This is a genomic window from Pseudomonas donghuensis (genome assembly GCF_000259195.1).
Classification (GTDB): Bacteria; Pseudomonadota; Gammaproteobacteria; order Pseudomonadales; family Pseudomonadaceae; genus Aquipseudomonas; species Aquipseudomonas donghuensis.
In genome coordinates, this window is record NZ_JH650768.1 from 105965 (window position 1) to 156544 (window position 50580).

General features: G+C 63.2%; 32 protein-coding genes. 19 read left to right on the forward strand and 13 right to left on the reverse strand.

Features of this window, described 5'->3' with window-relative positions; all coding sequences use genetic code 11:
• Both metH and UW3_RS0116605 read left to right on the forward strand, forming a co-directional pair.
• The coding region (gene metH, locus UW3_RS27145) for a methionine synthase (RefSeq protein WP_010223690.1) at positions 1-2841 on the forward strand (2841 nt) is incomplete at its 5' end.
• Between the two features lie 131 nt (positions 2842-2972).
• Positions 2973-3191, forward strand: coding sequence for a DUF2970 domain-containing protein (locus UW3_RS0116605; protein WP_010223692.1), 219 nt, complete (start codon positions 2973-2975; stop codon positions 3189-3191).
• 261 nt (positions 3192-3452) lie between these two features.
• Here the strand turns inward: UW3_RS0116605 and UW3_RS0116615 are convergent, their stop codons facing one another.
• Positions 3453-4535, reverse strand: coding sequence for an ABC transporter substrate-binding protein (locus UW3_RS0116615; RefSeq protein ID WP_010223696.1), 1083 nt, complete (start codon positions 4533-4535; stop codon positions 3453-3455).
• Positions 4536-4752: 217 nt separating this feature from the next.
• Between UW3_RS0116615 and UW3_RS0116620 the strand changes: the two genes are divergently transcribed.
• Both UW3_RS0116620 and UW3_RS0116625 read left to right on the forward strand, forming a co-directional pair.
• Positions 4753-6405 (forward strand): nitrite/sulfite reductase, encoded by a 1653-nt coding sequence (locus tag UW3_RS0116620; protein ID WP_010223698.1) that lies wholly within the window; start codon positions 4753-4755, stop codon positions 6403-6405.
• Positions 6389-6883 (forward strand): DUF934 domain-containing protein, encoded by a 495-nt coding sequence (locus tag UW3_RS0116625; protein ID WP_010223700.1) that lies wholly within the window; start codon positions 6389-6391, stop codon positions 6881-6883. The genes UW3_RS0116620 and UW3_RS0116625 overlap by 17 nt, the downstream gene beginning before the upstream one ends.
• A 57-nt stretch (positions 6884-6940) precedes the next feature.
• On the opposite strand, the gene UW3_RS0116630 is transcribed toward UW3_RS0116625, so the two are convergent.
• The 3 genes from UW3_RS0116630 to sohB all read right to left on the reverse strand — a co-directional run bounded on the left by UW3_RS0116630 (position 6941) and on the right by sohB (position 8890).
• Positions 6941-7273: a hypothetical protein gene (locus UW3_RS0116630; protein ID WP_158467531.1), complete on the reverse strand. Its 333-nt coding sequence runs from the start codon at positions 7271-7273 to the stop codon at positions 6941-6943.
• A complete protein-coding gene (locus UW3_RS0116635; RefSeq protein WP_010223704.1) occupies positions 7198-7722 on the reverse strand; it encodes a dermonecrotic toxin domain-containing protein in 525 nt (174 codons plus the stop codon). Before UW3_RS0116635 ends, UW3_RS0116630 begins: the two co-directional genes overlap by 76 nt.
• A 148-nt stretch (positions 7723-7870) precedes the next feature.
• Positions 7871-8890: a protease SohB gene (sohB, locus tag UW3_RS0116640; protein ID WP_010223706.1), complete on the reverse strand. Its 1020-nt coding sequence runs from the start codon at positions 8888-8890 to the stop codon at positions 7871-7873.
• Positions 8891-9087: 197 nt separating this feature from the next.
• On the opposite strand from sohB, the gene UW3_RS0116645 reads away from it, so the two are divergent.
• Positions 9088-9798, forward strand: a complete 711-nt coding sequence (locus tag UW3_RS0116645; protein WP_010223707.1) for a histidine phosphatase family protein — start codon at positions 9088-9090, stop codon at positions 9796-9798.
• Positions 9799-9854: 56 nt separating this feature from the next.
• Complete coding sequence (locus UW3_RS0116650; RefSeq protein WP_010223709.1) at positions 9855-10172, forward strand: SCP2 sterol-binding domain-containing protein; 318 nt, start codon at positions 9855-9857, stop codon at positions 10170-10172.
• Positions 10173-10243: 71 nt separating this feature from the next.
• Here UW3_RS0116650 and UW3_RS0116655 read toward each other — a convergent pair whose 3' ends face one another.
• On the reverse strand, positions 10244-15436 hold the full coding sequence (locus UW3_RS0116655; protein WP_010223711.1) for a dermonecrotic toxin domain-containing protein: 5193 nt from the start codon (positions 15434-15436) through the stop codon (positions 10244-10246).
• Between the two features lie 227 nt (positions 15437-15663).
• On the opposite strand from UW3_RS0116655, the gene UW3_RS0116660 reads away from it, so the two are divergent.
• Both UW3_RS0116660 and UW3_RS0116665 read left to right on the forward strand, forming a co-directional pair.
• Positions 15664-16731, forward strand: a complete 1068-nt coding sequence (locus tag UW3_RS0116660) for a phosphotransferase family protein (RefSeq protein ID WP_010223713.1) — start codon at positions 15664-15666, stop codon at positions 16729-16731.
• A 22-nt stretch (positions 16732-16753) separates the two neighbouring features.
• Positions 16754-17521, forward strand: a complete 768-nt coding sequence (locus UW3_RS0116665; RefSeq protein ID WP_010223714.1) for an SDR family oxidoreductase — start codon at positions 16754-16756, stop codon at positions 17519-17521.
• Positions 17522-17587: 66 nt separating this feature from the next.
• Here the strand turns inward: UW3_RS0116665 and UW3_RS0116670 are convergent, their stop codons facing one another.
• On the reverse strand, positions 17588-22501 hold the full coding sequence (locus UW3_RS0116670) for a dermonecrotic toxin domain-containing protein (protein WP_081492807.1): 4914 nt from the start codon (positions 22499-22501) through the stop codon (positions 17588-17590).
• Between the two features lie 164 nt (positions 22502-22665).
• Here UW3_RS0116670 and UW3_RS0116675 point away from each other — a divergent pair, with 164 nt between their 5' ends.
• Entirely contained in the window at positions 22666-23445 is a 780-nt protein-coding gene (locus tag UW3_RS0116675; protein ID WP_010223718.1) for a TSUP family transporter, read from the forward strand.
• Here the strand turns inward: UW3_RS0116675 and nudC are convergent.
• Positions 23413-24243 (reverse strand): NAD(+) diphosphatase, encoded by an 831-nt coding sequence (nudC, locus tag UW3_RS0116680; protein ID WP_010223721.1) that lies wholly within the window; start codon positions 24241-24243, stop codon positions 23413-23415. The genes UW3_RS0116675 and nudC overlap by 33 nt on opposite strands.
• 34 nt (positions 24244-24277) lie before the next feature.
• Positions 24278-25090, reverse strand: coding sequence for a crotonase/enoyl-CoA hydratase family protein (locus UW3_RS0116685; protein ID WP_010223724.1), 813 nt, complete (start codon positions 25088-25090; stop codon positions 24278-24280).
• 158 nt (positions 25091-25248) lie between these two features.
• On the opposite strand from UW3_RS0116685, the gene nhaB reads away from it, so the two are divergent.
• Positions 25249-26751: a sodium/proton antiporter NhaB gene (gene nhaB, locus UW3_RS0116690; RefSeq protein ID WP_010223726.1), complete on the forward strand. Its 1503-nt coding sequence runs from the start codon at positions 25249-25251 to the stop codon at positions 26749-26751.
• Between the two features lie 25 nt (positions 26752-26776).
• Here the strand turns inward: nhaB and zwf are convergent, their stop codons facing one another.
• Together zwf and gnd are read right to left on the reverse strand one after the other, a co-directional pair.
• On the reverse strand, positions 26777-28279 hold the full coding sequence (zwf, locus tag UW3_RS0116695; protein ID WP_010223729.1) for a glucose-6-phosphate dehydrogenase: 1503 nt from the start codon (positions 28277-28279) through the stop codon (positions 26777-26779).
• Positions 28276-29286, reverse strand: a complete 1011-nt coding sequence (gene gnd / locus UW3_RS0116700) for a phosphogluconate dehydrogenase (NAD(+)-dependent, decarboxylating) (RefSeq protein WP_272942704.1) — start codon at positions 29284-29286, stop codon at positions 28276-28278. The genes zwf and gnd overlap by 4 nt, the downstream gene beginning before the upstream one ends.
• Positions 29287-29456: 170 nt before the next feature.
• Here gnd and UW3_RS29000 point away from each other — a divergent pair, with 170 nt between their 5' ends.
• The 9 genes from UW3_RS29000 to UW3_RS0116745 all read left to right on the forward strand — a co-directional run bounded on the left by UW3_RS29000 (position 29457) and on the right by UW3_RS0116745 (position 43053).
• Entirely contained in the window at positions 29457-29624 is a 168-nt protein-coding gene (locus tag UW3_RS29000) for a DUF6026 family protein (RefSeq protein WP_010223732.1), read from the forward strand.
• Between the two features lie 455 nt (positions 29625-30079).
• Entirely contained in the window at positions 30080-31639 is a 1560-nt protein-coding gene (gene glgA / locus UW3_RS0116710) for a glycogen synthase GlgA (protein WP_010223733.1), read from the forward strand.
• A gap of 16 nt (positions 31640-31655) precedes the next feature.
• Positions 31656-33434, forward strand: a complete 1779-nt coding sequence (gene treZ, locus UW3_RS0116715) for a malto-oligosyltrehalose trehalohydrolase (RefSeq protein ID WP_050990019.1) — start codon at positions 31656-31658, stop codon at positions 33432-33434.
• Positions 33427-35499 (forward strand): 4-alpha-glucanotransferase, encoded by a 2073-nt coding sequence (gene malQ / locus UW3_RS0116720; protein ID WP_010223735.1) that lies wholly within the window; start codon positions 33427-33429, stop codon positions 35497-35499. The genes treZ and malQ overlap by 8 nt, the downstream gene beginning before the upstream one ends.
• Positions 35496-38261 carry a malto-oligosyltrehalose synthase gene (locus UW3_RS0116725; RefSeq protein WP_010223738.1) on the forward strand — a complete coding sequence of 922 codons (2766 nt, stop codon included), beginning with the start codon at positions 35496-35498 and terminating at the stop codon, positions 38259-38261. Before malQ ends, UW3_RS0116725 begins: the two co-directional genes overlap by 4 nt.
• 18 nt (positions 38262-38279) lie before the next feature.
• A complete protein-coding gene (locus UW3_RS0116730; RefSeq protein ID WP_010223739.1) occupies positions 38280-38531 on the forward strand; it encodes a DUF2934 domain-containing protein in 252 nt (83 codons plus the stop codon).
• A 119-nt stretch (positions 38532-38650) separates the two neighbouring features.
• Complete coding sequence (gene glgX, locus UW3_RS0116735; RefSeq protein ID WP_010223741.1) at positions 38651-40813, forward strand: glycogen debranching protein GlgX; 2163 nt, start codon at positions 38651-38653, stop codon at positions 40811-40813.
• 43 nt (positions 40814-40856) lie between these two features.
• On the forward strand, positions 40857-41672 hold the full coding sequence (locus UW3_RS0116740) for an endonuclease/exonuclease/phosphatase family protein (RefSeq protein WP_249684659.1): 816 nt from the start codon (positions 40857-40859) through the stop codon (positions 41670-41672).
• Between the two features lie 310 nt (positions 41673-41982).
• A complete protein-coding gene (locus UW3_RS0116745; RefSeq protein ID WP_010223745.1) occupies positions 41983-43053 on the forward strand; it encodes an autotransporter domain-containing protein in 1071 nt (356 codons plus the stop codon).
• 96 nt (positions 43054-43149) lie between these two features.
• On the opposite strand, the gene glgB is transcribed toward UW3_RS0116745, so the two are convergent.
• The 3 genes from glgB to UW3_RS27150 all read right to left on the reverse strand — a co-directional run.
• Positions 43150-45360, reverse strand: coding sequence for a 1,4-alpha-glucan branching protein GlgB (glgB, locus tag UW3_RS0116750; RefSeq protein WP_010223746.1), 2211 nt, complete (start codon positions 45358-45360; stop codon positions 43150-43152).
• Entirely contained in the window at positions 45361-48672 is a 3312-nt protein-coding gene (treS, locus tag UW3_RS0116755; RefSeq protein ID WP_010223747.1) for a maltose alpha-D-glucosyltransferase, read from the reverse strand.
• 13 nt (positions 48673-48685) lie between these two features.
• Positions 48686-50580: alpha-1,4-glucan--maltose-1-phosphate maltosyltransferase (locus tag UW3_RS27150; protein WP_010223748.1), on the reverse strand; the 1895-nt coding region annotated here is incomplete at its 5' end.

Below are 50580 nucleotides of genomic sequence, written 5' to 3' on the forward strand. Positions count from 1 at the left end.
CCCCCGGCCGAGATGGCCGTGGTGGTCGAAGAGTTCGCCGCCAGCGGCTTTTTGAACATCATTGGCGGTTGCTGCGGCACCACCCCCGGGCATATCCAGGCAATTGCCGAAGCGGTGGCCAAGTACCCGCCACGGGCCATTCCGGACATCCCCAAGGCGTGCCGGTTGTCGGGCCTGGAGCCGTTCACCATCGACCGCAACTCGTTGTTCGTCAACGTCGGTGAGCGCACCAACATCACCGGTTCCGCCAAGTTCGCCCGGCTGATCCGCGAAGAGAACTACACCGAAGCCCTGGAAGTCGCCCTGCAGCAAGTCGAGGCCGGCGCCCAGGTGATCGACATCAACATGGACGAAGGGATGCTCGATTCCCAGGCAGCCATGGTCAAGTTCCTCAACCTGATCGCCGGCGAGCCGGACATCTCCCGCGTACCGATCATGATCGACTCCTCCAAATGGGACGTGATCGAAGCGGGCCTCAAATGCATCCAGGGCAAGGGCATCGTCAACTCGATCTCGATGAAAGAAGGCGTCGAGGCCTTCAAGCATCACGCCAAGCTGTGCAAGCGCTACGGCGCCGCCGTGGTGGTGATGGCCTTCGACGAGGTCGGCCAGGCCGACACCGCTGCGCGCAAACGCGAGATCTGCCAGCGCAGCTACGACATCCTGGTCAATGAAGTGGGCTTCCCGCCGGAAGACATCATCTTCGACCCGAACATCTTCGCCGTCGCCACCGGCATCGAAGAGCACAACAACTACGCCGTCGACTTCATCGAAGCCTGCGCCTACATCCGCGACCATCTGCCCTACGCCCTGACCTCGGGCGGGGTATCCAACGTGTCGTTCTCGTTCCGCGGCAACAACCCGGTGCGCGAGGCGATCCACTCGGTGTTCCTCTACCACGCGATCCAGAATGGCCTGACCATGGGTATCGTCAACGCCGGCCAGCTGGAGATCTACGACGAAATCCCGCCAGCCTTGCGCGAGAAGGTCGAGGACGTGGTGCTCAACCGCACCCCGCACGGCACCGACGCCCTGCTCGCTATCGCCGACGACTACAAGGGCGGTGGCGCGGTCAAGGAAGTCGAGAACGAAGAATGGCGCTCGCTGCCGGTCGACAAGCGCCTGGAACACGCGTTGGTCAAAGGCATCACTGCCTTTATCGTCGAAGACACCGAAGAATGCCGCCAGCAGTGCGCGCGCCCCATCGAGGTGATTGAAGGCCCGCTGATGAGCGGCATGAACGTGGTCGGTGACCTGTTCGGCGCCGGCAAGATGTTCCTGCCCCAGGTGGTCAAGTCCGCGCGGGTAATGAAGCAGGCGGTGGCCCATCTGATTCCGTTCATCGAAGCGGAAAAAGGCGACAAGCCCGAAGCCAAGGGCAAGATCCTCATGGCCACGGTCAAGGGCGACGTGCACGACATCGGCAAGAACATCGTCGGCGTGGTGCTCGGCTGCAACGGCTATGACATCGTCGACCTTGGGGTCATGGTCCCGGCCGAGAAGATCCTGCAGACCGCCCGCGAGCAGAAGTGCGACATCATCGGCCTGTCCGGGCTGATCACCCCGTCGCTGGACGAGATGGTCCATGTTGCCCGTGAGATGCAGCGCCAGGACTTCCACCTGCCGCTGATGATCGGCGGCGCCACCACCTCCAAGGCGCACACGGCGGTGAAAATCGAGCCCAAATACAGCAACGACGCGGTGATCTACGTCACCGACGCCTCGCGTGCCGTGGGGGTCGCCACCCAGTTGCTGTCCAAGGAGCTCAAGCCGGGCTTCGTCGAAAAGACCCGCCAGGACTACGTTGAAGTCCGCGAGCGCACCGCCAACCGCAGCGCCCGCACCGAGCGCCTGAGCTACGAGCAGTCGATTGCCGCCAAGCCGAAATACGACTGGGCCGCTTATCAGCCGGTGGTACCGAGCTTCACCGGCGTCAAAGTGCTGAAGGACATCGACCTCAAGGTGCTGGCCGCCTACATCGACTGGACGCCGTTCTTCATTTCCTGGGACCTGGCCGGCAAGTACCCGCGCATCCTCACCGACGAAGTGGTCGGCGAAGCGGCCACCGCGCTGTTCAAGGATGCCCAGGAGATGCTCGCCAAGCTGATCGACGAGAAGCTGATCAGCGCCCGCGCGGTGTTCGGTTTCTGGCCGGCCAACCAGGTCAACCATGACGACATCGAAGTCTATGGCGCCGACGGCCAGCCGCTGGCACAACTGCACCACCTGCGCCAGCAGACCATCAAGCCGGACAACAAGCCGAACTTCTCCCTGGCTGACTTCGTTGCGCCAAAAGAGACCGGCATCACCGATTACGTCGGTGGCTTCATCACCACCGCCGGCATCGGCGCCGAGGAAGTGGCCAAGGCTTACCAGGACAAGGGCGACGACTACAACTCGATCATGGTCAAGGCCCTCGCCGACCGCCTGGCCGAGGCCTGCGCCGAGTGGCTGCATGAACAGGTGCGGAAAAACTACTGGGGTTATGCCAAGGACGAGCACCTGGACAACGAGGCGCTGATCAAGGAGCAGTACGCGGGTATCCGCCCTGCCCCGGGCTACCCGGCCTGCCCGGACCACACCGAGAAGGAAACCCTGTTCCGCCTGCTCGACGGCACCGCCATCGGCGAAACCGGCCCCAGCGGCGTGTTCCTCACCGATCACTTCGCCATGTTCCCGGCGGCGGCGGTCAGCGGCTGGTACTTCGCTCACCCGCAGGCGCAGTACTTTGCCGTGGGCAAGGTCGACAAGGACCAGGTGCAGAGCTACACGGTGCGCAAGGGGCAGGACCTGAGCGTAAGCGAGCGCTGGCTGGCGCCTAACCTTGGGTATGACAACTGAAGCTGCAAGCTGCAAGCCACAAGCTGCAAGAGGGCGCATCAGCCTCTTGTAGCTTGTAGCTTGTAGCTTGTAGCTCATAGCTTGCAGCTTCCGTCTACACTGGGGGAGATGCCTTCTATAAGGAGCCCCTCATGGACGAACCCGCCCAAGGCAAACCCCCAACCTTCTGGCAGATGCTGCAAAGCATCCTGGCGGCGGCGTTCGGGGTGCAAAGCGGCAAGAACCGCGCCCGCGACTTCAACCACGGCAAGGCCAGCCACTTTATTGCGCTGGGCACCGTGTTCACCTTGCTTTTCATTCTGGTACTGATCGGGCTGGTGCAACTGGCCATGCACCTTACCGCCCGCTAAACAGCAGTCCGCCCGCAGATATCCCTTCTGCGGGCGGTTCACTGTTACCCATCGCGTGATGTCACTGGTGGCTGACCCAATACACGGCGGTCACCACCACCAGGATGATCAGACAGAGTATCGCCCAGGCATCGACACTGCTGTCAGGCTTACCCGCTTTGGTCGAATTTCCCATTGCATCGCCTCTTGTAGTGGTTATGGGAATGCATGTAACCCGTTGCAGTTAAGTCCAGCAATGGCCATTGCTCAAGCAGGGGCATTTCAATATTCGACGGGGGCCTTGAGGAACGGATAACGGTAGTCGCCCGGGTGCCCTTGGGCGCTAAAACGGTTGAAATCCAGGCCGTAGTCGGCCTGTTCCTGCAGGTTCAGCCAGCGCCGCGCTCGCAGCGGGTCGATCATTTGCAACACCGGCACCTGATGTTCACGGCGCCCGTCCCGATCAATTGGCAGTTTCAACGCATCATCGTGCAGTAACACCATGGCCCAGCCGCCCAGGGAAAAGTGCCCGCCCATGAGCACGCTCAGGCGCCCGTCAATGCGCGCCTGCAGCGCCGCCGACGAACTGTTGACGGCACTGAACAGCACGTCCTTGCCCGGCACATGCCCAGCCTCGACAACCGCCTGCATGGCACCAAAGGCCATCTCGTCATTGGCCGACCACACCAGCTCGATCTTCGGGTAGCGCTGTATCAATTGCCTGGCCTGCTCATAGGCGCGCTCCCTGCCCCAGCCGCCATACACCACCTGGCGCAGGCGCACTTCGGGGTGCTCGGCCAGGGCGCGGCGCATACCCTGCTCGCGCAATTGCGAGGCCGGGGTGGTCTTGAGCCCGGAAAACGCCAGCAGTTCCAGCGGCCGGGTCAGGCCCGGCTGCGCGCGCAAGGCGATCAATTGCTTGAGCATCTGGTAGCCAGCCTGCTCGTCGTTGCCCACCAGGGTGCCGAGCAACGGCGGGTATTTGTCCGGGTGGCTGTCGATCAGCTCGGCCTGGTTCGGGGTCAGACCGTTATTGACCAGAAACAGTTTGACCCCGCTGTCACGGGACAGTCGGATGATCTCCGGGGCGATGTACTGTTCGTTGACCAGCACCAGGTAGTCCGGGCGCCGCTGACCTTCGAGCACTTCCCGGGCCTGGGTCAGCGCCAGCTCCGGCCGGCGTTCGCTGTACTGGATACTCAGCTGCATGCCCAGGTCGTCGGCGGCAGCCTGCATGAAACGCGAATAGCTGACCCAGAAGGTCTCGTTGGAATAGCCCGGATTGAGAAACACCACTGAAGCCGCCTGTGCGCCAGCCACCACTGGCAGGCTCAGGCAAAGGCTTTGGCACAAGGCCTTGAGCATGCGTTAACGCTCCCGCTATTCAAACCGCCGATTATAACCGCCCGTAGTGGCACATTGGCTAAACGCCAGTCAGTCTCACTTAGTCCAAATGGTTCTTTTCATATGCAAAAACTTCACTTTTGCGCATAAACGCAAACTGCTATCTTTCTTCGGCTCCGCATCGGAGTGCGCGGCCGTGCGCGCGATTAGCTGCAAGCAGCTTGAGAACAGGACCCCTATGTACGTATACGACGAGTACGATCAGCGGATCATCGAGGACCGCGTCAAGCAGTTCCGTGATCAGACCCGCCGCTACCTGGCCGGTGAACTGAGCGAAGAAGAGTTCCGCCCCCTGCGCCTGCAAAATGGCCTCTATATCCAACGTTTTGCCCCGATGTTGCGAGTCGCCGTGCCTTATGGCCAGCTGACGTCGCGTCAGACACGGATGCTGGCGAAGATCGCGCGCGACTACGACAAGGGCTACGCCCACATCAGTACCCGGCAGAACGTGCAATACAACTGGCCTGCCCTGGAAGACATCCCGGAGATTCTGGCCGAGCTTGCCACCGTGCAGATGCACGCGATCCAGACCAGCGGCAACTGCCTGCGCAACGTCACTACCGACCAGTTCGCCGGTGTCGCTGCCGATGAAGTGATCGACCCGCGCCCGTGGTGCGAGATCGTTCGCCAGTGGACCACCTTCCACCCCGAATTCGCCTACCTGCCGCGCAAGTTCAAGATCGCCATCAACGGCTCGAGCAGCGACCGCGCGGCCATCGAAGTGCACGATATCGGCCTGGAGCCGGTGTACAACGCAGCCGGCGAACTGGGCTTTCGCGTACTGGTCGGTGGCGGCCTGGGCCGTACCCCGGTGGTCGGCGCCTTCATCAACGAGTTCCTGCCCTGGCAGGACCTGCTCAGCTACCTGGACGCGATCCTGCGCGTGTACAACCGCTACGGCCGTCGCGACAACAAGTACAAGGCGCGGATCAAGATCCTGGTCAAGGCGCTCACCCCTGAAGTGTTTGCCGAGAAGGTCGAGGCCGAAATGGTCCACCTGCGCGGCGGCAGCACTACCCTGACCGAAGCCGAAGTGCACCGCGTGGCCAAGCACTTCGTCGACCCGGACTACAAGGCGCTGGACAACCTCGACTTCAGCGAACTCGAACAGCAGCACCCAGGCTTTGCCCGCTGGCGCGCGCGCAACGTGCTGGCGCATAAAAAGCCCGGCTACGTGGCCGTGACCCTGTCGCTCAAGCCTACTGGCGTGGCCCCGGGCGACCTGACCGACAAGCAACTGGATGCCGTCGCCGACCTCGCCGAGCGCTACAGCTTCGGCCAGCTGCGTACCTCCCACGAGCAGAACATCATCCTCGCCGACGTCGAGCAGAGCCAGTTGCACGCCTTGTGGCTGGAGCTGCGCGAAAACGGCTTCGCAACACCGAACATCGGCCTGCTGACCGACATCATCTGCTGCCCGGGCGGTGACTTCTGCTCCCTGGCCAACGCCAAGTCGATCCCGATCGCCGAATCCATCCAGCGCCGTTTCGACGATCTGGACTACCTGTTCGATATCGGTGAGCTGGACCTGAACATCTCCGGCTGCATGAACGCCTGTGGTCACCACCACGTCGGCCATATCGGCATCCTCGGGGTGGACAAGAAAGGCGAAGAGTTCTACCAGGTCTCCCTGGGTGGCAGCGCCAGCCGCGACGCCAGCCTGGGCAAGATCCTCGGCCCTTCCTTTGCCCAGGACGACATGCCGGATGTGATCGAGAAGCTGATCGACGTCTACGTTGAAAAACGTACCGAAGACGAGCGTTTCATCGACACCTACCAACGTATTGGCATCGACCCATTCAAGGAACGCGTCTATGCAGCGAATCATTAAGAACAACCAGATCGTCGACGAAACCTGGCACCTGCTGCCCAAGGACTTCAGCATCGACGAAGTGACCAACTGCGACGACTACATTGTTCCACTGCAGCTGTGGCGTGAACACGGCCATATGCTCATGGCCCGCGACGGCGGCCTGGGCGTGTGGCTGGACGCCGATGAAGAAGCCGAAGAAATCGGCGAAGTCGCCAACCAGTTCCAGGTCATCGCCCTGAACTTCCCGGCCTTCACCGACGGGCGCAACTACTCCAATGCGCGCCTGCTGCGTGACCGCTACAAGTTCACCGGCGAGCTGCGCGCCATTGGCGACGTGCTGCGTGATCAGTTGTTCTACATGAAGCGTTGCGGCTTCGACGCCTTTGCCCTGCGTGCCGACAAGGACCCGGTCGAAGCGCTGCAAAGCCTGCAGGACTTTTCGGTGACCTACCAGGCCGCCACTGACGAACCGCAACCGCTGTTCCGTCGTCGCTGATGCAAAACGGCGCCCGAGCCTCACTCGGCACGGGCGCCAGTTGCACTGCCAACAGGGTTACAAACGGGTAACCTGATCCGGCACGCTATTCCAGATATCCGTCGTCAGCGTCTCGATCAAGCGCTGCTCGTCCAACGTGCGCCGTTGCCCAATGGTTTCCGAGCGAGTGCGGTACGCCTGGTCGCTCATCGTCTGCTTGTCGGCGTCCAGCGCTTCCAGCCGGGCAAAGTAAGGTTTGTTGGCCTCATCGAAACGGGCCGCATAGCGCATCTTGAGAAAGTCGATCCAGAAGTCCCGCCCCGAAATACCCGCCTTCAAGGATTCCGGCGTCTCCCCCTCCAGCACCTCGGTTGCGGCGCTGTCCAGTTGCGCTGCGGTGACATTGGCCATGTGCTCGAACAGCATGCCTTGGGGGCCAGCGCGGTACCGTCTTCAAACTCGCTGTCGGCGGCAAAGTTCTGCAACGCGGCCTGCATCAGGCGCTGGCGGCGCGGGATGGTCTTGAGCATTACCCCCAGCAACACCGATTCGCGTTCGATACGCACGAACTCATCGTTGTCGATATCAGGCTCGGCACCGAGGTCGGCCTTGAGGCGGGCCTTGAGCAAGGGTTCGCAAAACGCGCCAATGCCCTTGAAGTCCTTCAGCTCACGGGCCAGGCGTTGCCCGGAACGGCGGCTGCGTATCTGGTAATCGGCCAGTAGCTTTTTTTCAACCTCGCTGGCGGCCGTAAACCAGTCGCCCTGGTCGCGACCATGCTGTTCCGGCAGCAGGTGAGCGCCCATCTGGTCGAAGTTTTCGGGCCTGGCGTGCCTGATCCAGGCGGGCAGGCGTTGCAAGATGAAGGGGCCATGCAGGCCGGGAACAGATACTGGAGGGGGGGGGCATGGCAAGTCTCCTGTAGGCTTGAACGCCTAGGAGACCTGCCGGCAGCACCACCTGGGTGCTAATTAATGCTTGCGCATTGCGCGCCGCGGGGGTTGCCGGTTACCAAAGACGCCCACTGAGACGGCTCCAGAGCTTGACCGCCAGGTGCTCGAGCGAACCACTGGCCGCCAGGCCGACGCGCTCCTGCAGGCTTTTGCGTTCGGCAAAGTGCAGGTGATACAGGTTGGCCTCGCGGGCGCGCTGGCTCAGGTACTCATCGCTGGTCATCAACTGGTCGACCAGTTGCTTGTTCAGCGCCGCAACGCCGAGCCAGACTTCACCGGTAGCCACATCATCAATGTGCAACTGCGGGCGATAGCGCGAGACAAAATCCTTGAACAACTGGTGGGTGACGTCCAGGTCTTCCTGGAACTTCTCCCGGCCCTTCTCGGTGTTCTCGCCGAACACCGTCACGGTGCGTTTGTATTCCCCGGCAGTGAATACCTCGAAGTCGACATCGTGCTTTTTCAACAGGCGGTTGACATTGGGCAGCTGTGCCACTACGCCGATCGAGCCGAGGATGGCAAACGGCGCGCTGACGATCTTGTCGCCGATGCAGGCCATCATGTAACCACCACTGGCGGCGACCTTGTCGATGCACACCGTCAGCGGCACCCCGGCCTGGCGGATACGCGCCAGTTGCGAGGCGGCCAGGCCATAGCTGTGAACCATGCCGCCGCCGCTTTCCAGGCGCAACACCACCTCGTCCTGGGCCGTGGCCAGGCTCAGGACGGCGCTGATTTCGTGACGCAGGCTCTCGGTGGCCGAGGCCTTGATGTCGCCGTCAAAGTCGAGGACGAACACCCGCGGCTTTTCTTCGGGCTTTTTCTTCTGCTGCTTTTCGGCCTTGGCCTGCTGCTTGCGCAGGGCCTTGAGCTGGGCCTTGTCCAGCAAGCTGCTTTCCAGGCGCTCGCGCAAGTCCTTGTAGAACTCGTTGAGCTTGTTGACCTGCAACTGCCCGCCGCCCTTGCGCCGGCCCTTGCCGCGCAAACCGGCAATCGCCGAGAGGACAATCAGAATCGCGATCACCAGGGTCGCGGTCTTGGCGAGAAAGCTTGCGTACTCTGCAAGAAACTCCACAGTAACTCCTTAACATGCCTGCGCCCGTACGGCGCGAACCGATAGTCAAGCATACCGAGGCGGCCTTGACCCTGCCAGCGTAGGAAATCTTCGGCAATGCAGTTCAAACGCTCTTTTCAAACGCTTGTATGTTTTTTCGTTGACAGCCCGACAGCGGCAACCTAACCTCGGCTCATCCTTAAGTGCAGGCGGACGACGTGGGCAGTATCTACCTGATTCGACATGGCCAGGCTTCATTTGGTGCAGACGACTATGATGTCCTCTCGCCCGTGGGCATGCGCCAGAGCGAGGCCCTCGGCGAGCACTTGGCGCAACTGGGCCTGCGCCTGGACCGCTGCCTGGCCGGCGACCTGCGCCGCCAGCAAGACACCGCGCGCCTGGCCTTGGCCGTCATGCACAACGCCGGCTGTGAAGTGCCCGCGCTGGAAACCGACAACGCCTTCAACGAATTCGACGCCGATGGCGTGATCCGCGGCCTGCTGCCCGGCCTGTTGCCGGACGAGCCCGAAGCCCTGCATGTACTGCGCAACGCCACCCAGAACCGCAGCGAATTCCAGCGCCTGTTCGCCTTGCTGGTACAGCGCTGGCACGGCGGCGAACATGCCTGCGAAGGCGCCGAGAGCTGGCAGGGCTTTGTCCAGCGTGTCGACGGCGGCCTGCAGCGGGTGCTGCAGCAGGCCGGCAACGGCGACAACATTGCCATTTTCACCTCGGGCGGCACCATCGCCGCCCTGCTCCACCTGGTAACCCGTATCACTGCCGGCCAGGCTTTCGAGCTGAACTGGCAGATCATCAACACCTCGCTCAGCCAACTGAAGTTTCGCGGCCGCGAGGTGGCCCTGGCTTCCTTCAACAGCCAGGCCCATGTGCAGCTGTTGAAGGCGCCGGAGCTCATCACCTACCGATGAACCCCGGCTCGTTGTGACCTCACCCGTCACGCAAATCACTTAATAAGGAACATTCAATGACTTCTGTAGCTGATGCCGTCAAAGCGATGCAAGCCAAGTTCAACCCAGCCGCTGCCGCCGGCCTGGACCTGGTTTTCGGTTTCAACATCACTGACGAAGACAAGCACTACGCCCTCATCGTCAAGGATGGCACCTGCGACATCCAGGAAGGCGAAAACGCTGACGCCAACTGCACCCTGGTACTGGACAGCGAAACCCTCAAGGGTATCGTCAGCGGCGAAACCGACGGCATGCAGGCCTTCATGGGCGGCAAGCTGCGCGTTGAAGGCGACATGATGCTGTCGATGAAACTGAGCGAGCTGTTCCCGGCCTGATCGGCTTGCAGCGATAAAAAAACCGAAGCCCTGGCTTCGGTTTTTTGCCTGCTGCAATCGCCGGCAGGTCGCTATCGGGCGTTACGCTCAATTTCCTCTCTGGTCAGAAGCCCTGGAAGCTCATTCTCCCTGGCCTCCCTGGCATCCTGCAGGTTTGCATACGCCTGACTCCATTCGGCCTCGACATAAGCCAACTGCGCCAGCTCGTTTTGTGCTACCCCGAATGCCAGCGCCAGCTGCTCAGCCGTCTGGCCCTGTACCACAGGAAGCGGCGTTGCCAGGTCCGCTTGCTCTCCCCGGAGCCGTTGCAGCGCTTCCATGAAATCGATTGCAGGGTCGAAGACTTCGGCCAGTTCAACCTGCAGCGCCTCAAAGCGCTCGCTGTGCACACGCCTGAGATAATTCTGCCAGTAGACTTCCTCGACCATCCATTGCGGTAGCAAGCCAGCCTGGTCCTGGCTAATGACGCGCGCCGCCGCCTCCAGCATATCGCTGGTCACCCAGGTCACAAGACCAGGAAACCTCATCGTGGACGGCTGATTGCGCAAGCCCAGACGTGCGGCCAGGTGAATTCGGTAGTACAGCTCCACTTCTATGTCGTCGATGTCTGGCATCGACGATCGCCAGCCCCGAATCTGCTCCGCCACATAGGTACGCAAGCGCTGCAGGCGCCAGCGGCTGATACCCAGGGCGAGCAGTTGGCGACTGGCCTGGTCACCTTGGGCAAGCGCAACCTGGCTGAGGGCCTGGTCTGCTTCTTCAAGCCCCTGCAGATCACTGAACACCACGACGTCACGGTCTTCACAGGTATCAGCGTCGACTGCCTGAGCGAACAGTTGCCTGCCCAGCCCTTCAGGGTCAGCCGCTGCCGCCTCGATCAACTTCACGGCCTGAGCCTCGGCTACTTGCCTGTTTCTCAGCAACCGGGCCAGCAAGCGCCTGAAGGAGTGCGAGTCGGGCAGGCTGAACAGCTCCCGCGCGGTGTGCGCCTGTTCTTCAGTCAGTTGGTGATAGGCACTGAGGTCATCGTCCGCGTCCTCATCCCACTCCTCCTCGATAAGCACGTCCGCGCCCGGATCGGGCTGCAACTGCATGCGCTCACGAATAAACCGGGTAATAAGCGCCTCGCTCATGCCCTCGTAGCCAAACGACAGGCCCCGCATCCGTCCGGCACCCTCAGGTACCTCGGTGATGGCGTTGCCTTCAAGCCGAACCTCGATAGTCGAGGTGGTTTCAAGCCCGAGCGGCCAGGTGGTTATCTGCGCTTCGGGCAAGGCCAGCAGGCGCAACGCCGGCATCTGGCGGATATCCGGGGCGCGCATCAAGGGGTTGCGCCCCATGGACAGTTCTCGCAAGGTGGTAATGCCAGCCAGCTCACCGACATCGGCCTCGGTCAGGGTGATGTTATTGCGGGTCAAATACAACCGGCGCACGTTCGGCAGCCGCGCCAACTCGGCAAACACGCCCGGACCGAAGCTGATTTGGTTTTCCATCAGCGACAAAAAGCGCAAGGCGGGTAACTGGCACAAGGGCGCAAGTTGTGCGGCGGTAAGCATGAGCGCTGAGCGCGAGACGCCTCTGAGGTCCAGTGACCACAGGCGTCGAAGCCCGCTCAAGCGTTCAAGATTGGCCAGGCCTATTTGCGTGTAGGTGAAATCCAGCACCCGCAGCTCACTCAGTTGCGCCACGTTTTCAGGGAGGTCAGTGATCGGTGTGTTGCGCACGCTCAAGCGGCGCAAGTTGGGAAAGGCTCGGAGGAAATCCGCGGGCAATTCGGTGATGGCCGACATGGTGCTCAATTCGAGTTCCAGAACCTGGTCGATTTCGCACGTCAGGGGTGGCAGCGCGTCAACCACAGGGGAGTTCAGTCTCAGCAGGTAACCCGGCGTCCCATCCAGTTGGTACTCACTGACCTCAAGTGGCGCCCGGTGACGCAACTGCCATACATCCAGCAACTGCATTGCCACTAGCCTGCGCCGTGTGCGGGCAGTGGCCGAAGCCCCTTGCTCTACCCAGGCTGACAAGCTTTCCCGTTCGGCCCTCAGCTCCTGCTCCAGATCGCCGATTACGTTCTCCAGGCTCTCATCTTGCACGCTCGCGTTGCGGAAAAAGTCACGCAACTGCCCATCGGTAAAATCTGGAAACAGCGCTCTGAGCCGCTGCTCCAGAGTGCGGGGCAACAAGCGCCCGATCACACCGCCCAAGGGGTAACCACGGCGGCCGGCGCCGATGGGCAGAGGCGCCCGGAAGCCGCCATGGTCCACCGCCATGCCCAGCGCCAGCCTTGCCTTGGCCGGCTGGCGGGCGGCCAGCTCCAATAGTTTGTGGCGCAGTGCGTCGCTGTCGTCGATATTCAGGCCAAGTGCCACACGCTCGCTGTCCGGCAAGGCCAGCAGCACGCTGGTGAAAAATCCGTGGTCTGAGCTGTTCAGCCCGTCCAACGTTTCCCCGCGTTCGTCATGTGCGCGCCACCCCTGCGCGGTGCGTACCAGCGTTTTGCGTGACACTGCTGCAGCACTGCCGATGCTGTCAAGTTCGGTGCCGGAAACACTATCGCTGCGCACGCTCAAATGAACCGTATCGCTCCAGCCGGGTAGTTCCGGCAACAAATGAAGGGCCAGCCGGTAGGTGTCGTCTTTGGCCAGGTAACTTATTTCAAGGCCTTCGCAAGCGCGTGACAGGCGGATCTGCCGCGAAGCCTCGCGGGCCCGCTTGGCTAGCGTCAGCGGCACCCGCTGCGAAGCCTGCCAACGACTGCTTTCAACTTCACTGGCAGCCTCGGCCAAAGCCTTGGCGACCGGGCGCGACAACCCCTGGAAATCACGCTGCAAGGCCCGTTGCAAGGTGTCGACAATTTCCGTCTGGTCCAAGTACAGGCTATCGAAGATTCGCACCCTTGACGCCAGCATCCGCTCAGCCAGGCTCTGGCGCAGCACTGCTTCGAGGTCTCGTGCCAGGTAGTCATTGCCAAACCAATGGCGACGCTCAGCCGGGCTCAAGCCTTCTATCACCCTGCGGGCCAGGCGTCCCGCCGCAAGATCGCTGCGCGACACCTTGATCGCCGCCACACCTGGCGCCGGGCTGCCATGCACCTGCGGTTGCCCCCACAACTCGGCGCTGTCAAACAGTTCAATGGATTTGCCGCTCGGCCATTGCGGCAATTCCGGCAACAGCGATACCGGATAGTCGAATTCCTTTTGCAGCCCCTGCCCGGTCCTGACATTGTTGATCTGCGCACTGATCAAGCGATCGATTTCGAAACGGTGCCGGGTATCGAGCAGCGCTGCCGGGGTGGGCAGGTCATCACTGTAGACGCGACGCAGTTGCGCGTCGCTGACCCCGCTGATGTCGGCCATGCGTTCGAGCAGCGCATCGGACCAGCCCTCGAACCCCGGCCCCAACCTGCGTACCAGTGTCTTGCGTGGCCAACTGTCCACGCGCTCAAGTGAATGATGCCAGGCCCCCTGGCCGTTATGCTCGAGCACGGGCCGATAGGCCTGGGGATCGTCGGGATGCTTGATCCGCCATTTGCCCAGGCTCGAATCCAGGGTGATTTCGAACGGTTTGCCCTCGATGCGGATATAGCGCCTGCCATCGACCCGGTAAATGCCCTGTGGATCGGCAACGCTTCCCTGCAGCACCTCTGCGCTGCGCTGGTAAGGGCCAAGGTCTGGCCGCCACAAACGGACCTCGCCCCCCGGTAGTTCGACGGCCTCCAGCAGGTCGATCGCCAGCGGCTGGCTCAATGCGGTACCCACGACCCCTGCCGCCACACCGAGCCCGGCGGTAATGGCCAGGTTGATGCCGAACGACTGCAGGTAGGTGATTGCCTGCTCCTTGTCATTGGCCTCCCAGGCTTGCAGGCCATGGAACAGATCGCCGAGCAATTGTGCACCCAGGGCCACCATCATGACTTCCCCCAGGCCCGGCACAAAGAAGGCGGCGACATTGAGCATGCTAAAACCCAAGCCCAGGCAATGGTCCAGCTCCTGCAGCCAGGCTTCGCGGTCCACCTCCCGAGTCGGTACCGCCAGGGCCCTGGCGTCATCCCTGGCCCTGACCAACATCGCCGTGTGCAGGTAGTCGAACACTTCGCCCCGCACCTCCTGGGTCCTGGGCTTTTGCGCTTGCCAACTGCTGGGCGACGTCAACTGCCCGAACACCTTGGACTGCCCACGCCACCCAAGAAACCGGCTGAAGAAACGCCTGAAATCCTGATTCAGCAAGCGCGCCTTGAGGCTGAGGTAAAAATCCGCGTAGGAGTCGTATTCCTGCACAGGCTTGGCAGCGCCCGGCATCAGTACCACCAATGGCACAGACGACTGCGCGCTCGCAGGATCGGGGCCGATCAGCAAAAAGCCGGCGCCCAGGGTGGTACCGAACAGGTTCAGCAAATAACAACGCGAACCGTCGAACGCACTCTTGCCATACTCATACACCTTGTCGACCCTCAAGGTACGCGACGCCGGGGAGGTCGCCGACTGGGCAAGCAGTTTTTTCAGCATGCGGTAGGCCGGCTCGCTGATGTGCCCAGCGACGCGGGCAGCGTGAATGCTGGTTTCGCACAGGTCTCTGGCGGCTGCAACCAGGGTCTGGCGCACGGCGTCACGGGTATTGGGGGCGTCGAAAATTGCCTGAAGATGGTCTTGATACTGCTGGCCGATATCCAGCTCCCGACACATTTGCGCGAACTGATGAGGGCTGATCGACAGTTTGCTCGAGTAGCGGATGGATTGGTGGGCGCGCCGAGCAGGGTCGACCGCTTCAGGAAAGGGCTGCAAGGCACCGAACGCTGTAACGGCGCTGTAGGCATCGGTGCGAAAGACCTCAACGTCACCTGCACTGAAGTTCTGCAAGGCCGCCTGCAACAACGGTTGGCGAGAAATCAGCACCGAAGCCAGGCGGTCTTCGCGCCAGGACGCGTCATTGCGCATGTGCACCAGCTCATTGGCGGTCACGCTGATATCCAGCGAGAAACGTTTCTTGAGTTCAGCCCGCAGCAGCGGTTCGGCGAACTCGCTGATACCCTTGACTGTGCGCAGAACCCTGGCGGCGGCGGCATTGGATGCCTGGCTACGCCGCAGGCTGTCATTGAAGGCGTCGCGCAGCTGCGGCTCCGTATCGGCGGCAACCTGGGCAGGGGGCAGTTGACGTTGATGCAGCTCTTTGATGGCATGGGTGCTGGAATGGCTCAGCCAAGTGGGGATCTGCTGTTCGAAGTACTGGTCGTGGGCCTTGAATGGCCTCAAAGCGTCGGTTGTCATGTGCACTGCCTCATGGATGGCTTGAGGCAGCAGTCAATCAAAGGCACGCTGGCGCGAGGCTGTAGATATGTATTCACCCGCCACTTGCCCCACCCACCGGCTCAGCCGATCAAGCCTGCTGATTGGGCTGCAACACGCTCGCCTATAAGGCCGACCTATGCTTGTGAGCAACCGTTACAGGAATTAGATTGACCAATAATCTCTGGCTTTGATCATAAGGGAAACGCATGACGCTCACCGACCAGTCCACCCAGGTCCGCCCCGGCGAAGAACTCGACGCTGCGGTGATCGACCCTTATCTGAAGGCGCACATCCCGGGCCTGAGCGGCTCGCCGAGCATCAGCCAGTTCCCCGGCGGCGCCTCGAACCTGACCTACCTGGTGCAGTACCCCGGGCGCGAGTTCGTGCTGCGGCGTCCGCCCTTTGGCCACAAGGCCAAATCCGCCCATGACATGGGCCGCGAGTTTCGCATCCTCAACCAGCTCAACAGCGGTTTCCCCTACTGCCCCAAGGCTTACGTGCACTGTACCGACGAGGCGCTGATCGGCGGTGAGTTCTACGTCATGGACCGGGTCAAGGGCATCATCTTGCGCTCGGACCTGCCGCCGGAACTGGGCCTGGATGCCGAGCGCACCGAGACCCTGTGCAAGAGCTTCATCGAGCGTATGGTCGAGCTGCACCAGGTCGACTACAACGCCTGCGGCCTGGGCGACCTGGGCAAGCCCGAAGGCTATGTGCAACGCCAGATCGAGGGCTGGGCCAGCCGCTACGAAAAAGCCCTGACCGCCGATGCGCCACGCTGGGAAAAGGTCATCGCCTGGCTGCGCGAAAAAATGCCGGCCGATCACCCCAAGCCTGCCATCGTGCATAACGACTACCGCTTCGACAACGTCATCCTCGATGCCGACAACCCCATGCGCATCATCGGTGTGCTCGACTGGGAGATGACCACCCTGGGCGATCCGCTGATGGACCTGGGCAACACCCTGGCCTACTGGATCGAAGCGGCGGACCCGGCGCCGGTGCAACTGATGCGCCGCCAGCCGAGCAATGCCCCGGGCATGCTGACCCGCCAGCAGTTTGTCGATTACTACGCCGAACGCGCCGGGATCAAAATCGACAACTATGACTTCTACTACACCTACGGCCTGTTCCGCCTGGCCGGCATCGTCCAGCAGATCTACTACCGGTTCTTCCACGGCCAGACCCAGGACAAGCGCTTCGCCCAGTTCATTCACATGAACACGCTGCTGGAGCACATGAGCCTGCAGGTCATCGCCAAGTCCCCACTCTGACGACTACAACAAGGAAAAGACCATGTCCAAGACTCACCTGTTCGACCTCGACGGTAAAGTCGCCTTCGTTTCCGGCGCCAGTCGCGGCATCGGCGAAGCCATCGCCCACCTGCTGGCCCAGCAAGGCGCCCATGTAATCGTCTCCAGCCGCAAGCTCGAGGGCTGCCAGCAGGTCGTCGATGCGATCACTGCCGGCGGCGGCAAGGCCACTGCGGTTGCCTGCCATATCGGCGAGATGGAGCAGATCAGTCAGGTTTTCGCCGGCATTCGCGAACAATTCGGGCGCCTGGACATCCTGGTCAACAATGCCGCCACCAACCCGCAGTTCTGCAACGTGCTGGACACCGACCTTGGCGCCTTCCAGAAGACCGTCGACGTCAATATCCGCGGCTACTTCTTCATGTCAGTGGAAGCCGGCAAGCTGATGCGCGACAACGGCGGCGGCAGCATCATCAACGTCGCCTCGATCAACGGCGTATCGCCGGGGATCTTCCAGGGCATCTACTCGGTGACCAAGGCTGCGGTGATCAACATGACCAAGGTGTTCGCCAAGGAGTGCGCGCCGTTCGGCATACGCTGCAACGCCCTGTTGCCGGGCCTGACCGATACCAAGTTCGCCTCGGCGCTGGTCAACAACGACGCGATCCTCAACACCGCCCTGCAGCAGATCCCGCTCAAGCGCGTGGCCGATCCGAAGGAGATGGCCGGGGCAGTGCTGTACCTGGCCAGTGACGCGTCGAGCTATACCACCGGTGTGGCATTGAACGTGGATGGCGGTTTCCTAAGCTGATGGCGATGCCCGCAAAAGAGAAAGGGGCTCTGGCCCCCTTTCTTCATGACTCACCGCTATTAACGATCAAGGTTTGCGCTGTACGCCCGAAGGCCCCGGCTGCGGGCTTTGTGTCGACATGCCCTGGGCAAAGTACTCGTTGACGATCTGCCGGGTGTATTCAACCATGGACAGCTGGACCATTGCCGGCATCAGATGGAGCGCTTGCAGCCGATGGTCGTTGCTGTCCAGCACCAGTGCCCCGGTGTTCACTGCCACGCCGTCACGCTCAGCAATGACCTTGCGGGCCTGGGTGAGGAGCTGCGCCAGGCGGTTACGTACCGGTTCGCTCAACGTGAGCGGCACACCTTCGCCAACCCCCAGATCCTCCAGCGCCGATGCAACGTCGTGACTCCAGGGGGCGTACTCTTCCACACCCAGGTGCTCCTGCCAGAACGGCTGATCGCTCAACGCCACAGGGAAATCCTGTGCCTGCGCGGTCAGGACGTCCGTCTCGACTTCATGCGCCATCGCGCTGCTCATCCACGTTACCAAGTCGGCATTGACCTGGCGCCGCGGCTGGTGACGCAAACGCAGCGGGGTGGTCAAAGCGATACGAATATACAACTCGATCTCGGCATAATCCGGCTGGCCGTCAGAATTAGGGTGCTGCGCCCACCAATCGCGATAACGCCTGGCAACGGACTCACGCAGGCTGCGCACCCGCCAGAGCGACAGGCCCAGTTCGATCAGTTCGGGGCGGGCGTCGCCGGAGGTACTGGCCACTACCCGATCCGCTTCTGCCAGCCCCAGCAGGTCGGAAAAACGTTGCACCGCGGAATCGATACACCCCAGGTCCAGTGCCACACGATAGAACGCCTCGCGGGTGGTCTCATTGAACATGCGCAAGATGATCGAGTGGATTTGCCCGGTGACCTCTTCGCGCTCATCCACTGGCGTTCGCGAGCGTATCGTATTCATCAAGGCAAAAAACGCACGGCTGCCATTACTGTTCTCGTCAATCAATTGCTGCGCCAGGCGCCGTTCCTCTGCCGACAAGCCGTCGAGCAACGTATCCTCGGCGTTCTCCTCAGTGTCCATTTCCTCTTCGGATTCAGTTGATGAATCGCCCACTAAGGCGCGTGACAGGCGGACTTCGCCATAAACCGCGCCAGGCAGGTTGTTCACTTCAGTCAATTCCCTCAGCACTCGCTCGCGGTCCGGGGCATTGAGCCCGTCAACCGACAGGCGTAGCCCAGGCACAAGGCCAGCACCGGCCGGCACGCTGTCCAGATTGACATCCTCAAGGTTGGCGTGTTCGATGTGCGCTAGGTTTTCCAGGCCCACCGGCCAGTTGGCGTAGGAGTAATGCAGGTCCAGGCAACGCAAATCGCCCATCCTGCTGACATCGAGTGTGCCGAAGAGCGGAGTGCGGCTCAGGTCCAGATGGCGTAAATGAACGAGACCGCGAACATTCTCTCCATACAGGGTGAACGCGTTGCCGGACAGGTCAAGATGCGTCAGATGTTGAAGGGGCGCCAGCGCGCCAATCACATCGTCCGCGAACCACGCCCGGCTGTTTTGGATCTGCAAGCGCTGCAGGTGTTGGCAGCGGGCGATAGCCGCCATGTCTTCGGCGCGCCAGGTAAGCGTTTCGCGACGACTTTGCCTTGGCCACAGATTGATGATGTTCAGCTCCCTTAATTGCGCAAGCAGGCCAATCGGCCTCAAGTCCTCTGGGCGCAGATACGCGTTGGTCAAGGACAGCGTGTGCAACTGCGGCAAATCGGTCAGGCCGAATGGCAGACGACCAATCCTGGTTATCAAGCGCAGTTCGCGCAGGTTAGGGAAGCGCGCGATGAAGCTGCCAGGCAGATTTTCCATCGCCGGCAGGTTGAGGGTCAGGCGCTCGATTGCGGCGAAGTCCAGCGGCAGCTCGGGCAGGCTGTCGACAAACCCATCGTTGATTTCCAGCTCACGGATTGTCGGGGCCATGGCATTGAGCAACTGCTCGGCGATAATCCCCCGCCGGCGCGCACCGTAACCCGCCCCCTGCACATTGCTGACCCGGACCCAAGCCCGCAACGCGCCGTCCAGGCGCAAGCGCGCTTGCTCCAGGCTATCGAGTGCGGCGGTGCGCGTCTGCCCCTGTTCTCCAACTTCGTCAAAAATACGATCGATTTGGCTTTCGGATGCCATAGGGAACATGAGTTGCAACCGTTCGCGACTACTCCCGCGCTCGAACCGCCCACCGGTGCCACCCATCGCCCGGGTGCGGCGGCCGGAGCCTTGCGGATGCAAGGTAACGGGTGGGCGCTCGATGTCAAGCAGGGCCAAAGCACGCGTCGGATTGGTAGCGGCCAGTTCATCCAGCAGGTTGCGCAAGCGTTCAGTCTCGTTCGTACCCAGCCCCAGGCGTTGGCGCTGCGAAGCCCCCATCAGATCCAGCAGCGCGGCATAGAAGTCACTGTGGAAACGGCTGTCAAGGTAACGCTCACCCTCCAGTCGAACCACTTCGTAGCTGATCGGGCTGCCGGCGCCCATCCCCCAGGACGGCGCGCCTTGCACCTGCGCATGGCGCCTCGGCGTCGTGCTTCGCACATCTCCCGGATACAACGCCAGGTTCAGGTCTGAGTGCCAGCCAGGCAGGGACGGTAATAGTGCGAACGCCAGCAGGCGGGTATCGATGTGGGCTTGGGCAGGAGCGCGAAAACCCATCAGCGCACGCGTCAGCCGATAGGCGTTCCAGGCCTGGCGTGAACGCTCGAACAGGTTCAGGTCAAGGACACCGCGGGAAAGACGTTCCAGCACAAGAGGTGAGGAGTCGGTAATCAGCCGGTCAAGCATCTGCACAGGCAGGTCCGGGTAGTGCTGGCGAAGTTCGTCAAGTTGCACGTCGCTAGCCACCTGCGCCGGCTCAGGCAGTTGCAGGGCGACTTCGCTGCGGGCCAGGAACGCGCGAAACAGCCTGTCGTACCATTCCAGAAACAGCACCGCCGGCGGTGCGCCGCAGTCAGGGCCGCAATAAGCGTTACTGTCGTCCTGTTGTGGGCTGCGTCGTGGCCGGGGTACCTGAGTCTCGGTGACAGTAAACAGCGCACGGAATTCTGCCAGTTCTGGCACCTCGTACTCAGCAGGCACCACACGCCCGTCCTTGACCAGCGCCAGCAGCGATTCGGTCTTGCGCACCCGCCGCAGTCGGCCGATCGTCCACACCAGTAATGCAGGCGGCGCATCGTCATGGCTATACACCCTGCGCAAGGTGGTATTGGTTACACCACTGAGGCGTGCAGCCAGCATCAGATCTTCATCGCCAAGGTCTTCCAGCCAGCTACCCAGGCGCCGCAGCAACGATAGCCGCCCCCATCGCTCCGGGCGCTCCAGGCTATGGTGCCAACTGCCCGCGCCGTTGTGCTCGAGGATCGGACTATAGTCGCGCTGATCGCTAATCAGACTCAAGCGCTCTTTTTCGATACTGGCATCGAAATTGATCAAATAGCTGCGGCCATTGATTCGGATTTCCCGCCCCAGGGACGAATGGATGATGCCTCGATCATTTGGCGGATCGAACTGCTGCGGGGGCGGCAAGGTGTAGGCGCTCAGGTTGCTGGCCCAACGCCCGTAACGGCCGTTGGGCAGGATCACCCAGCGCCAGGGCATGACGTAGTCGGAGGGGGCCTGGCCCTCATCCTCCTCGCCGGCTTGAAACCCGACCCCGGCACCGAACATCAGGTGTTGCTGAGTAGCCTCGAGAAAATATGCGATGTTGCCAAGCGTCCTGCGGCCCTCTACCGCCGCCGTGGGCACGGCCAGGTACCTGGCATCGTCGCCAAGCCTGCGGCACATTTGTTCGAACCAGTGTGCCTTCAAACCCTTGCTCAGCGATTCGGTGCGCAGGTTCAAGCGCCTGTTGCGTGTGTATTCGTCGGTCTCCAGCAACGCTTCAAGCACGATGGACCATTTAGCCATTGGTACAAAACGGCGGAAAAAGGCCTGGAAAGCCCCATCAGTCAGCTGTACCTGCAGATCGTCAAGGAACGCTGAACGGGAGGGGTACTCCTTCAACGGCTGCTGCGGATGCCCCGGTACAAAGGCAACACAGGGCGACTGTGGCTTGTCGGCGCCAAACACGAGAATTTCACTCAACGCCACATCGTCAAGCAGGTGCAGCGACCACCCCTCGGCATGATCGTAGGGTGAGATGCCGTCGTTGAGAATATGCCGGACCTTGCTGCCATGGCGGGTATCGCGCGCCGCCCCGTTGATGAATGTGTTGAGGATGACCTTCGCGGCGCTGCTCAGCTGGCCCTTGATATCGGCAATCGCCAGTTCCTCGGCCAGGACATTCATGGCGGCCGCACATTTGACCTGCGGCAGGGAACCGGCAGCCAGCTGGCGGGTCAGGTACTCCTGATACTGCTTGCCCATATCCAGGATGCGAACTTGCAGCGCATAGGCAACACCCTCGTCGGCGTAACACACGATGGAGCTTACGGCATCGACGGCATCCCGATCCTTGCCGGTGAAGCCGGCAAACAGATCGAACTCCGTGGGTATTGCCAGCTTGACGAAAGGGTTGCCAGCCAATTGCCGCAGCTGCGCCAGGCTGAAGTTCTGCAAGGCGGCTTCGTACATCGAGCGCTGACTCAGCAGCACCTCATCCAGGCGATTGGGTAACGCGGCTGAGTCGGGGCTGAACACCAGAAACGTGCCGTTGACAGTGTCGACCACTTCGCCAGAGCTTTCACGGGCCATTTGCTCGAGCTTGGGTCGACAGAATTCATACAGAGTCTGCAGCCCGCAGATCGCCGCCGTCAGTTCACGGCGCAGCGTACGGCCCTCTTCACGTATGCGCATCAGGCGCAGGCGTTTGGCCGGCTCGGCGGTCTGCAGCCATTGGGGCAAACCTTCCTGTTCAAGGGGTGAAAACGACGATGGTATGTAACCGATCCCGGCATACGGCAACGACGCTGCGGGGGTATTGGCCAATAACGATGACATGACGGATACCTCTGATTGAAAGAGAACCTTCAGTTCATCAGAAGCCGACAGCGTCGATCATATAGATATTTACTCACTACCGGCCTTGCACTGGGCAGCGCAAACGCTTGCGTTTACCATGGCGGCCTTGCGCCTGCCAACGCGCGTCCTGTTAAGCCCACGCCATGCCTTTCGAACTCAGCGTAGACCTCACCACCCTGGCGATTCTTGCCGCCGTCGCCTTTGTCGCCGGCTTCATCGATGCCATCGCCGGTGGTGGTGGCCTGCTCACCACCCCTGCCCTGCTCACCGCCGGTATGCCGCCGCATCTGGTGCTGGGCACCAACAAGCTCAGTTCGACCTTTGGCTCGGCCACCGCCGGCTTTACCTATTACCGGCGCAAACTGTTCCACCCGGCGCAGTGGCGTCACGCCCTGGCCGGCACCTTTGTCGGCGCCTTGATCGGTGCAGTGGTGGCCCACTACCTGCCGGCCGAATGGCTGAACAAGATGCTGCCGGTGATCGTCTTCCTCTGCGGTGTTTACCTGCTGTTCGGCGGCACGCCCAAGGCGCCGCTGGATGCCGACGCACCGGTGAAAAAGAAGTGGCAGATCCCCCAGGGCTTCACCCTGGGTTTCTATGACGGCGTGGCCGGCCCCGGTACCGGGGCGTTCTGGACCGTCAGTACCCTGCTGCTCTACCCCATCGACCTGGTCAAGGCCAGCGGCGTGGCGCGCAGCATGAACTTCGTCAGCAACGCCGCGGCCCTGTCGGTGTTCATTTTCTCCGGCCAGGTCGACTGGCTGGTGGGCCTGTCGATGGGCTCGGCGCTGATGGTCGGCGCATTTTTCGGTGCGCGCACCGCCATCAGCGGCGGCAGCAAGTTCATCCGCCCGGTGTTCATCACCGTGGTGCTGGCGTTGACCGTGCGCCTAGCGTGGCAGCACTGGTTCGGCCAGGCCTAGACGCCGCGCCACGTACAGGTCGATCAGATACCGGGCAATCGAGCGCCCCGCCGGCAACGGCGGCAGCGCATCGACGCGAAACCACTGGGCGTCTTCGATCTCGTCCGCCTGCATGATGATCTCGCCACCGGCGTACTCGGCATGAAAGCCGAGCATCATCGAATGCGGGAACGGCCAGCACTGGCTACCGACGTACTGGATGTTCTGCACCTCGATCGCCACCTCTTCGCGCACCTCGCGCACCAGGCAATCCTCAGCCGACTCGCCCGGCTCGGCAAAGCCGGCCAAGGTGCTGTACACGCCGGTGACAAAGCGCGGAGAACGGGCCAGGAGGATTTCATCGCCACGGGTGACCAGCACGATCATGCTCGGCGAGATGCGTGGGTAGCTGCGCAGCTCGCACGGCGCGCAGTACATGGCCCGCTCCCAGTGGATCTGCGCCATGGGCTGGCCGCAGCTGCCGCAGAACCGGTGCTCGCGGGCCCAGGTGCCGATCTGCGCGGCGTAGCCGAGAACCTTGTAGGTGTCGAAGTCGCCTTCAAGCATGAACTGACGCAACCCCCGCCAGCTGCAGCCCTGCACCGTCTGCGGGCTGCGCAATTCGAGCAGGAACACCGGCTGGCCATCGAAATGGCCGATACCGTGCTCGCACAGCACGTCCAGCTCCTGGCGCTTGAGCCAGTCGCGCGGGAACAGCGCGCCGTTATCATCGACCAGGAACCCTTCGCTGCAGCGGGCTACTGCCCAGCCGCCGCTGATGTTCGTATCCAGTACTGCGGTGATCCAGCGCGCTGACATTGTGCAGTTCCTTGCGCAGGTTCGCCGCCGGGCGTCAGTCGGCGAACTCGGGTTTCTGTTTGCTCATGTGGGCGGCAACCGCCACCCGCAGATCGGTGGATTGAAGCATGGCGGCGTTCCAGGTGGCGATGTATTCCAGGCCATCGTCGATGCGGTGATCGCGCATGTAGCTGATCATGTGCTTGGTGCCGGCCACGGCAAGCGGCGATTTTCCCGCAATTTCGGCGGCAATGGCAAAGACTCCGTCGAGCAGCGCCTCATACGTGTCGAACACCCGGTTGACCAGGCCGATGCGCAGGGCTTCGTCAGCCGCGACATTGCGCCCGGTGTAGGCCAGCTCGCGCATGATGCCGTCGCCGATGATCCGCGGCAGGCGCTGCAAGGTGCCGACGTCGGCGGCCATGCCCATGTCGACCTCCTTGATCGAGAACTGCGCATCGCTGCTGCAGTAGCGCATGTCACAGGCCGAGACCAGGTCGATGGCGCCGCCGATGCAATAGCCCTGAATCGCCGCCAGCACCGGCTTGCGGCAGTTGTCCACGGCATTGAACGACGCCTGCATGCGCAGGATGGTCCGGCGCAGCAAGCGTGCGTTGCGGCCGACGTCCTTGCCCAGCTCGTTGGCCACCGAGGCTAGCAGCATCAGGTCGATGCCCGCGGAGAAATGCTTGCCCGCGCCGCTGATCACCACCGCGCGCACCGCGTCGGTTTCGTCGATCCACTGGAAGATCTCGACGATCTCACTCCAGAACGCCGCGTTCATGGCGTTGTACTTTTCCGGGCGGTTGATCTGCACGTGGGCGATGTGGTGAATCAGTTCGACCTTGAACGCTTGGTACTCAGTCACGGTGCTTTCCTTGATGGCGGCGAGGTTGATCGCAGGACTATAACAAGGTGGCCGTCGGCGCCAAGGCCGCGCTTGTGCCAAAACCGGGACTTTTACCTTGATCTCCGTTCACACATGCGGCACTTTGCCCAGCTGTTGAATCATAAGGATACATTTTCATGTCCCGCTCCCTGGCCGGCGCCCTGGCCCACAATTTTCTCGGTCAGTCGCCGCGCTGGTACAAGGCCACCTTGTGCCTGTTCCTGCTGCTCAATCCCCTGCTGCTGTTCACCCTTGGCCCGGTGGTGGCCGGCTGGGTGCTGGTGATCGAGTTCATCTTTACCCTCGGCATGGCGCTCAAGTGCTACCCGCTGATGCCCGGCGGCCTGCTGATGGTCGAAGCCCTGTTGCTGGGCATGACCACGCCGCAAGCGCTGTATGAAGAGCTGCAGCACAACTTTCCGGTGATCCTGCTGCTGATGTTCATGGTCGCCGGCATCTACTTCATGAAAGACCTGCTGCTGTTCCTGTTTTCGCGCATCCTGCTGGGGGTGCGCTCCAAGACCCTGCTGGCCTTGCTGTTCTGCTTTCTGTCGGCGTTCCTCTCGGCGTTTCTCGATGCCTTGACGGTCACGGCGGTGATCATCAGCGCGGCGGTGGGCTTTTATTCGGTGTATCACCGGGTCGCTTCCGGCGGCAACCCGCGGGAAGAGTCCGACCTGGACAGCGACCAGCAGATCGCTCACCTGCACCGCGAAGACCTGCAGCAGTTTCGCGCGTTCTTGCGCAGCCTGCTGATGCATGGGGCTGTCGGTACCGCCCTGGGCGGCGTGTGCACCCTGGTGGGTGAGCCGCAGAACCTGCTGATCGGCCACGAAATGGGCTGGCACTTCGCCGAGTTCTTCCTCAAGGTCGCGCCGGTGTCGCTGCCGGTGCTGGTGGCCGGGCTGGTCACCTGTGTCCTGCTGGAGAAACTGCGCTGGTTCGGCTACGGCACCCTGCTGCCGGACACCGTGCGCCAGGTGCTGGCCACCTATGCCGCCGAAGACGACGCCCAGCGCACCACCCAGCAGCGTGCCGCGCTGCTGGTGCAGGGCCTGGCGGCGCTGATCCTGATCATCGGCCTGGGCCTGCATGTGGCCGAAGTGGGCCTGATCGGCCTGCTGGTGATCGTGCTGATCACCGCCTTTACCGGCATCACCGACGAACACCGCCTGGGCCGCGCGTTCCAGGACGCCATGCCGTTTACCGCGCTGTTGGTGGTGTTCTTTGCCGTGGTGGCGGTGATTCACCAGCAGCAGCTGTTTACCCCGCTAATCCAGTGGGTGCTGGCGCTACCGGCCGATCAGCAGCCAGGCATGCTGTTTATCGCCAACGGCCTGTTGTCGGCGATCAGCGACAACGTGTTCGTCGCCACTATCTATATCACCGAGGTCAAGCAGGCGTTTGTCAACGGCGGCATGAGCCGTGAGCACTTCGAGACCCTGGCGGTGGCAATCAATACCGGCACCAACCTGCCGAGCGTGGCCACGCCCAATGGCCAGGCGGCGTTCCTGTTCCTGCTGACCTCGGCGATTGCGCCGCTGATTCGCCTGTCGTACGGGCGCATGGTGTGGATGGCGCTGCCCTATACCGTGGTCATGGGTGGGCTGGGGTGGTGGGCGGTGACGTACTGGTTGTAGGAGCGGGCTTGTCCCGCGATGGGTTTCACCCGATGCGGTGCCAGACCCTCCGGTCCCGGGCCAGCAACTCATCCGCCGCCGTCGGGCCATTTTCGCCGGCGGCATAGGGCTGCACCTCGCCGCCCTCCTTCCAGGCATCGAGAAACGGCTGCACCGCGCGCCAGCCGTTCTCGATGTTGTCGGCACGCTGGAACAACGTCTGGTCGCCGGTCAGGCAGTCGTAGATCAGCGTCTCGTAGCCGGTCGACGGCTGCATCTTGAAAAAGTCCTTGTAGGCAAAGCCCAGCTCGACGTTCTCCATGGCCAGGGCCGGGCCCGGGCGCTTGGCCTGCAGGTCGAACCACATGCCTTCGTTGGGCTGGATCTGGATTTTCAGGTAGTTGGGCTTGAGCCGCTCGACCTCGGTGTCGCGAAACTGCGCGTAGGGCGCCGGTTTGAAGCAGATGGCAATCTCGGTGTCGCGCACGCTCATGCGCTTGCCGGTGCGCAGGTAGAATGGCACGCCGACCCAGCGCCAGTTGTCGATCATCACCTTGAGGGCGACGAAGGTTTCGGTGTTGCTGTCGGGCTCGACCCGCGGTTCTTCGCGGTAGCCAGGGACTTTCTTGCGCCCTTGCTTGCCGGCGCTGTACTGGCCGCGCACCGAATTCTTCAGGGCCATGTGCTTCGACCAGGGCCGGATCGCACCGATGACCTTGGCTTTCTCACTGCGCACCGCATCGGCGCCAAAGGCCGCTGGCGGCTCCATGGCGACCATGGCCAGCAGCTGGAACAGGTGATTGGGCACCATGTCACGCAAGGCGCCGGTGTTGTCGTAGAACCCGCCGCGGCTTTCAACGCCGACGGTTTCGGCGGCGGTGATCTGCACATGATCGATGTAGTGGTTGTTCCAGAAGGCTTCGAACAGGCCGTTGGAAAAGCGGCTGACGAGAATGTTCTGGACCGTTTCTTTGCCCAGGTAATGGTCGATACGGTAGATCTGCTTTTCGCTCATGACCTTGAGCAGGCAGGTATTGAGCGCCTCAGCGCTGGCCAGGTCCGAGCCGAAGGGTTTTTCCACCACCACCCGGCGAAAGCCGTCGGTTTCGTCGAGCAGGCCGGCGGCGCCCAGGCGCTGCACCACTTCGCTGAAAAAACGCGGCGAGGTGGCCAGGTAGAACACCGCGTTGGCGCTAGGGTTGCTGCGGATGCGCTCGGCGATGGCCTGGTAGGTCGCCTGGTCGAGAAAGTCGCCGGTCAGGTAGCCGATGCGCTTGGCCAGGCGCGCCCAGAGCTTGTCATCCAGGCACTTGCTGGCGCCTTGGCTGGCCTTGTCACGCTCGCGCATGAAGGCTTCCAGGCGTGCGGCAAACTCGCCGTCGGTGGCGGCGTTGTGATCGACGCCGATGATCCGCAGGCCTTTGTCGAGCAGGCCATCGCGGCTCAGGTTGTACAGCGCCGGCATCAGCAGGCGTTTGACCAGGTCGCCATTGGCGCCAAACAGAAACAGGTTGCAAGGCGGGGCCGCTTCGATCTGTGTTTTGCTCATTCGGCGTTCTTCTCGACGTGACCACCAAAGCCGAAGCGCATCGCCGACAGCATGCGGTCAGCGTAGGTGCCCTGCTGCTGGCGCGAGCGGAAGCGGGCGAACAGTGCGCTGGACAACACCGGCACCGGCACTGCCTGCTCGACGGCCGCATCAATGGTCCAGCGTCCTTCGCCGCTGTCGGCGACCGAGCCGCTGTAGCCGCCCAGTTGCGGATCGGCCACCAGGGCGTCGGCGGTGAGATCGAGCAGCCAGGAGGTGACCACGCTGCCACGACGCCACACTTCGGCGATTTCGGCCAGGTTCAGGTCAAAGCGCTGCTCGGCCGGCACGGCATCGCTGCCCTTGCTCTTGAGCAGGTCGAACCCTTCGGCATAGGCCTGCATCAGGCCGTACTCGATGCCGTTGTGGATCATCTTCACGTAGTGCCCGGCACCTGCGGGCCCGGCATGAATATAACCCTGCTCGGCACGCCCGGCCGGGCCCTGGCGGCCACGGGTGCGGGGGATGTCGCCAACGCCCGGGGCGAGGGTGGCGAACAGCGGATCGAGGCGATCGACCACCGCCTGCTCGCCGCCGATCATCATGCAGTAGCCGCGCTCCAGGCCCCAGACGCCGCCCGAGGTACCGACGTCGATATAGTGCAGGTTGCGCCTGCCAAGCTCGGCGGCGCGACGCATGTCGTCCTTGTAGAAGGTATTGCCGCCGTCGATGATCACGTCGTCGGCGTCGAGCAGGTCGGCCAGTTGCGCGATGGTCTGCTCAGTCGGCTCACCGGCCGGCAGCATCACCCACACCGCCCGCGGCTTGTCCAGCTTGCCCACCAGCGCGCCAAGGTCATGGGCGCCGTTGGCGCCTTCCTTGACCAGGGTTTCCACTGCCTGACGATCGCGGTCATGCACCACCATGCGGTGCCCGCCACGCATCAAGCGCCGCGCAATATTGCCGCCCATGCGGCCCAGCCCCACGATTCCCAATTGCATGTGCGATGCTCCCCTGGAATGAAAAATGCCGGTTCAGGCCTTCAAGGTTAGTCCAGCCGTCGCCCACTTGGTTCAGCGACGAACGGCAAGACAACCAGAAACAAAAAAGTTCCAATGACCGCGAAAAGAATTCAGAATCGCCGCCGATCCAGCAGCTACGCTGTTAGAAAAACGACCCACCCTATGCGAGGTGTGCAATGGGAACCCTTCTGCCAAAAATGCCTGCCCAGACCCTCTACGTGACGGTTCGCCGCGACGAGCTGCGTCGCCTCAAGGAGGAGCGCGACCAGTTGCAACAACAAGTCGCCCAACTGAATCTGCTCCTGCAGCAAGCCCAGGACGGCCAGGTGCCAACCCGCGCCTGACGATTAGCGTGGCGTACAGAAAATGGCCAGCAGTGGCCGATCAGCCGCCATCACTCCTCGCTGCCGCCGCACGCTGAACCTGCGCCATGACCTGCGGTCCAGGGGCAGCAGGTTTTCCCCTCTGCAAAAATGACCAGCGGGTCACATTTTTCACGATATCTCTCCTACACTCGGTACTCGGCCAGACATCGCCCGGAAAACTCGACTGAAATTAGTCGAAACTTCTGGAATTGCGGTAGGTCAGGAACTAAGTAGGCCATCGATTCCGCTTCAACGGACGCGGCCCACCCACCCCATATTGTCACCACGCCGTCGGCAGGATGCCGGCTTGCGTAGCGCTTGTGCGCTTGGCTTCGGGGCATGGAACGCAAGGCAACATCACTTACAGAGAACAGTATCGGTAAAGAAACAACAACGGGCGCCCACGCCCGCACCACATAGGGACGGAGAGACGTATGATCAGTGCCGCTGTCGAACCTCATGTAGAGCATTTCACCCCGGATACGCGTGAGCCGCTTGGAGCGGAGTTCACGCCGACAGCCAAGGCACTGGGTGCTGACCCCAGACATTCATCGCACAAACGCAAGGTGTTGTTCGTTACCTCGGAAATCGCCGACCTGGTCAAGACTGGCGGCCTGGGCGATGTCTCGGCGGCGCTGCCGCGGGCCATGCGCCATTTGCATGATGTACGGGTGCTGATTCCCGGTTACCCGCAGGTGCTGGAGAGCGACAACCCGATCCACCTGGTGGGCGAGCTGGGCGGCCACGCGGCCTTGCCGCCGTGCAAGATCGGACGCATGGACCTGGCCGATGGCCTGGTCATCTATGTGTTGATCTGCCCCGAGCTGTACCAGCGCGAAGGCACCCCCTATGGTGCCAACAACGGTCGCGACTGGCCCGACAACCACATCCGCTTCGCCCGCCTGGGCCTGGCCGCCGCGGAAATCGCCGCCGGTGAAGGCATGGTCCACTGGAAGCCCGACCTGGTCCACGCCCACGACTGGCCGGCGGGCCTGGCCCCGGCCTATATGCACTGGCGCGGCCTGCAGACCCCGACCCTGTTCACCATTCACAACCTGGCCTACCAGGGCGTGGTCAGCCGCGCCTGCTGCCCGGAGCTGGCGATCCCCGATCATGCCCTGCAGCAGGAAGGCATGGAGTTCTATGGCAAGCTGTCGTTCCTCAAGGCCGGCCTCGCCTACTCCAGCCACATCACCACGGTCAGTGCCACCTACGCCCGGGAAATCACCACGCCGTCATTTGGCTGCGGGCTGGATGGCTTTCTTGCCAGCAAGGCCCAGCAAGGCCTGCTCAGCGGCATCCCCAACGGCATTGACGAAAGCTGGGACTCGGCCAGCGACCCGCACCTGGCCCACCCCTTCAGCCTCAACGACTGGCAAGGCAAGGCCGCCAACTCCCGGCAGGTCCGCGAACTGTTCGACCTCGAACCTTCGAGCGGGCCGCTGTTCGCCGTGGTTTCGCGCCTGGTGTATCAAAAGGGCCTGGACCTGACCCTGGGGGTGGCCGAATACATCGTGCGCCAAGGGGGCCAGATTGCGATCATCGGCCGTGGCGAACCGGAAGAAGAACAGGCCATGCGCGAACTTGCCCTGCGCCATCCCGGGCAGATTGGCGTGCGTATTGGCTTCAATGAAACCGATGCCCGACGCATGTTCGCCGGCAGCGACTTCCTCTTGATGCCATCACGCTACGAACCCTGCGGGCTGAGCCAGATGTACGCCCAGCGCTTCGGTTCACTGCCGGTGGCGCGTAACACCGGCGGCCTGGCCGACACCATCGAAAATGGCGTGACCGGCTTTCTGTTCGATGAGCCCACCGTCGACAGCTACCGCGAAGCCCTGGGCCGGGCGTTCTACGTGTACAGCAAAAAAAACCTGCTCAACGCCATGCGTTGCCTGGCCATGACCCAACCCTTCAACTGGTGCCAGGCTGTCGAGCCTTATGCCCGTCTCTACGAGGAACTGGTCGAAAACGCCCGTGCAACCCCACGCTGAACGCGAGGTGGCAGGTATGCCCTTTAGGTCACAGGAGCGCGCGACTCACGGGGCCGCGATGCTGGACAGCAACAGCGCCCGGTTTGCCCTCTGGGCTCCGGACGCGCAGCGGGTAGATGTGGAGTTCGCGTCGGGGCGGCGTGAAGTTTTGCCGGCACAGGCTGACGGTTGGTTCATCGGCCGGCTCGCGTGCAGCGCCGGTAGCCGTTATCGCTATCGCATCGACGGCAAGCTGAGCGTCGCCGACCCGGCGTCGCGCCACCAGCCCGAAGGCGTGCACGGCCCCAGCGCGCTGCTGGCCCCTGCCGCCTACCGCTGGCAGCACCCGGACTGGCACGGACGCCCCTGGCACGAAGCGGTCATCTACGAGCTGCACGTCGGCCTGTGCGGCGGTTATGCCGGAGTGATCGAACGCTTGCCAGCCCTGGCCGAACTGGGTATCACCGCGATCGAGCTGATGCCGGTCGGACAGTTTCCGGGCGAACGCAACTGGGGCTATGACGGCGTGCTGCCGTTTGCCCCGCAGCACAGTTATGGCACCCCGATGCAGCTGCGCGAATTGATTGACCAGGCCCACGGCCATGGCCTGATGGTCGTGCTCGATGTGGTCTACAACCATTTCGGCCCGGACGGCAACTATCTCGGCCAGTATGCCAGCGGATTTTTCCGCGAAGATCGCAAGACCCCCTGGGGCGCGGCGATCGATTTTCGCCGCCGCCAGGTGCGCGACTTCTTTATCGAAAACGCCCTGATGTGGCTGCAGGATTACCGCATCGACGGCCTGCGCCTGGACGCCGTGCACGCCATCGATGAGCCGGATTTTCTCGCCGAGCTGGCACGCCGGGTGCGCAATGACATCGCTCCCGGGCGTCAGGTGTGGCTGAGCCTTGAGAACGAACATAACCAGTCACACCTGCTCGAACAGGGCTTCGATGCGCAGTGGAACGACGATGGCCATAACGCCCTGCACGTGCTACTGACCGGTGAGCAGGAGGCGTACTACGCCGATTACAGCGAATCGACCATCGACAAACTGGCACGCTGCCTGAGCCAGGGCTTCGTCTTCCAGGGCCAGCCCGACCGCAACGGCCGCCCCCGCGGCGAGCCCAGCGGCCATTTGCCGCCTACCGCCTTTGTACTGTTCCTGCAGAACCACGACCAGATCGGCAATCGCGCATTCGGCGAGCGCCTCAACCAGCTGTGCCCGCTACCCGCCTTGCGGGCCGCCACCACCCTGTTGCTGCTGGCACCGATGATCCCGCTGCTGTTCATGGGCGATGAATGGGGCTGCGAGCAACCTTTCGTCTTTTTTACCGATCATCACGACGAACTCGCCGATGCCGTGCGCGCAGGCCGGCGGGCCGAGTTCGCCAGTTTTGCCGCCTTTGCCGACGCCGCGACCCGGGCGCGGATTCCCGACCCCAACGCCGTCACCACCTTCAACGCCTCAAGGCCGCGCCCGCCCCAATCGCGCCAGCAACCCTGGCTACAGTTATACCGTGAACTGCTGGCCCTGCGCGCCCGGCACATCGTCCCGCACCTGCCTGGTATCCGCGCCCTCGGTGCCCGGGTGCTGGGGCCGCAGGCCCTGAGTGTGCGCTGGCAGCTGAAAAGCGGCGGCGAGCTGCGTATCGACCTGAACCTTGGCCCGACCTCGCAACGTGCCGACCTGCCCGATAACGCTGCGCGACTGTTCACCTGCAGCGAGGCTTGCGTCGGCACTACGCACCTGCCGCCCTACACCACCCTGGTCAGCCTGATGCCGACCACCCCAGCGGAGCCTGCCCATGACTGACCCTCGCTTGCAGCAACTGGCCGAACTGGCGGGCCTGGCCGTGGACTGGATCGACGCCAACGGCCGCGCCCAGCGGGTCAGCGACCCGGCGCTGCAGCGGGTGCTGGCCGGGCTTGGCCATCCGGCCGATAGCGTCGAGGCGATCGAAGCCAGCATCCAGGCCCTGCTCAGTGCCCACGATGCCCGCCACCTGCCGCCGCTGTTGACCGTTGACCAACACCAGCCACTGGAGCTGGCAGGCTATTTCCCGGCGTCGATGCCGTGCCGGGTGCTGCTTGAGGATGGCAGCGAACAACAGCTGCAGTTGGATGACCAGGCCAGGCTTGCCGGTAGCTTGCCTATCGGCTATCACCAGGTGCAGATCGACCAGCAGCACTTCACCCTGGCCGTAGCGCCCGCACGCTGCTACAGCATTGCCGATGCCCTCGGCACGCCAACACCGCGCTGCTGGGGGCTGAGCGCCCAGTTGTACAGCCTGCGTCGCCCCAACGACGGCGGCTATGGCGACTGCCTGGCCCTCGAAGCCCTGGTGCGCAGCGCCGCCGAACGTGGCGCCGATGCCCTGGCGATCAGCCCGCTGCACGCCATGTTCGCCAGCGACACCCAGCGCTACAGCCCTTACTCGCCGTCCAGCCGGCTGTTTCTCAACAGCCTGTATGCCAGCCCCGCGGCGCTGCTGGGGGACCGCGCGGTGCGCATGGCCATTGAGGCTTGTCAGTTGCACGACCCGCTTGAGCAGCTTGAACTATTGCCACTGATCGACTGGCCGCAGGCGGCGTCGTTTCGCCAGCGCCTGCTGCGCGCGCTGTATCGCGACTTCATCGCCGCTGAGCACCCGTTGTTCGCCGATTTCAGCAGCTATCGCCAGCACGCCGGGCCCGCACTGGAGCGCCACTGCCGCTTCGAGGTGCTGCTCGAGCATGCGCTCAAACGCGATATCGGCCAGGACTGGCGCGGCTGGCCCGCCGCCTGGCACGACCCGCATAGCCCGCAGGTGAGCGCCTTCGCCCGCCAGCACAGTGAGGAGGTGGAGTTTCACGCCTTCTGCCAATGGCTGATCGAACGCAGCCTGCAGCGCGCCCAGGATGCGGCGCGCAGCAACGGCATGAGCATCGGCCTGATCGCTGACCTTGCGGTGGGAGCCGACGGCGCCGGCAGCCAGGCCTGGAGCCGCCAGGACGAGCTGCTGGCGGGTCTGAATGTCGGCGCCCCGCCCGACATCCTCAACCGTACCGGGCAAAACTGGGGCATCTGCGCCTTCTCGCCCGAAGGCCTGCGGCGCAACGGCTACCGCGCCTTTATCGAAATGCTGCGAGCCAACTTCGCCCATGCCGGGGGCCTGCGCATCGATCATGTCATGGGCCTGCAACGCCTGTGGCTGATCCCGCAAGGCGCAAGCCCGGCCGAGGGTGCCTACCTGCACTACCCACTCGATGACCTGCTGCGCCTGCTCAGCCTTGAGTCAGTGCGACACCAGGCAATCGTGCTGGGCGAAGACCTCGGCACCGTCCCTGAAGGGCTGCGCGAGAAACTCGCCGCACGGGCGATCCTCGGCATGCGCGTGCTGCTGTTCGAACAGGACCCGCCCGGCCACTTCAAGCCCATCCTCGACTGGCCCGACAGCGCCCTGGCGACCCCCAGCACCCATGACCTGCCGACGCTGGCCGGCTGGCTGGAGGCCCGCGATATTGACTGGAACCAGCGCCTGGCCCTGATCGACGGCATCACCGAACGCCACTGGCGCGAAACCCGCCAGCACGAGCGTCAGGGCCTGCGGCGGATCCTCGAACACAACTACGGCCAACCCCTGGCAGACAGCGACGCCCTGATCGATGCCAGCATCCGCTACCTCGGCCATACCCGCGCGCCGCTGGTGCTGGTCCCGCTGGAAGACCTGCTGGGCATCGATGAACAACCCAACCTGCCGGGCACCACCAACAGCCACCCGAACTGGCGCCGGCGCTTTGCCCTGCCGGCCACCGCCCTGCTCGACGACGAGGACGCGGCGCGGCGCCTGGAGCTGCTGGCGCAGGCTCGCGAACAAGCCTGGGAGCGTGACCGATGAAAGCCCTGAGCGCCACCCTGCGCCTGCAGTTTCATGCTGACTTCAGCCTCGACGACGCCGCCGCGCTGGTGCCCTACTTCGCCCGCTTAGGGGTCAGCCACCTGTATGCCTCGCCGTTGCTGCGCGCCCGCCCCGGCTCGCGCCATGGTTACGATGTGGTCGACCCCGGCCAGGTCAGCCCGCAACTCGGCGGCGAAGCGGCGCTGGTGCGGCTGGTGGCGGCGCTGCGCTTGCACGGCATGGGCCTGATCCTCGACATGGTGTCCAACCACATGGCGGTCGGCAGCGACAATCCCTGGTGGCAGGACCTGCTGGCCTGGGGCCGGCGCAGCCGCTATGCCGAATTCTTCGACATCCAGTGGCACTCGCCCGACCCGCTGCTCGAAGGCCAGTTGTTGCTGCCGTTTCTGGCCAGTGACTACGGTGCGATGCTGCAAGGCGGTGAAATCCCTCTGCAGTTCGATGCCGCTACTGGGCAGTTTCATATCCAGCATCACCACCACCGCTTTCCGATCTGCCCGGCCGACTACGGGGTGATTCTCGCCAATGGTGGCGCCGCCCTGCAGGCGCTGGGCGCACGCTTGGAGAGCCTGCGCACGGCTGCCGATGCGCCGGTGCGCGCCCGGCCGCTGCTGGCCGAGCTGGCCGCGCTGTCCAGGCAGCAGCCCCTGGACAATCTGCTCAGTGCATTCGACAGCCGCACGCCAGAAGGCTTCCAGCGCCTGCACGCGCTGCTCGAGCGCCAGCCCTATCGCCTGGCCAGCTGGCGCACCGCCGGCGACGATATCAACTGGCGGCGTTTCTTCGACGTCAACGAACTGGGCGGTTTGCGCGTGGAGCGCGCAGCGGTGTTCGAAGCGACCCACGGCAAGGTGTTCGAGCTGATCGGCCGCGGGCTGGTCGATGGGTTGCGCATCGACCACATCGACGGCCTGGCCGACCCGCGAGGCTACTGCCGCAAGCTGCGCCGCCGGGTCGACGGGCTGCTGGCCCAGCGCCCACTGGAGGCGGCACTGGAGCACTTTCCGATCTATGTCGAGAAAATCCTCGGCGCCGGCGAGCAATTGCACCGCGATTGGCACGTCGACGGCACCACCGGTTATGAGTTCATGAACCAGGTCTCGCTGCTGCAGCATGACCCGGACGGCGAAGGTGAACTGGCCGCGCTGTGGAGCGCACTCAGCGATCGCCCGGATTTTACCGAGGAAGTGCGCCTGGCCCGCCAGCAGATCCTCAATGGCAGCCTGGCCGGCGATTTCGAGTCGGTGGCCCAGGCATTGTTGCAGGTGGCCCGCGACGACCTGATGAGCCGCGACCTGACCTTCGGCGCCATCCGCCGCACCGTGCAGGCCCTGATCGAGCACTACCCGGTGTACCGCACCTACATCAATGCCTGCGGGCGCCCCAGCGAAGACGAAGCGTTTTTCCAGCAGGCCCTGCGTGGCGCTCGCCAGTGCCTGAGCGAAGCCGACTGGCCGGTGCTCGATTACCTGCAGCGCTGGCTCGGCGGCGAACCCTGGCGCCAGTTGCCGCCAGGCCGGCCACGCAAACACCGCCGTCATGCCTGCGTGCGCTTCCAGCAACTGACGTCACCCACCGCCGCCAAGGCCGTGGAAGACACCGCGTTTTACCGTTCGGCTCTGCTGCTGTCGCGCAACGATGTCGGCTTTGATGCCGAGCGCTTCAGCGCCCCGGTCGAGGACTTCCATCAGCACTGCAGCGAGCGCCTGGAGCAGTTCCCGGACAACCTGCTCACCACCGCCACCCATGACCATAAACGCGGCGAAGACACCCGCGCGCGCCTGGCGGTGCTGAGCGAGCGCAGCAGCTGGTTTGCCAGCCGGGTCGAACACTGGCGCGAACTTGCCAGCCCCTTGCGCTGCACCCTGGCCGACGGTGAGGCGCCTGGCGCCGGTGATGAACTGCTGTTGTATCAGACCCTGCTCGGCAGCTGGCCGCTGGAGCTCGACGAGAACGATCCGTTGGCCCTGGAAGCCTTTGCCGAGCGCCTGCGCCAATGGCAGCGCAAAGCCCTGCGCGAAGCCAAGCTGCGCAGCAGCTGGAGCGCACCGAACGAGGCCTACGAGCAGGCCTGCCTGGACTTTATCGATACCCTGCTGCTGGAGCGCGCCAGTCAGCAGTTGCGCCATTCCCTGGCCGAGGCGGCGCAAGCAATCGCCTGCCCGGGGGCCCTCAACAGTTTGGCCCAATGCCTGCTGCGCATGACTGCGCCAGGGGTGCCCGACCTGTACCAGGGCAACGAATTCTGGGACTTGAGCCTGGTCGACCCGGACAACCGCCGGCCGGTGGATTTTGCCCGCCGCCGCCAGGCGCTGGGGGACGGCACCACAACGTCGCAACTGCTGCAGGACTGGCGCAGCGGTCGGGTCAAACAGGCGCTGATCAACCAGGTGCTGGAGTGGCGTCAACAGTACCCCCAGTTGTTCCTGCGCGGTCGCTACCTGCCCGTTGAAGTGCGCGGCAGGCACGCCGAGCGGGTCCTGGCGTTTGCCCGGGTGAGTGCCGACGAGCACGCCATTGTTGTCGTGCCACGCCTGGCCTGGGGCTTGCTTGCACAGTCGCCAATACCCCTGATCCCGGCACAGAACTGGGACGATACCCGGCTGATCCTGCCGTTTGCCTTGTCGCCTGCCAATTGCTCGGGACTGTTTGCCACAGGCGCAGTCTCAGCCTCACAGGAGCTGTGGCTGAGTACTGCACTCAAGGAGTTTCCGGTCAATCTGTTCATTGAACATCATTAAGTCCTCAGGAGCGTCGAGATGAGTGTCGAAGAAAAACGTATCCGTGAATTCGCCTATCAGATCTGGGAATCGGAAGGCCGGCCCGAAGGCCAGGAGCAGCGCCATTGGGACATGGCGCGCAAGCTCGCCGAAGCCGAAGCGCTGGCGCCCAAGGTGACACCGCGCAAACCCGCCAAGGCGCCGCCGGCCAGCACCGGCAAGGCCAAGCCGGCCGGCGCTACGGCGGCGCCGAAGAAGCCCAGGGCTGCCAAGAAGCCGCCGCTGGCTTAAGCCGTTGAAAGCATCGCTGGCAAGCCAGCTCCCACAGGGGCTGCTTGCACCGAATCCTGTGGGAGCCGGCTTGCCGGCGATGGGCTGCAAAGCAGTCCCAGCCTCATCAAGGAGCACAAATGACCACCCGCAAAGCCAAGCCCGCCGCCGAAGTCCACCCCGAACCCTCGCGCATCCGTGAAGGCCTGCCCTTCCCCCTGGGCGCCACCTGGGATGGGCTGGGGGTCAACTTCGCGCTGTTCTCGGCCAATGCCACCAAGGTCGAGCTGTGCCTGTTCGATGCCAGCGGCGAGGTCGAGCTCGAGCGCATCGAGCTGCCGCAATACACCGACGAGATCTTCCACGGCTACCTGCCCGACGCCCACCCCGGGCAAATCTATGGCTACCGGGTGCACGGCCCCTACGCCCCGGAAAACGGCCACCGTTTCAACCCCAACAAACTGCTGATCGACCCCTATGCCAAGCAGTTGGTCGGCCGCCTGAAATGGTCCGAGGCACTGTTCGGCTACACCATCGGCCACCCTGATGGCGACCTCAGTTTCGATCAACGCGACAGCGCGCCGTTCGTGCCCAAGTGCAAGGTCATCGACCCGGCCTACACCTGGGGCCGCGACCAGCGCGTAGGCGTTCCCTGGGAGCGGACGATCCTCTACGAAGCCCACGTACGTGGCATCAGCATGCGCCACCCGGCAGTCCCCGAGGCCAACCGTGGCACCTTCGCCGGGCTGATGTGCGACGAACTGCTCGGCCATATCAAACAGCTGGGAGTGTCGTCGATCGAATTGCTGCCGATTCACGCCTTCGTCAACGACCAGCACCTGCTGCAAAAGGGCCTGAACAATTATTGGGGCTACAACAGCATTGCCTTCTTTGCCCCGCACCCGCGCTACCTGGCCAACGGCAAGATCGCCGAATTCAAGGAGATGGTCGCACACCTGCATGACGCCGGCCTGGAGGTGATCCTCGACGTGGTCTACAACCACACGGCCGAGGGCAATGAGCTGGGCCCGACCCTGTCGATGCGCGGCATCGACAATGCCTCCTACTACCGCCTGATGCCCGACGACAAGCGCTTCTACGTCAATGATTCCGGCACCGGCAACACCCTCGACCTCAGCCACCCCTGCGTGCTGCAGCTGGTGACCGATTCGCTGCGCTACTGGGCCGGGGAGATGCACGTGGACGGTTTTCGCTTTGACCTGGCGACCATCCTCGGCCGTTATCACCAGGGCTTTGACGAGCGCCACAGTTTTCTTGTCGCCTGCCGTCAGGACCCGTTGCTCAGCCAGGTGAAACTGATTGCCGAGCCCTGGGATTGCGGCCCCGGCGGTTACCAGGTGGGCAACTTCGCTCCCGGCTGGGCGGAATGGAATGACCGCTTTCGCGATACCGTGCGCGCCTTCTGGAAAGGCGACGAAGGCCAGCTGGCCGACTTTGCCGCGCGCATGACCGCCTCCGGCGAGCTGTTCAACCGCCGCGGGCGCAGGCCCTATGCTTCGATCAACTTCATCACCGCCCACGACGGTTTCACCCTGCGCGACCTGGTGTCGTACAACGACAAGCACAATGAGGACAACGACGAAGACAACCAGGATGGCAGCAACAACAACCTGTCCTGGAACCACGGTGTCGAGGGCCCCACCGACGACCCCGAAATCAAGGCCCTGCGCCTGCGCCAGATGCGCAACTTGTTCGCCACCCTGCTGTTGGCCCAGGGTACGCCGATGATCGTTGCCGGTGACGAATTCAGCCGCACCCAGCACGGCAACAACAACGCCTATTGCCAGGACAGTGAGATCGGCTGGGTCAACTGGGAGCTGGACGACGACGGCGCCGCGCTGCTCAAGTTCGTCAAGCGCCTGACCACGTTGCGCTTGGCTTACCCGGTGCTGCGCCGTTCGCGTTTTCTGGTCGGCGACTACAATGAGGCGATCGGGGTCAAGGATGTCACGTGGCTGGCGCCGGACGCCAGCGAGATGAGCGTCGAGCAATGGCAGGACGCCCACGGGCGCTGCCTGGGCATGCTCATGGATGGCCGCGCCCAGGTCAGTGGCATCCTGCGCCCGGGGGCCGACGCCACCTTGCTGCTGATCGTCAACGCTCATCACGACACGGTGGCCTTCACCCTGCCCGGCGTGCCGGAGGGCGAATACTGGAACTGCCTGGTCGACACCGACCGGCCGCACCTGCGCAAAGGCGAGCAGCATGCCTTTGCCAGCGAGTTTCAGGTCAGCGGTCGCTCGCTGGTGTTGCTCGAGCTGTACCGTGACGACGATGCGTGACTGCCGGGGAACTGCACGTACCCCGGCAAGTCCGATGCTATAGATGGGTCGAACAGGAGTCACCGTGAGCGCTGAATCGGACACCCGCCATACAGCTACCGCCCGCCAGGCTGCAGCGGTCAAGCGCCTGCAGGTGCTGACCGTCAACACCCACAAGGGTTTTACCGCCTTTAACCGCCGCTTCATCCTCCCCGAACTGCGCGAAGCGGTGCGCAGTACCCGCGCCGACATTGTGTTTCTTCAGGAAGTGCTCGGTTCCCACGACCGGCATGCCGCACGCTACGCCAGTTGGCCGCCGACTTCGCAGTACGAATTTCTGGCCGACAGTATGTGGAGCGATTTCGCCTACGGTCGCAACGCCGTGTACCCGGACGGCCATCACGGCAATGCGCTGTTGTCCAAGTACCCGATCATCGAGCACCGTAATCTCGACGTGTCGATTACCGGCCCCGAGCGCCGCGGTTTGCTCCATTGCGTGCTGGATGTACCCGGACAGCGCGAGGTGCATGCCATTTGCGTGCACCTGTCGTTGCTCGAAAGCCATCGGCAACAACAGCTGCAGTTGCTGCGCCGGCTGCTCGATTCGCTGCCGGCCGATGCCCCGGTGATCATCGCCGGCGACTTTAACGACTGGCAACTGCGTGGCAATCGCACCCTCAACCTGCACCGCGACCTGCACGAAGCCTTCGAGCGCCATCATGGCCTGCTCGCCCGCACGTACCCCGCGCGCCTGCCGCTGTTGCGCCTGGACCGCATCTACCTGCGCAACGCCAATAGCCATGCCCCGCAAATCCTCGGCAACAAGCCCTGGAGCCACCTCTCCGATCATCTGCCATTGGCGGTGGAAGTGCAGCTTTAGCAATCATTCGGCATAGCCGCGACGCTGGAAAGAGCAGTTGCGGCTATCGAATGTGAATTTTTGTTTTATTTCAATGTATTGCCACCTCTAATAGTTTGATAACGGTTATTTCACGCTTTCTTGACGCCCGCCCGCTCCTCTCCTTAGCTAGAAGTAATGCAGCAATTGCAGATTCCATTCCGAGCCTCTAGCGCGCGCTTTTCAGCGCGCGGCAGGGACCGGTTTGCTGGTTTGGGTCGCCCTCTGGTTTTGCCTTACAGCCCGTGACATCAGGCCAGAACCCTGGCTATGAAAACAGAGGATATCCGCTATGAAAAAAACTCCGAATCCTACGGGCTTTGAGTATGTTTTCTATGCGGTTTCCACGTCGCTGCTACTGGCAACCCCGTTGGAAACCCATGCATTGGGCCTGGAGGATAACGAACCGTTCAGCAACCTGGTGCAGGCTCAGCCTGTACTCTCGCTCAACCCGGTCAGCGCCAGCGGCCTGGGCCTGAGCACCCTCGGGGCGTTTTCCGAGCGCCTGGCCGAGCGCCACGCCCCGGCCGCGACCGACCCTATCGCCAGCCAGTGGGCGCAGTTTTTCCCGACCCCGGTCCGCACCCCGAGCCCGGAAGTCGACAACCTCGGCATATCGAACCAGAGCCTGCAGATCAGCCCGGACCTGTTCATTCGTGAAACCAGTGGCGGCAATACTCACCGTGCCGGTTTCTTTGTCGGCCACAGCAACCTGCAAAGCGGTTTTGACGGCCTGCGCAAACCCCAGGTCGGCAACAAGGAAAGCGTCCTCAACCTCGACGGACAAAGCCTGGGTGTGTACTGGAGCATGACCCACGATCAGGGCTGGCACCTGGATGCCGTGGCCATGGGCACTCGCTTCGATATCAATGGCCGCAGCGAAACCGGCCAGCGCCTGGATGGCAACGGTCATGCCCTGACCCTGTCGGTCGAAGGTGGCTACCCCATCAGCCTGGGTAACAACTGGACCCTCGAGCCGCAAGCACAGTTGATCAACCAGCAGTACTTTCCGGGCAGCCAGACCCAGACCGACACCCAGGAGGCGTTCGACCAGCAACCGAACTGGACCGGCCGGGTCGGTGCCAAGTTGTCTGCGCATTACAACGTACGCGGCATGCCGATCGAACCGTTCGTTCGCACCAACGTCTGGTATGACTTCTCCAACGCCGACACCCTGAGCCTGGACAAGGTCGACAAGATCAGCAGCGGGCGCAATTCCGCCACGGTCGAACTGGGCTTGGGCCTGGTGGCACGGGTAACGCCAAAGGTAGCGCTGTTTGTCAGTGCCGATTACAGCAGCAATGTCGATGACAATGACCTGAACGGGCTGATCGGCAACCTGGGGATCAGGGTACGGTGGTGATGCGAGCGCTTCGCGCTTGATCGCTGGCAAGGCCAGCTCCCACAGGTTCGCTGCATGCAGGCCCTTTGTGGGAGCCGGCCTTGCCGGCGATGGCAATCACTGCGGTCGCAGGATCAACACCCCCAACGGCGGCAGGTTCAACCCCAGCGACAACGGCTGGCCATGGCTGGGCAACGCCTGGCTGGCCACTTCACCAAGGTTGCCGTAGTTGGACCCGGCATAGCCCTCGGCATCGCTGTTGAACACCTCGGCCCAGCGCTCACCAAACGGCACACCAATGCGATAACCCTCGCGCGGCACCGGGGTGAAGTTGGCCACCACCAGCAGCGGCTCGCCGTCAGCGCTCCAGCGCAGCCAGGCATAGACACTGTTGTGTGCATCATCGCCAATCAACCATTGAAAGCCCTGGGGCAGGCAGTCCTGCTCGTGCAAGGCACGCTCTTCGCGGTACAGGCGGTTGAGGTCGCTGACCAGGCGCTGCACGCCCAGGTGCTCGGGGTACTTGAGCAGATACCAGTCCAGCTCGCTGTCGTGGTTCCACTCGCGCCACTGGCCGAACTCGCAGCCCATGAACAGCAGCTTCTTGCCCGGATGGGTCCACATGAAGGTCAGGTAGGCGCGCAGGTTGGCGAACTTCTGCCAGCGATCGCCGGGCATCTTGTCGATCAGCGAGTGCTTGCCGTGCACCACTTCGTCATGGGAGATCGGCAGGATGAAATGCTCGGAATAGGCATAGATCAGGCCGAAGCTCATCTCGTTGTGGTGATAGGTGCGATGGATCGGGTCGTTCTGGATGTAGTGCAAGGTGTCGTGCATCCAGCCCATGTTCCACTTGTAGGCAAAGCCCAGGCCGCCCTGCTGGGTCGGCTGGCTGACGCCCGGCCAGGCCGTGGACTCTTCGGCGATCACTAGGGCACCGGGGGCTTCCAGCGCCACCACGTCGTTGAGGTGACGCAAAAAGTCGATGGCTTCGAGGTTCTCGCGCCCGCCATGGCGGTTGGGCACCCACTCCCCGGCCTTGCGTGAATAATCGCGGTAGAGCATCGAGGCGACAGCATCCACCCGCAGGCCATCGATATGAAAGTGCTTGAGCCAGTGCAGCGCCGAAGCCAGCATGAAGCCGTGCACTTCGGTACGGCCGAGGTTGTAGATCAGCGTATCCCAGTCCTGATGGAAGCCCTCCAGCGGGTTGTCGTACTCGTACAGCGCGGTGCCGTCGAAACGCACCAGGCCGTGGCTGTCGGTGGGGAAATGCGCCGGCACCCAATCAAGGATCACGCCGATGCGCGCCTGGTGGCAGGCGTCGATAAAGGCGGCAAAATCCTCGGCCGTGCCATAGCGCGCGGTGGGCGCGAACATCGACAGCGGTTGATAGCCCCAGGAGCCGCCAAAGGGGTGCTCCATGATCGGCATCAGCTCGATATGGGTAAAGCCCAGCTGCAGGATATAAGGCACCAGGCGCTCGGCCAGTTCGCGCCAGTTGTAAAAACGCGCCACTTCGCCGTTGTCGTCCAGCTCGCATTGCCAGGAGCCAGCGTGCAGCTCGTAGATCGACAGCGGCGCATGGGTGGCCTGGCGCTCGCCACGCTGCTGCATCCAGTCCTGGTCCTGCCAGTCGTGGGCCAGGGGACCTGCGACCCTCGAGGCGGTGCTTGGCGGCAGTTCCGTAGCGCGAGCCAGCGGGTCGGCCTTGAGCGGCAGGATGCCTTCGCGCCCGAGCACTTCATACTTGTAAGCTTCGCCGGCCTGCAGGCGCGGCACGAACAGCTCCCAGACCCCGGACGGGTGGCGCAGGCGCATGGGGTGTCGGCGCCCGTCCCAATTGTTGAAATCACCCACCACCGACACCCGCCGGGCATTCGGTGCCCACACTGAAAAGCGCACGCCGTCGACGCCTTCGACCTTCACCGGTTGCGCGCCCATGGCCCCGGACAGGTCGCGATGATTGCCCTCGGCGAACAGATAAAGGTCCATGTCGCCGAGCACCGGCCCGAAGCTGTAAGGGTCTTCGGTGACCTGCTCACCGCCGGCCCAGTTGATCTGCAACAGGTACGGCTGTTGCTCCGCCAGACGGGTGATGAACAACCCCGGTACCGGGCCCTGCTCCAGCACGGCCAGGACACGACTGTCGTCGCGCGCCAACACCCGCACGTTCAGGGCATTGGGCAAATAGGCGCGGACAAACTGGCCTCCGGCACCATCCGGGTGCGGACCGAGCACCGCGAACGGGTCGGCGTGTTCGGCGTTTACCAGGGCGTTGATATCACGCTGCCCCAGCCCGCCTTCCTCGCGCTTGCGTTGAGTCATTTACTGCTCTCCCCAGGTACTGATCAGACCATGCAGGCCATGCAAAGGCACAGCCAGCCAATGCGGACGGTTCTCGGCTTCGTAGAGGATTTCATAGGCGGCCTTCTCGAGCGTGAACAACGCCAGCGCCGCCTGCTCGCCGTCGCCGTGCTCCCAGGCATGGGGCATGGCCGCGCTGGCCAGGCCATAGGCTTCGATGAAGGCATGCCGGGCCTGGTGCAGGTAACGGCGGGCAACGCGTTGACGGGCCTGACGGGCAGCCTCGGAAAGGTCGACAGCAGAAGCACTGCGCAGCACCATCGCTGCAGCATAGTCGAAGGAGCGCAGCACGCCGCTGACATCCTTGTACGGGCTGTGTTTGGCCCGCCGCTGTTGCAGCGGCCGCGCCGGCTCACCCTCGAAATCGATCAGGTAGGCGTCGCCCTGGACCACCAACACCTGGCCCAGGTGCAGGTCGCCGTGCACACGCATCAGCAGCCCGCCCAGCGCCTGCTTGGTCAGTTCGCCAATGTGCTCGAGCAGGCGCTTGCGCTGCTGTTGCAGGTCGTCGACCAGGGCCTGGCTGTCGCTATCGAGGCTGGCGCGGTGTTCCTGCAGCAAGTCCAGGGCGCGGCTCAGCTGGGCGCTGATGTGCTTGTTCCAGGCCTGGCTGTCGCGCCGGTTGCTGGCCCGCGGCTGGAACGCAGGATCTGCGCTGGGCGCGGCCAGCAGCAGGTGCATCTCACCCAGGCGCTGCCCCAGCAAGGCGGCGAAATCGGCCAGGTCCTGCAGGGCATCGGTGTGCACGTCCTGGTCCTTGCTCGAAGGCTCCATCTCGTCACGAATGGCCCGTTCCAGGTTGTTCTGGGTCCAGTCCCAGGCGTCGCCCTGGTTACTCAGGTAGCCCTGGGCGATCATCAGCAGGTGCGGCTGCGCCTGATCATCCACGCGGCTCACCCACGCCAGCAGCGGCGAAATGTTGGCAAAGCCGGCGGCGCTCAGGTAGGCGCTCATTTCCAGCTCCGGGTGCACCCCGGGGTTGACCCGGCGGATCAGCTTGAGCACCAGGCTGCCACCGACCACCACCGAGCTGTTGGACTGCTCGGCGCTCAGGTAGCGCACTTGAGCGTCCTCACCCAGGTTCAAGGCCGCCAGTTGCCCGCTGGCCTCGAAACGCAGCTCACCTTCGCCGCACGGCAAGCGCAGGCCATCCTTGCAGCCGGCAAGCACCGCGCGCACGAAACTTTCCAGGACAAAACCGTCGGTAATCAAGCCCACCTGGCGACCGCGGCGAACCCGCGCCAAGGCCAGCTGCTGCGGCGCCGGGCTGTTGAGGTGCTCTTCGGCGATCAGGCCGAACGGCAGTTGATAGCGACTGCTCCGACCGCCGCCCTGCACCACGATCTCGCTGAGCAACACCGGGCTGGTGGGCGCGCCGAAGCGCACGCCATAGGCGATCTGCACGTGCTCGATCACGGTTTCCTTGCCGGCAAACCAACGGCGCTTGGGCAGGTACTGCGGCAACACACTGTCTTGCAGGATGGCCCGTGACGGCGCCTCCAGCAGTTCCTCCATACGCTTTTTCAACACCAGCGTAGTGAACTCCGGCAGGCTCTGGGCCGGCTCGACGTGCCAACTGGGCATCTGATCCTTGTCAGCCAGCAGGAACCAGTAAAAGCCATAGGGCGGCAAGGTCAGCAGGAACGGCAACTGGCCGATCGGCGGAAAGGCGCTGCCGCCGAGCATCTCCACCGGCACCTTGTCGGCATACAGCTGAAGTTCGAGCTCTGCCGCTTGTGCGGCGCGCGAGACGTTGGCCACGCAGAGGATGATCTCGGTCTTGCCATCGGTGCCGGTGTACTCGCGCAGATAGGCCAGGATCCGCCGGTTGCTCGGCGACAGCATTTTCAGCGTGCCGCGGCCAAAGGCCTTCTGCTGCTTGCGCACCGCCAGCAAGCGCCGGTTCCAGTTCAGCAGCGAGTGCGGATCATGGGCCTGGGCTTCGACGTTGACCGACTGGAAGCCGTACAGCGGGTCCATGATCGGCGGCAGCACCAGGCGCGCCGGGTCCGCGCGGGAAAAACCGCCATTGCGGTCGATCGACCACTGCATGGGTGTGCGCACACCGTCGCGGTCCCCCAGGTAGATGTTGTCACCCATGCCGATCTCGTCGCCGTAATACAGGGTCGGGGTGCCGGGCATCGACAGCAGCAGGCTGCACAACAGCTCGACCCGGCGCCGGTCGCGTTGCAGCAGCGGCGCCAGGCGGCGGCGAATACCGAGGTTGATCCGCGCCCGGCGGTCCTCGGCGTAGTAGTTCCACAGGTAGTCGCGCTCACGGTCGGTGACCATTTCCAGGGTCAGCTCATCGTGGTTGCGCAAGAAGATCGCCCACTGGCAGTTGCTCGGAATCTCCGGGGTCTGGCGCAGGATATCGGTAATTGGAAAGCGGTCTTCCTGGGCCACGGCCATGTACATGCGCGGCATCAACGGGAAGTGAAAGGCCATATGGCACTCATCGCCCTGCCCTTCGCCAAAATACAGCTGGGTGTCTTCCGGCCATTGATTGGCCTCGGCCAGGAGCATGCGGTCGGGGTAGTTGGCGTCGATTTCGGCGCGGATCTTTTTCAGCACCTGGTGGGTTTCGGGCAGGTTCTCGTTGTTGCTGCCGTCACGCTCGATCAGGTAAGGGATGGCGTCCAGGCGCAGGCCGTCGACGCCCAGGTCGAGCCAGTAGCGCATCACCCCAAGCACCGCCTTGAGCACCTGCGGGTTGTCGAAGTTGAGGTCCGGCTGGTGCGAGTAGAAGCGGTGCCAGAAGTACTGGCCGGCCACCGGGTCCCAGGTCCAGTTGGATTTCTCGCTGTCGAGGAAGATGATCCGCGTGCCGTCGTACTTCTGGTCGCTGTCGGACCACACATAAAAGTCCCGGGCCTTGCTCCCGGGCTTGGCGTGGCGGGCCTTCTGGAACCACGGGTGCTGGTCGGAGGTATGGTTGATGACAAGCTCGGTGATCACCCGCAAGCCGCGCGTGTGCGCCTGGGCGATGAAGCGCTTGACGTCGGCCAGGGTGCCGTAGTCGGGGTGCACCGCCTTGTACTCGGCGATGTCGTAGCCATCGTCACGGCGTGGCGAGGGGTAGAACGGCAGCAGCCACAGGGTGTTGACTCCAAGCTCGGCGATGTAGTCGAGTTTGGCGATCAGGCCGGGGAAGTCACCGATGCCGTCGTTGTTGGAGTCGAAGAAGGACTTGACGTGTACCTGGTAGATGATCGCGTCCTTGTACCACAGCGGATCATCGATAAAGGCGGCTGGGTGGATGCGCTTGGCCATGCTCGACTCCTTTCTAGTGGGCTTTTTCGATACGCCAGATTCCAAACGGCAGATGCCAGGGCTCGATGCGCATCCATTGGGTCTTGCCGTGCCAGGTCCAGCGATGGCCGCTCATCAGGTCTTCACCGAAGGTATCGGCATTGTCGTCCAGCCCCAGCTCCCACAGCGGCAGTTCGAAATGCGCTTCCTGGGCGTTGTGCGGGTCGAGGCTGACAGCGATGAGGACGAAGTTGTCGCGCTGGGCGGTGCGTTTGCCGAAGTACAGGATGTTGTCGTTCCAGGCGTGATAGAAGGCCACGCCCAGGTGGGTGTGCAAGGCCGGGTTCTGCCGGCGAATGCGGTTGAGCTGGGCGATTTCGGCAATGATGTTGCCGGGCTGGGTGAAGTCCCGCGGGCGGATCTGGTACTTCTCCGAATCCAGGTACTCCTCCTTGCCCGGCACCGGCGTCGCCTCGCACAGCTCGAAGCCCGAGTACATGCCCCAGAGGCCCGACCCCATGGTCGCCAGGGCGGCGCGGATGAGAAACCCGGCGCGCCCGGACTCATGCAGAAAGTACGGGTTGATGTCCGGCGTGTTGACGAAGAAGTTCGGCCGGTAGCAGTAGCACCACGGCGGCTGGTTGAGCTCTTCAAAATAGCTTTGCAGCTCGGCCTTGGTGTTGCGCCAGGTGAAGTAGCTATAGCTCTGGGAATAGCCGACCTTGCCCAGGCGCGCCATCATCGCAGGCTTGGTGAAGGCTTCGGCGAGGAAGATCACCTCTGGGTACTGGCTGCGCACATTGGCAATCAGCCAGTGCCAGAACGGCAAGGGCTTGGTGTGCGGGTTGTCGACCCGGAAGGTCTTGACCCCCTCCTTCACCCAGCCCACGACCACGTCGCGCAGGGCCAGCCACAAGGCCGGTACCGAATCGGCGGCGTAGAAGTCGACGCTGACGATGTCCTGGTATTTTTTCGGCGGGTTCTCGGCGTAGCGGATGCTGCCGTCCGGGCGCCAGGAGAACCAGCCCGGGTGCTCCTTGAGCCAGGGGTGGTCCTGGGAGCACTGGATGGCAAAGTCCAGGGCGATTTCCAGGCCATGCTCGGCAGCGGCAGCCACCAGCCGGCGAAAATCCTCGCGGCTGCCCAGTTGCGGGTGAATCGCCTCGTGCCCGCCTTCGGCGCCGCCAATCGCATAAGGGCTGCCCGGGTCATCCGGCTCGGCCTGCAAGGCGTTGTTGCGGCCCTTGCGGTAGCGCACGCCAATGGGGTGAATGGGCGGGAAGTACAATACGTCAAAGCCCATGTCGCGGATCATTGGCAGGCGTTCGTGCACATCATTGAAGGTGCCATGTCGCTCAGGGTCATCGGTGATCGAACGGGGAAACAGCTCGTACCAACTGGCGAACTGCGCCTGGAGGCGTTCGACCTCCAGCGGGTATTCGGGGCTGCGACTGAGGTAGGTACGATGCTCGGCCTCGGCCATCAACAGCGCGGTGTCCGGGTGCAGCAGCAAGGCCACCTGCTCATCGGCGGGCAGGCCCGGCAACTGCTGGTGCAAGGCCTGCAGCTGGTCGCGCAAGGGGCCTCTGCTGCGACCGATATTGTGCTTGACCAGCAGCTGCCCTTCCTGCAGCTCCAGTGGCACCGCGACACCGGCGTTGAACTTCTTCTCCAGGTCATGGCAATAGGTGGCGAACGGGTCGATCCAGGCCTCGATGCTGAACAGGTGGCGGCCCTGCTCGCTGACGGTGAATTCGGCCTGCCACAGGTCATTGCCGGCAAACTGCATCGGCACGCAATGCCAGCGCCGGCTATGGGCCTGGCGCCAGTTGAGCATCACCGCCAGGGCATCATGGCCATCGGCATAGACCTTGCTGCTGACCTGCACCGGCTCGCCCACCACCGCCTTGACCGCAAACAGTCCGCCAT

Excerpts from the sequence above, each read along its gene's own strand:
- UW3_RS0116605 (WP_010223692.1), top strand. The coding sequence starts at position 2,973 with ATGGACGAACCCGCCCAAGGCAAACCCCCAACCTTCTGGCAGATGCTG.
- UW3_RS0116615 (WP_010223696.1), bottom strand. The coding sequence starts at position 4,535 with ATGCTCAAGGCCTTGTGCCAAAGCCTTTGCCTGAGCCTGCCAGTGGTG.
- UW3_RS0116620 (WP_010223698.1), top strand. The coding sequence starts at position 4,753 with ATGTACGTATACGACGAGTACGATCAGCGGATCATCGAGGACCGCGTC.
- UW3_RS0116625 (WP_010223700.1), top strand. The coding sequence starts at position 6,389 with ATGCAGCGAATCATTAAGAACAACCAGATCGTCGACGAAACCTGGCAC.
- UW3_RS0116630 (WP_158467531.1), bottom strand. The coding sequence starts at position 7,273 with ATGGCCAATGTCACCGCAGCGCAACTGGACAGCGCCGCAACCGAGGTG.
- UW3_RS0116650 (WP_010223709.1), top strand. The coding sequence starts at position 9,855 with ATGACTTCTGTAGCTGATGCCGTCAAAGCGATGCAAGCCAAGTTCAAC.
- UW3_RS0116655 (WP_010223711.1), bottom strand. The coding sequence starts at position 15,436 with ATGACAACCGACGCTTTGAGGCCATTCAAGGCCCACGACCAGTACTTC.
- UW3_RS0116660 (WP_010223713.1), top strand. The coding sequence starts at position 15,664 with ATGACGCTCACCGACCAGTCCACCCAGGTCCGCCCCGGCGAAGAACTC.
- UW3_RS0116665 (WP_010223714.1), top strand. The coding sequence starts at position 16,754 with ATGTCCAAGACTCACCTGTTCGACCTCGACGGTAAAGTCGCCTTCGTT.
- UW3_RS0116670 (WP_081492807.1), bottom strand. The coding sequence starts at position 22,501 with ATGTCATCGTTATTGGCCAATACCCCCGCAGCGTCGTTGCCGTATGCC.
- UW3_RS0116675 (WP_010223718.1), top strand. The coding sequence starts at position 22,666 with ATGCCTTTCGAACTCAGCGTAGACCTCACCACCCTGGCGATTCTTGCC.
- nudC (WP_010223721.1), bottom strand. The coding sequence starts at position 24,243 with ATGTCAGCGCGCTGGATCACCGCAGTACTGGATACGAACATCAGCGGC.
- nhaB (WP_010223726.1), top strand. The coding sequence starts at position 25,249 with ATGTCCCGCTCCCTGGCCGGCGCCCTGGCCCACAATTTTCTCGGTCAG.
- zwf (WP_010223729.1), bottom strand. The coding sequence starts at position 28,279 with ATGAGCAAAACACAGATCGAAGCGGCCCCGCCTTGCAACCTGTTTCTG.
- UW3_RS29000 (WP_010223732.1), top strand. The coding sequence starts at position 29,457 with ATGGGAACCCTTCTGCCAAAAATGCCTGCCCAGACCCTCTACGTGACG.
- glgA (WP_010223733.1), top strand. The coding sequence starts at position 30,080 with ATGATCAGTGCCGCTGTCGAACCTCATGTAGAGCATTTCACCCCGGAT.
- treZ (WP_050990019.1), top strand. The coding sequence starts at position 31,656 with ATGCCCTTTAGGTCACAGGAGCGCGCGACTCACGGGGCCGCGATGCTG.
- malQ (WP_010223735.1), top strand. The coding sequence starts at position 33,427 with ATGACTGACCCTCGCTTGCAGCAACTGGCCGAACTGGCGGGCCTGGCC.
- UW3_RS0116725 (WP_010223738.1), top strand. The coding sequence starts at position 35,496 with ATGAAAGCCCTGAGCGCCACCCTGCGCCTGCAGTTTCATGCTGACTTC.
- UW3_RS0116730 (WP_010223739.1), top strand. The coding sequence starts at position 38,280 with ATGAGTGTCGAAGAAAAACGTATCCGTGAATTCGCCTATCAGATCTGG.
- glgX (WP_010223741.1), top strand. The coding sequence starts at position 38,651 with ATGACCACCCGCAAAGCCAAGCCCGCCGCCGAAGTCCACCCCGAACCC.
- UW3_RS0116740 (WP_249684659.1), top strand. The coding sequence starts at position 40,857 with ATGGGTCGAACAGGAGTCACCGTGAGCGCTGAATCGGACACCCGCCAT.
- UW3_RS0116745 (WP_010223745.1), top strand. The coding sequence starts at position 41,983 with ATGAAAAAAACTCCGAATCCTACGGGCTTTGAGTATGTTTTCTATGCG.
- glgB (WP_010223746.1), bottom strand. The coding sequence starts at position 45,360 with ATGACTCAACGCAAGCGCGAGGAAGGCGGGCTGGGGCAGCGTGATATC.
- treS (WP_010223747.1), bottom strand. The coding sequence starts at position 48,672 with ATGGCCAAGCGCATCCACCCAGCCGCCTTTATCGATGATCCGCTGTGG.